This window comes from Bifidobacterium phasiani, assembly GCF_019331775.1.
GTDB lineage: Bacteria > Actinomycetota > Actinomycetes > Actinomycetales > Bifidobacteriaceae > Bifidobacterium > Bifidobacterium phasiani.
The window spans coordinates 1-57,671 of sequence record NZ_JAHBBD010000009.1 but is presented as its reverse complement, the minus strand read 5'-3'; the positions used below and the strand labels follow the sequence as shown (position 1 = coordinate 57,671).

At 70.2% G+C, this 57,671-nt stretch carries 48 protein-coding genes and 2 tRNA genes (1 of these 50 running past the window's edge); 24 read left to right on the top strand and 26 right to left on the bottom strand.

Annotation, left to right across the window (positions count from 1 at the left end):
* The 6 genes from proB to KIH73_RS05245 all read right to left on the bottom strand — a co-directional run.
* Positions 1-923: the 5' portion of a glutamate 5-kinase gene (gene proB / locus KIH73_RS05270; RefSeq protein ID WP_219081298.1), read on the bottom strand. Its footprint begins 211 nt before the window's first position; the window shows 923 of its 1,134 coding nt (coding positions 1-923); its start codon is at positions 921-923; the stop codon falls past the left edge of the window.
* Positions 924-996: 73 nt separating this feature from the next.
* A complete protein-coding gene (gene obgE / locus KIH73_RS05265) occupies positions 997-2,682 on the bottom strand; it encodes a GTPase ObgE (RefSeq protein ID WP_219081296.1) in 1,686 nt (561 codons plus the stop codon).
* Positions 2,683-2,852: 170 nt separating this feature from the next.
* Positions 2,853-3,104 (bottom strand): 50S ribosomal protein L27, encoded by a 252-nt coding sequence (gene rpmA / locus KIH73_RS05260; protein ID WP_219081294.1) that lies wholly within the window; start codon positions 3,102-3,104, stop codon positions 2,853-2,855.
* Between the two features lie 36 nt (positions 3,105-3,140).
* Complete coding sequence (gene rplU / locus KIH73_RS05255; RefSeq protein WP_219081292.1) at positions 3,141-3,449, bottom strand: 50S ribosomal protein L21; 309 nt, start codon at positions 3,447-3,449, stop codon at positions 3,141-3,143.
* A gap of 142 nt (positions 3,450-3,591) precedes the next feature.
* A complete protein-coding gene (locus KIH73_RS05250) occupies positions 3,592-6,312 on the bottom strand; it encodes an Rne/Rng family ribonuclease (protein WP_420830220.1) in 2,721 nt (906 codons plus the stop codon).
* 457 nt (positions 6,313-6,769) lie between these two features.
* Positions 6,770-9,703 carry a beta-glucosidase gene (locus KIH73_RS05245; protein WP_219081290.1) on the bottom strand — a complete coding sequence of 978 codons (2,934 nt, stop codon included), beginning with the start codon at positions 9,701-9,703 and terminating at the stop codon, positions 6,770-6,772.
* Positions 9,704-9,931: 228 nt separating this feature from the next.
* Here KIH73_RS05245 and KIH73_RS05240 point away from each other — a divergent pair, with 228 nt between their 5' ends.
* Positions 9,932-10,720 carry a LytR/AlgR family response regulator transcription factor gene (locus KIH73_RS05240; RefSeq protein ID WP_219081288.1) on the top strand — a complete coding sequence of 263 codons (789 nt, stop codon included), beginning with the start codon at positions 9,932-9,934 and terminating at the stop codon, positions 10,718-10,720.
* A 138-nt stretch (positions 10,721-10,858) separates the two neighbouring features.
* Positions 10,859-12,442: an ATP-binding protein gene (locus KIH73_RS05235; RefSeq protein ID WP_219081286.1), complete on the top strand. Its 1,584-nt coding sequence runs from the start codon at positions 10,859-10,861 to the stop codon at positions 12,440-12,442.
* A 211-nt stretch (positions 12,443-12,653) separates the two neighbouring features.
* Here the strand turns inward: KIH73_RS05235 and dapE are convergent, their stop codons facing one another.
* Entirely contained in the window at positions 12,654-13,970 is a 1,317-nt protein-coding gene (gene dapE / locus KIH73_RS05230) for a succinyl-diaminopimelate desuccinylase (RefSeq protein WP_219081284.1), read from the bottom strand.
* A 564-nt stretch (positions 13,971-14,534) separates the two neighbouring features.
* Here dapE and KIH73_RS05225 point away from each other — a divergent pair.
* Entirely contained in the window at positions 14,535-15,479 is a 945-nt protein-coding gene (locus tag KIH73_RS05225) for an AEC family transporter (protein ID WP_219081282.1), read from the top strand.
* A 131-nt stretch (positions 15,480-15,610) separates the two neighbouring features.
* On the opposite strand, the gene KIH73_RS05220 is transcribed toward KIH73_RS05225, so the two are convergent.
* The 10 genes from KIH73_RS05220 to KIH73_RS05175 all read right to left on the bottom strand — a co-directional run bounded on the left by KIH73_RS05220 (position 15,611) and on the right by KIH73_RS05175 (position 27,050).
* Positions 15,611-17,071 carry an FtsX-like permease family protein gene (locus tag KIH73_RS05220; protein WP_219081280.1) on the bottom strand — a complete coding sequence of 487 codons (1,461 nt, stop codon included), beginning with the start codon at positions 17,069-17,071 and terminating at the stop codon, positions 15,611-15,613.
* Entirely contained in the window at positions 17,068-18,144 is a 1,077-nt protein-coding gene (locus tag KIH73_RS11200) for an ABC transporter ATP-binding protein (protein ID WP_420830219.1), read from the bottom strand. Before KIH73_RS11200 ends, KIH73_RS05220 begins: the two co-directional genes overlap by 4 nt.
* A gap of 532 nt (positions 18,145-18,676) precedes the next feature.
* Positions 18,677-19,399, bottom strand: coding sequence for a ribonuclease HII (locus KIH73_RS05210; protein WP_219081278.1), 723 nt, complete (start codon positions 19,397-19,399; stop codon positions 18,677-18,679).
* A gap of 49 nt (positions 19,400-19,448) precedes the next feature.
* The gene (gene lepB, locus KIH73_RS05205; RefSeq protein WP_236022599.1) at positions 19,449-20,186 is read right to left on the bottom strand and encodes a signal peptidase I; all 738 of its coding nucleotides are present in this window, start codon (positions 20,184-20,186) and stop codon (positions 19,449-19,451) included.
* A gap of 125 nt (positions 20,187-20,311) precedes the next feature.
* A complete protein-coding gene (gene rplS, locus KIH73_RS05200; protein WP_219081276.1) occupies positions 20,312-20,689 on the bottom strand; it encodes a 50S ribosomal protein L19 in 378 nt (125 codons plus the stop codon).
* A gap of 456 nt (positions 20,690-21,145) precedes the next feature.
* Positions 21,146-21,619 carry a DUF1893 domain-containing protein gene (locus tag KIH73_RS05195; RefSeq protein WP_219081274.1) on the bottom strand — a complete coding sequence of 158 codons (474 nt, stop codon included), beginning with the start codon at positions 21,617-21,619 and terminating at the stop codon, positions 21,146-21,148.
* 182 nt (positions 21,620-21,801) lie between these two features.
* Complete coding sequence (locus tag KIH73_RS05190; RefSeq protein WP_219081272.1) at positions 21,802-22,359, bottom strand: ECF transporter S component; 558 nt, start codon at positions 22,357-22,359, stop codon at positions 21,802-21,804.
* Positions 22,360-22,435: 76 nt separating this feature from the next.
* Positions 22,436-23,350, bottom strand: coding sequence for a DUF362 domain-containing protein (locus KIH73_RS05185; RefSeq protein WP_219081270.1), 915 nt, complete (start codon positions 23,348-23,350; stop codon positions 22,436-22,438).
* Between the two features lie 448 nt (positions 23,351-23,798).
* Positions 23,799-25,496, bottom strand: a complete 1,698-nt coding sequence (gene pgi, locus KIH73_RS05180; RefSeq protein WP_219081268.1) for a glucose-6-phosphate isomerase — start codon at positions 25,494-25,496, stop codon at positions 23,799-23,801.
* 195 nt (positions 25,497-25,691) lie between these two features.
* Positions 25,692-27,050, bottom strand: a complete 1,359-nt coding sequence (locus KIH73_RS05175) for an acyltransferase family protein (RefSeq protein WP_219081265.1) — start codon at positions 27,048-27,050, stop codon at positions 25,692-25,694.
* Between the two features lie 250 nt (positions 27,051-27,300).
* Between KIH73_RS05175 and KIH73_RS05170 the strand changes: the two genes are divergently transcribed.
* The 3 genes from KIH73_RS05170 to KIH73_RS05160 all read left to right on the top strand — a co-directional run bounded on the left by KIH73_RS05170 (position 27,301) and on the right by KIH73_RS05160 (position 28,608).
* Positions 27,301-27,376 (top strand) — tRNA-Thr (locus KIH73_RS05170).
* A gap of 64 nt (positions 27,377-27,440) precedes the next feature.
* Positions 27,441-27,521, top strand: a tRNA-Leu gene (locus KIH73_RS05165).
* Between the two features lie 88 nt (positions 27,522-27,609).
* Positions 27,610-28,608 (top strand): AEC family transporter, encoded by a 999-nt coding sequence (locus KIH73_RS05160; RefSeq protein WP_219081263.1) that lies wholly within the window; start codon positions 27,610-27,612, stop codon positions 28,606-28,608.
* Positions 28,609-28,823: 215 nt separating this feature from the next.
* On the opposite strand, the gene KIH73_RS05155 is transcribed toward KIH73_RS05160, so the two are convergent.
* Positions 28,824-29,498: a non-canonical purine NTP pyrophosphatase gene (locus tag KIH73_RS05155; protein ID WP_219081261.1), complete on the bottom strand. Its 675-nt coding sequence runs from the start codon at positions 29,496-29,498 to the stop codon at positions 28,824-28,826.
* 46 nt (positions 29,499-29,544) lie between these two features.
* A complete protein-coding gene (rph, locus tag KIH73_RS05150; RefSeq protein ID WP_219081259.1) occupies positions 29,545-30,306 on the bottom strand; it encodes a ribonuclease PH in 762 nt (253 codons plus the stop codon).
* Between the two features lie 179 nt (positions 30,307-30,485).
* Here rph and KIH73_RS05145 point away from each other — a divergent pair, with 179 nt between their 5' ends.
* A complete protein-coding gene (locus tag KIH73_RS05145; protein WP_219081257.1) occupies positions 30,486-31,808 on the top strand; it encodes a nicotinate phosphoribosyltransferase in 1,323 nt (440 codons plus the stop codon).
* A gap of 85 nt (positions 31,809-31,893) precedes the next feature.
* Entirely contained in the window at positions 31,894-32,904 is a 1,011-nt protein-coding gene (locus KIH73_RS05140; protein ID WP_219081255.1) for an aldo/keto reductase, read from the top strand.
* A gap of 183 nt (positions 32,905-33,087) precedes the next feature.
* Here the strand turns inward: KIH73_RS05140 and KIH73_RS05135 are convergent, their stop codons facing one another.
* Entirely contained in the window at positions 33,088-33,387 is a 300-nt protein-coding gene (locus KIH73_RS05135) for a DUF3039 domain-containing protein (RefSeq protein ID WP_219081253.1), read from the bottom strand.
* A gap of 298 nt (positions 33,388-33,685) precedes the next feature.
* Here KIH73_RS05135 and coaD point away from each other — a divergent pair, with 298 nt between their 5' ends.
* From coaD to KIH73_RS05090, 9 genes are all read left to right on the top strand, one after another.
* Positions 33,686-34,177 carry a pantetheine-phosphate adenylyltransferase gene (gene coaD, locus KIH73_RS05130; protein ID WP_219081251.1) on the top strand — a complete coding sequence of 164 codons (492 nt, stop codon included), beginning with the start codon at positions 33,686-33,688 and terminating at the stop codon, positions 34,175-34,177.
* A gap of 1 nt (position 34,178) precedes the next feature.
* Positions 34,179-34,910, top strand: coding sequence for an ATP synthase subunit B family protein (locus KIH73_RS05125; RefSeq protein WP_219081249.1), 732 nt, complete (start codon positions 34,179-34,181; stop codon positions 34,908-34,910).
* 4 nt (positions 34,911-34,914) lie between these two features.
* Positions 34,915-35,511 carry a YceD family protein gene (locus KIH73_RS05120; protein ID WP_219081247.1) on the top strand — a complete coding sequence of 199 codons (597 nt, stop codon included), beginning with the start codon at positions 34,915-34,917 and terminating at the stop codon, positions 35,509-35,511.
* A 119-nt stretch (positions 35,512-35,630) separates the two neighbouring features.
* Positions 35,631-35,825: a 50S ribosomal protein L32 gene (gene rpmF / locus KIH73_RS05115; protein WP_219081245.1), complete on the top strand. Its 195-nt coding sequence runs from the start codon at positions 35,631-35,633 to the stop codon at positions 35,823-35,825.
* Positions 35,826-36,349: 524 nt separating this feature from the next.
* Positions 36,350-37,069, top strand: coding sequence for a ribonuclease III (rnc, locus tag KIH73_RS05110; protein ID WP_338023960.1), 720 nt, complete (start codon positions 36,350-36,352; stop codon positions 37,067-37,069).
* A 204-nt stretch (positions 37,070-37,273) separates the two neighbouring features.
* Positions 37,274-39,190 carry an acetolactate synthase large subunit gene (locus KIH73_RS05105; RefSeq protein ID WP_219081243.1) on the top strand — a complete coding sequence of 639 codons (1,917 nt, stop codon included), beginning with the start codon at positions 37,274-37,276 and terminating at the stop codon, positions 39,188-39,190.
* 39 nt (positions 39,191-39,229) lie between these two features.
* Positions 39,230-39,784 carry an acetolactate synthase small subunit gene (gene ilvN / locus KIH73_RS05100; protein ID WP_219081241.1) on the top strand — a complete coding sequence of 185 codons (555 nt, stop codon included), beginning with the start codon at positions 39,230-39,232 and terminating at the stop codon, positions 39,782-39,784.
* A gap of 367 nt (positions 39,785-40,151) precedes the next feature.
* Entirely contained in the window at positions 40,152-40,439 is a 288-nt protein-coding gene (locus KIH73_RS05095) for a FitA-like ribbon-helix-helix domain-containing protein (protein WP_219081239.1), read from the top strand.
* Positions 40,436-40,876 (top strand): type II toxin-antitoxin system VapC family toxin, encoded by a 441-nt coding sequence (locus KIH73_RS05090; RefSeq protein ID WP_219081237.1) that lies wholly within the window; start codon positions 40,436-40,438, stop codon positions 40,874-40,876. The genes KIH73_RS05095 and KIH73_RS05090 overlap by 4 nt, the downstream gene beginning before the upstream one ends.
* Positions 40,877-41,140: 264 nt before the next feature.
* Here the strand turns inward: KIH73_RS05090 and KIH73_RS05085 are convergent, their stop codons facing one another.
* Together KIH73_RS05085 and KIH73_RS05080 are read right to left on the bottom strand one after the other, a co-directional pair.
* Positions 41,141-43,453: an ABC-F family ATP-binding cassette domain-containing protein gene (locus KIH73_RS05085; RefSeq protein ID WP_219081235.1), complete on the bottom strand. Its 2,313-nt coding sequence runs from the start codon at positions 43,451-43,453 to the stop codon at positions 41,141-41,143.
* Between the two features lie 48 nt (positions 43,454-43,501).
* Positions 43,502-44,230 carry a type 1 glutamine amidotransferase gene (locus KIH73_RS05080; protein ID WP_219081233.1) on the bottom strand — a complete coding sequence of 243 codons (729 nt, stop codon included), beginning with the start codon at positions 44,228-44,230 and terminating at the stop codon, positions 43,502-43,504.
* Positions 44,231-44,310: 80 nt separating this feature from the next.
* Between KIH73_RS05080 and cysS the strand changes: the two genes are divergently transcribed.
* On the top strand, positions 44,311-45,939 hold the full coding sequence (cysS, locus tag KIH73_RS05075) for a cysteine--tRNA ligase (RefSeq protein ID WP_219081231.1): 1,629 nt from the start codon (positions 44,311-44,313) through the stop codon (positions 45,937-45,939).
* Between the two features lie 136 nt (positions 45,940-46,075).
* On the opposite strand, the gene KIH73_RS05070 is transcribed toward cysS, so the two are convergent.
* The gene (locus tag KIH73_RS05070) at positions 46,076-46,981 is read right to left on the bottom strand and encodes a cation transporter (RefSeq protein WP_219081229.1); all 906 of its coding nucleotides are present in this window, start codon (positions 46,979-46,981) and stop codon (positions 46,076-46,078) included.
* Between the two features lie 331 nt (positions 46,982-47,312).
* On the opposite strand from KIH73_RS05070, the gene ffh reads away from it, so the two are divergent.
* The 6 genes from ffh (at position 47,313) to KIH73_RS05040 (ending at position 53,217) form a co-directional block, all read left to right on the top strand.
* The gene (gene ffh / locus KIH73_RS05065; protein ID WP_219081227.1) at positions 47,313-48,959 is read left to right on the top strand and encodes a signal recognition particle protein; all 1,647 of its coding nucleotides are present in this window, start codon (positions 47,313-47,315) and stop codon (positions 48,957-48,959) included.
* A gap of 60 nt (positions 48,960-49,019) precedes the next feature.
* On the top strand, positions 49,020-50,225 hold the full coding sequence (locus KIH73_RS05060) for an endonuclease/exonuclease/phosphatase family protein (protein ID WP_219081225.1): 1,206 nt from the start codon (positions 49,020-49,022) through the stop codon (positions 50,223-50,225).
* A gap of 289 nt (positions 50,226-50,514) precedes the next feature.
* Positions 50,515-50,961, top strand: coding sequence for a 30S ribosomal protein S16 (gene rpsP, locus KIH73_RS05055; protein WP_219081224.1), 447 nt, complete (start codon positions 50,515-50,517; stop codon positions 50,959-50,961).
* A 2-nt stretch (positions 50,962-50,963) separates the two neighbouring features.
* On the top strand, positions 50,964-51,197 hold the full coding sequence (locus KIH73_RS05050; RefSeq protein ID WP_219081331.1) for an RNA-binding protein: 234 nt from the start codon (positions 50,964-50,966) through the stop codon (positions 51,195-51,197).
* A 14-nt stretch (positions 51,198-51,211) separates the two neighbouring features.
* Complete coding sequence (gene rimM, locus KIH73_RS05045) at positions 51,212-51,934, top strand: ribosome maturation factor RimM (RefSeq protein ID WP_219081223.1); 723 nt, start codon at positions 51,212-51,214, stop codon at positions 51,932-51,934.
* Between the two features lie 182 nt (positions 51,935-52,116).
* Positions 52,117-53,217, top strand: a complete 1,101-nt coding sequence (locus tag KIH73_RS05040; protein WP_219081222.1) for a tRNA (guanine(37)-N(1))-methyltransferase — start codon at positions 52,117-52,119, stop codon at positions 53,215-53,217.
* A 204-nt stretch (positions 53,218-53,421) separates the two neighbouring features.
* On the opposite strand, the gene KIH73_RS05035 is transcribed toward KIH73_RS05040, so the two are convergent.
* From KIH73_RS05035 to KIH73_RS10880, 3 genes are all read right to left on the bottom strand, one after another.
* Positions 53,422-55,293 carry a right-handed parallel beta-helix repeat-containing protein gene (locus KIH73_RS05035; protein ID WP_219081221.1) on the bottom strand — a complete coding sequence of 624 codons (1,872 nt, stop codon included), beginning with the start codon at positions 55,291-55,293 and terminating at the stop codon, positions 53,422-53,424.
* Positions 55,294-55,823: 530 nt separating this feature from the next.
* Positions 55,824-56,423 (bottom strand): 16S rRNA (guanine(966)-N(2))-methyltransferase RsmD, encoded by a 600-nt coding sequence (gene rsmD, locus KIH73_RS05030; protein ID WP_219081220.1) that lies wholly within the window; start codon positions 56,421-56,423, stop codon positions 55,824-55,826.
* Positions 56,424-56,622: 199 nt separating this feature from the next.
* Positions 56,623-57,141: a hypothetical protein gene (locus KIH73_RS10880; RefSeq protein WP_236022598.1), complete on the bottom strand. Its 519-nt coding sequence runs from the start codon at positions 57,139-57,141 to the stop codon at positions 56,623-56,625.
* Positions 57,142-57,671: the final 530 nt, after the last annotated feature.

The following is a 57,671-nucleotide window of genomic DNA, read 5'->3' as shown; positions in this document are numbered from 1 at the left end:
GCGGCCAGCAGGCTCGCCTGCCCGCCGCGCACGGCCCGCGCCGCGCCCTCGTCGACGATGATCGCGCCGCGCGGCTCGGCCGCGAACCCGATCCACAGCCGGCGCGACGACCCGCGGTCGTGCACCGGCGCGAACACCGTGCCCACCGGGTCGCCCATCAGCGCCGGCCCCGCGTTCGCCGCGCAGGTCAGCACCACCGGCACGCCCGAGACGGCGGCCACGCGAGCCGCCTCCAGCTTGGTGACCATGCCCCCGGTGCCCACGCCGGACGAGCTGCCGGCCACCTCGACGCGGCCGAGCGCGTCCACGACGTCGGGCACGTAGTCGATGCGCCGCGAGCCGGGTTCGGAGGGCGGCGCCGTGTACAGGGCGTCGACGTCGGTGAGCAGCACCAGCGCGTCGGCGCGCACGATGTTCGCCACCAGCGCCGACAGGCGGTCGTTGTCGCCGAAGCGGATCTCGTTGCTGGCCAGCGCGTCGTTCTCGTTGACGATCGGCACGACGCCGAGCTCCAGCAGCCGTTCCAGCGTGCGGCGGGCGTTGCGGTACTGAGCGGCGCGCGTCGTGTCCTCCGCGGTGATGAGGATCTGCCCGACGCGGATGCCGTAGCGCGCGAACGACGCCTCGTAGCGGGCCATGAGCAGCCCCTGGCCGACCGAGGCGGTGGCCTGCTGGGTGGCGACGTCGGCGGGCCGGCTCGCGAACCCGAGCGGCCCGAAGCCCGCGGCGATGGCGCCGGACGAGACCAGCACGACGCGCGCGCCCAGCCGCACGGCGCTGGCGACGGCGGCGACCAGCGCGTCGAGCCGGCGCACGTCGAGGTGCCCCGACGGCAGGGTCAGCGAACTCGACCCCACCTTGACGACGATGGTGCGCGCCTGCGCGACCATGCGGCGCACATCCGACTGGGCGGGCATGCCCATGGCTTCCTCCCCTCCGTCCGCGACGGGTCCGTCGGGCGGCCGGGCCATAGCCACGGCCCGGCCGCCCGTGCCGCTACTCGTGCGGCTCGCCGTCCTCGCCCTGCTCGCCGCGGCCGAACAGGCTGGTCTCGTCGTGCGGGTCGTCGTCCACGCTCGGGTCGGCCCAGTGGCCGGCGCGACGCTCGGCCATCATCGCCTCGCGCACGGCCTGGCGCGCGTCCATCATCTCGTGGTACTGGCGGCGGCGCTCGGCGTTCGTGCGGCGGCGGGCGCGCGGGTCGGACTCCTCCAGGCGCAGGTCGCGGCCGCGCGAGCCGAGCTGGGAGCCGTCGAGCATCTCCGCGCCGGCGGCGATGGTCGGATCCCAGTCGAAGGCGACGGCGCGGTCGCCCCGGCCGATGCGGACCTCGTCGCCCGGACGCGCGCCCTGGCGGCGCAGCTCGTCCTCGACGCCCAGCTTCGCCAGACGGTCGGCGAGGTAGCCGACGGCCTCGTCGTTGTCGAAGTTGGTCTGCATGACCCAGCGTTCCGGCTTCGTGCCGGTGACGGTGTACCAGAAGTCGCCGTTGCCGCCCTCCTGGCGCTCGACGGTGAAGTCGACGCCGGGGCCGGAGGCCTGCGGGCCGCGGCGGCGGGTGCGCTCCAGCGGCTTGATGACCACGCGCTCGTCCTCCTCGGCCTGCTCGCGGCGCGCGACCTCCTCGCGCATCCGGGCGACCAGGTCGGCCAGCGCGAAGTTGAGCTCCTTGAGGCCCTCGTGCGAGGCCGTGGAGATCAGGAACACCGGCATGCCCATCGCCTCGAACTCGGGGCGGACGAACTCGGCCAGCTCCCTGGCCTCGGGCACGTCGACCTTGTTGAGCACGATGATGCGCGGGCGCTCGGGGATCGGGATCGCGCCGAGCGGCAGCTCCAGCCGGTCCGCGTACTCGGCGAGCTCGTGCTCGAGCGCCTCGTAGTCGGACATCGGGTCGCGGTCCGGCTCCAGCGTCGCGCAGTCGATCACATGCGCGATGATCTCGGTGCGCTCGATGTGGCGCAGGAACTCCAGGCCCAGGCCCTTGCCCTGCGAGGCGCCGGGGATCAGGCCCGGCACGTCGGCGATCGTGTAGCGGCGGTCGCCGGCCATCACGACGCCGAGATTGGGCACCAGCGTGGTGAACGGGTAGTCGGCGATCTTCGGCTTGGCGGCGCTCATCGCGGCGACCAGGCTCGACTTGCCGGCGCTGGGGAAGCCCACCAGCGCGACGTCGGCGATCGACTTGAGCTCGAGGATCACGTCGCGTTCCTCGCCCGGCTCGCCCAGCAGCGCGAAGCCGGGGGCGCGACGGGTCTTGTTGGCCAGCGCGATGTTGCCCAGGCCGCCGGCGCCGCCCGCCGCGGCCACGAAGCGGTCGCCCTCGTGGCGCAGGTCGGCCAGCTGCTCGCCGGGGTGCTTGGGGGCGCCCTGCGCGCCGCGCGCGGCGAAGATCACCGTGCCCACCGGCACCGGCAGGATCAGGTCCTCGCCCTTCGAGCCGTCCTTGTTGTCTCCCAGGCCCATCGTGCCGTTGCCGGCCGTGCGATGCGGCATGAAGCGGTAGTCGAGCAGGCTGTTGGCGTTCCTGTCCGCCACGAACACGACGGATCCGCCGTCGCCGCCGTTGCCGCCGTTCGGGCCGGCGAGCGGCTTGTACTTCTCGCGGCGGATGCCGGCCGAGCCGTTGCCGCCGTCGCCGCCCCTGACATGGACGACCACGCGATCCACAAAATCACTCATAGCTGTCTACCTTACCGGGATGCGCCCACCGGCCGCCGGGCCGCGCGGCATCCGCCGGCCGGACGCGCCCGGGGCGGGCGCACGGCCCGCATACCCTTGGCATAACGGAAAGGCCGCATCGCACAGCTGGTGCGATGCGGCCGAAAAAAACGATCCCGACGTGCCGCCGGTCAGGCGGTCACGACGTCGACGACCTTGCGGTCGCGGCGCACGCCGAACTTGACGTTGCCGTCGGTCAGCGCGAACAGGGTGTGGTCCTTGCCCATGCCGACGTTCTGGCCCGGGTGGAAGCTCGTGCCGCGCTGGCGAACGATGATGTTGCCGGCGACCACGGCCTCGCCGCCGAACTTCTTGACGCCGAGGTACTGCGGCTTCGAATCGCGACCGTTGCGCGAGCTGGAAGCGCCCTTCTTGTGTGCCATGTCTGTTCCTTTCGGTCCTTAGCTAAGCTGCAAAGCTCAGGCGATCGCCGTGATCCTGACGGCGGTCAGCGGCTGGCGGTGGCCCTTGCGGCGGGTCACGCCGGTCTTGTTCTTGTACTTCATGATGTTGATCTTCGGACCCTTGGCCGAATCGTCCAGCACCTCAGCCTTGACGGAGAGGTTGGCAAGATCCTTGGCGCCGAGGACAACCTTGGCACCATCAACCACGAGGGCGACCGGGAACTCCACGGTATCGCCGACCTTGGCATCGAGACGGTTGACCAGGATGACGTCACCGACCTCGACCTTCTCCTGATGGCCACCGGCCTTCACAATCGCGTACATAATCCGTTCCTTGCTGTTTTGGAAAGTCGTTCTGTCCGGCACGGCAAAAGCCTGGCGGCCAGACACCGACTATCTAACTTACACCGACCCGCGTACGAACGCAAATGCGCCCGCGTCGCGTGTCAACCCGACACGCCGTGCGTCAGGACTCCGACTCGGCGTTGTTCGCCGCCACCGCCGCCGCGGCGATCTGCGCGAGCTTCGCCTTGACGTCGGGCGAGGACCCCTGCGGCACCTGCAGCTGGGTGCCCTGGCCGTGCTTGTTCGTCTTGACGAACGGGTCGCCGCCCTTCAACGCGTACGGGTCGTCGAAGTCGGCGGACACGGTCGGCTCCTCGTGGAGGATGAACCCGCGGCCCTTGCAGGTCGGGCACTCCTCCGAGAACGCCTCGACCAGCCCCTGGCCGATGCGCTTGCGCGTCATCTGCACCAGGCCCAGCGAGGTGACCTCGGCCACCTGGTGCTTGGTGCGGTCGCGCGCCAGGCACTCGACCAGACGGCGCAGCACCAGGTCGCGGTTCGCCGGCATGACCATGTCGACGTAGTCGATCATCACCATGCCGCCGATGTCGCGCAGGCGCAGCTGGCGGGCGATCTCCTCCGAGGCCTCGAGGTTGCAGCGGGTCACCGTCTCCTCCAGGCTCTTGCCGCGGCCGATGAACCGGCCCGTGTTCACGTCGATCGTGGTCATCGCCTCGGTGCGGTCGATGACGATCGAGCCGCCCGACGGCAGGTAGACCTGGCGCTCCATGCCCTTGCGCAGCTGGGAGTCGATCTGCCACTTGTCGAACACGTCCTTGCCGCCGTGCTCGGCCGGGTCCCACTTCTCCACCTTGTCCTTGAGGTCGGGGGCCATCGTGTCGAGGTACTCCTCGATGCGCGCGTACACCTTGTCGCCCTCGACGATCATCTTGCTGAAGTCGTCGTTGAAGATGTCGCGCACGACGCGGATCGCCACGTCCGGCTCGCCCTGCAGCAGCTTCGGGCGCTTGCCGTGCAGGAACTCGTCGCGCTTGGCGGTGATGCGCTCCCACTGGTGCACGAGGTTCTCGAGGTCCTTGACGATGGCCTCCTCGGAGGCGCCCTCGGCCGCGGTGCGGATGATCACGCCCATGTCCTTCGGGGCGATCTTGGAGACGATGCCCTTGAGGCGGCTGCGCTCGCGCTCGGAGAGCTTGCGGCTCACGCCGGTCATGCCGCCGGACGGCACCAGCACCAGGAAGCGGCCGGCCAGCGTGACCTGCGAGGTCAGGCGGGCGCCCTTGTGGCCGATCGGGTCCTTGGTGACCTGCACGAGCACCGGGTCGCCCGAGCGGAACGCCAGCTCGATGCGCCGCGGCTGGCCCTCCAGGCGCGTGGCGTCCCAGTTCACCTCGCCGGCGTACAGCACGCCGTTGCGGGCCTGGCCGATGTCGACGAACGCGGCCTCCATGCTCGGCAGCACGTTCTGCACGCGGCCGAGGTAGATGTTGCCGACGGTGGCGACCTCCTGGATGTCGGAGACGTAGTGCTCGACGAGCACGTTGTCCTCGATCACCGAGATCTGCGTGTGGCGGCCGCGCTCGCGCACGACCATCAGACGCTCGACGTGCTCGCGGCGCGCCAGGAAGTCCTGCTCCATGATCTGGTTCTGGCGGCTGCGCTCGCGGCGGTTGTCGCGGCGGCGCTGCTTCTTGGCCTCCAGTCGAGTCGAGCCCTCGACGTCGGTGATCTCGTCGATGTACTGCTGCTTGCGCGAGCGGCGGGCGGACTGCTGCTCCTGCGCCGGCTCGTCGGCCGACTTCGAGCCGCCTCGGCGGCGACGGCGGCGGCGCGTGACGGTCTGCTCCTCCTCGTCGTCCTCATGGCCGCGGCCCTCGTCGCGCGGCTCCTCGGCGGCGCGCTGCTCGCCCTGGTCCTCGCCCTTGGAGCGCGAGCGACGGCGGCGGCGCGAACGGGTCGGCGCCTCCTCCTCGGCGGGCTCCTCCTCGCCGATCGGCAGGTAGGTGATGTCGTCGAGCTCGAGGTCCTCCTCGATCTGCTCCACCTCGGCGGCGGCGCGGCGCTCCTGCGCGTTCAGGCGGCGCGAACGGCGCGAACGGCGCGACTCGCCGTCGGCTCGATCGTCGTCGTCGCCCGGCTCGCCGTCCTCGTCGGCGCTGCGGGCGGACTGCCCGGCGCGATCCTCGTCACGCGCCTCGTCGCGGCCGCGGCGGCGGGAACGGCCGCGCGTGCGCTGCGGCTCCTCGCGCTCGTCGCGGTCCTCATGCTCGTCGCGGTCCTCGTCGTCATGGGCGGCGCGCTCGTCACGCGCCTCCGAACGCTCGTCACGGCCGCGGGAGCGACGGCGGGAACGGCGCGAGGGGCGGTCCTCCTCACGCTCGTCGTCGCGATCGTCGTCATCGTCATGCGGGCGGGCCGCCGGCAGCACCGGCTCCTGGAACAACAGCGAGGTCATCGGACGCGGGCGGCGGCGGGACTCGTGCCCCTCCGGCAGCGCCTCGACCGCGTCAAGCGCGCGCTCGGCGGTCGACGGCTCCTCGAACGGCGAGTTCGCGGCCCGCTCCGGTTCCGGGGACGCGGCGCGACGGCGGCGCGTGCGGCGCGGCGCGGCATCCGCCTCGGGCCCGGCGGCCGACGGCTCGGCCGGCTTGGGGTCGCGCGACGGCAGATGCGGCTCCTCGAACAGCGGCATCGAATGGTCCTCGACCTTCAGCGCGACGGCGGCGCCGGCGGCACCGGCCCCGCGGGTCACGCGGCGGCCGCCGCGGCGACGGCGCACCGGGGCCGGCTCGCCGGACGACGCATTCGCCGACGATGATTCGGACATGACCTGGTCAACGGCTTCGGTCTCGCCGAAGCCCTCATGATTCTCTCTGGGCACAATGCTCCTTGCGACGCGCTGCACCGCATCGCCTGTCCTGGCCCCGCACGGCTGTCACACCACGCTCTCACCGTGGCCGCGCCTTCCGCGCCCGCCGAGGCACCCTTGCAAAAGTCTTCGCTGCACGATGGCGGACACCGGCGCTCGCGGAATAGGCACGCGAGGGGATCGACGCCATCTTCAGGCTGGTCGGTGGCGTGCAGAGCCACCATTGCTAAGTATGGCACATTTTTTGCCATCCGTTCGCCTGATGTTCGATTTGCGGCATCGTTGGCGGGCCAAAGCCGGCGCGTCGCGCGGCGCCGGGACGGCGGGGAACGCGACGGCGGGGAACCGTTGGCACGGTTCCCCGCCGGGAGGGGGATCGGCCGCCGCCGCGGACCGCGCGCCGCCTCAGGCGGGCATGGTCCGGGGCATCGGCGGCGGCCGAAGGTGGGTCGGAGCGCCGCGGACGGCGTCAGCGGGCGGCCCGCCTCCGCAGGAAGCGGCGGATCGCGACGACTTCGGCGACGACCAGCAGCACAGCGAGCACGCCGACCGCGACGTAGTACACGTACTGCCAGGTCGGGGTCGCGATTTCGGGCTGGCCGTCCTCGTAGATCCAGCTGTTCACCGCCATGTACAGGATGTTGTGCGAGGCGTTGCGCATCGCGATGACCGACGTGGCCGAACGGTCGGTCACGTGATTGGTGGTGTCCGTGGTGGCGAGCATCGAGTCGCCGCCGTTGCGGATGATCTGGTCAGCCACTTGGTAGCCGAGGCCGCCGAAGTAGTCGGTGAGCACCGAGCCGCGGAAGCCCCATTCGTCGCGCAGCACCGTGTTGAGCAGGCCCGGGTGGGCCCCGGCGTAGCGCGTGCCGATGTAGTTGTAGGAGCTCATCACGGCCGTGCTGCCGCTGGTCTTGATCGCGATCTCGAAGGGCCTGAGGTAGATCTCGCGGATCGCCTGCTCGTTCGACCAGGTGCAGATCATCGAGTTGCGGTTGGTCTCCTGGTCGTTCAGGGCGAAGTGCTTGATGTAGGCGTACACGCCCTTCGACATGGAGCCGGCCGCTTCGTTGCCGGCCATCACGCCGGAGAGCAGCGGGTCCTCGGAGAAGTATTCGAAGCAGCGGCCGGCGTAGGCGGAGCGATGCAGGTTCATGGCCGGGGCGTACCAGCCGGTCACGTTCATCTCGTGCGCCATGTCGCCGATCATCTCGCCGTATTCGGTGGCCAGGCCGGCATGGAACGTGTTCGCCACGGACACGCTGGACGGCAGGCCGATCGAGCCGACGCCGGTGAAGTTGTTGTTCAGCGCGGCCGGGCCGTCCACATCGGACTGCTGCGGCTTGCCGATCGACGCAACGGCGGCGTTGTTGTAGCCGGCGGTCGCGATCAGGTTGTCCATGTCGTTCACGGTCAGCTCGTCGAGCAGATCGTCCCACAGCGGGTCGTCGTAGTCCCTGCCATACAGCTGGTACAGATCGACGCCGTTGTCGGCGCCGGTGGTCGGCATCTCGTCCGAGTCGTCGTTCTCGTTCTCGTAGTTCGAGGTGTTGACGAACGTCGCCTTGTACTCGTCGCCCATCGACATCGAGGCGGGGGCCGCGGTGGCCTCGTCGTAGTTCGCGAAGCCGTCCGCGCGCGACAGGTAGGTCACGTCGCCCTCGGCGTCGTCGAACACGTTGGTGGCCGGGACGACGTCGCCGTCGTGCGTGTTGTCCTCCGAGTCGTAGGTGACGGTCTCCGGCACGGTCACCGTGGCGGACGCGATCTCGTTATGCGAGTCGGAGTTGATCGAGACCTGGTAGTCGCCGGCCTCCAGCACCCACGCCTTCGCATCCTCATAATCGTAGGACGCCATGTCGTCGTCCTCGAACTCGATGGTCACGGTCTGGGACTCGCCCGGCTCCAACAGGTCGGTCTTGTCGAACGCGACCAGGTTCGCGCTGGCCTTCTCGATGCCGCCGTTGACGTACGGCGGGTTGTAGTACACCTCGACGACGTCCTTGCCCGCCACGTCACCCGTGTTCGTCACCGTCACGTCGAACGACACCGTGCCGTCCGCGTACGTCACGTCGCCCATCTCCTGGTCGAACGTCGTGTAGCTCAGGCCGTAGCCGAACGGGTACTGCACGGTCGCCTCATAGTCGATCGCGCCCTCGTCCGCCGCCGTCTCGTAGTAGCGGTAGCCGACGTAGATGCCCTCCACGTAGTTCACGAACGTCGGCAAACTGGTGCCGGTGAACGACGACGCGCCGAATTCGTCCATGTTGTCGTAGGTGAAGTCGCCGATGTTGCGGTACCACGGCGCCAGCGAGAAGTCGCGCACGAAGGTGTCGGTGGTCCTGCCCGAGGGGTTGACCGCGCCGGAGACGACCTCGCCGAGCGCCTCGAAGCCGACCTGCCCCGCCGGCGGGCACCACAGCACCGACCGGATCTGCGGATACTCGTCCACGAAGCTCAGGTCGAAGGTGTTCGCGCCGTTGTACACCAGGACGACATCGTCGAAGTTCGAGGCCACCAGGTCGACCATGTCCCGTTCGCTCTTCGAAAGCGTCAGGTAGCCCTGATCGTCCTCGAAGTCGTCATAGTCGTTCGAGTTGTTGCGGTAGATGACGTCGTTCTGCATCTGCCCGGCCTCGGCGTTCGACGTGTCGCCGATCTCGGTCGCCTCGGCGTCGGGGCCGGCCTGCGGGATGTCGCCCATGCGCTCGGGCAGGTCGGCGCCCTCGCCGCCGGATCGGGAGATGACGATCATCGCGGTGTCGGAGAAGTCCTTCGCGTCGGCGATCAGATCATCGGGATAGGTGGCCGCCGGCGGTTCGGGCAGCGTCCAGTCCTGGCTGAAGATGCTGACGGTCGGACGCTCGGCGGCGTACCCGGCGTAGAAATCGGCCAGCTCGTCGTTCGTCTCGAAGCCCGCGTCGTTGAGTCCCTCGAGAATCGAGGTCATCGGGTACTGGTCGTTGAGCGAGCCCGAGCCGACGCCGCCGTAGATCGGGTTGGTCGACGCCCAGCCGAACACGTTGATCGCGTCGGTGCCGGTCAGCGGCAGCATGCCGCCGTCGTTCTCGAGCATCACGATGCCCTCGCGCTGGATGTCCCCGGCCAGCTCGTTGGCGCGGTCCATCGTCTGCTGGCTCAGCTGGCCGCCGCCGCTCAGCAGCGACAACGTGGTGCTCAGCGGGCCGAACAGCATCATGCTGACGGCCACGATCGCGGCGACCGCCGCGGCGATCCACACCTCGGCGTGCACGAGCTTGCGCACCGCCTTGTCCGCCACGGTTCGCCGATTCACCGCCGCCGTGACGACGAGCGCCACGCCGAGCGCCACGCCGATGACGATCAACTGCGTACGCAACGACGCGAGCACGTTGATGACATCGGCAATGTTGATGCCGATCATGTTTCTCTCCTCCTGTCATGTGATTTCGCACCGCCGCGGCACCGACGCCGCCGCGGCCGACGGACCGCCCGCCGACCATCGCCCGTGACGGACGGAAGACCGTCTCGCCCCAAGGCTACGGGCCTCAAACCCATCGTCCGAGGGTTTTTTCACGAGCTGCGCCCGTGGTCGCACGAACGGTCGCGCGGGGCGCGCCGACGGAGCCGGAGCAACGGATACAATGCCGATATGCGTAAGGTTTCGATAGCCGTCGTCGACGACGACCCCGCCGACGGCGACACCACCGAGGCGATGGTCGAACGGTATTTCCGGGAGGAACGCGCCGACGGACGCGACGGCGACCCGCCCGCATGGGACGTCGCCCGCTACGCCGACGGCATGGCGCTGCTCGGCGACTGCGACGACTCGGCCCGCAGACCGTACGACATCCTCCTGCTCGACATCGAGATGCCCGGCATCGACGGCCTGGAGACCGCACGACGGCTGCGGGCGCGCGGCATCGGCGCCGTAATCCTGTTCACGACCAAGATGGCGCAGTACGCCACCGTCGGGTACGACGTGGACGCGGTCGGTTATCTCGTCAAGCCGCTGCGGTACCGGGGATTCGCGCTCAACATGCGCAAGGCCGTGCGCATCGCGCGCTCCCGAGAGGGCGTGACCGTGCCGATCGCCTCCGACGACCACATGGTGTTCCTCGATTCCAACGACATCCGCTACGTGGAGGTGCTGGGCCACAGCCTCCTCTATCACGCCGGCAACGGCATATGGAAGGACTGGGGCACGCTGAAGGCCGCCGCCGAACTGCTGACGCCCCACCATTTCGTCGCGTCGAACCGCTACTGCCTGGTCAACCTCGACTGGGTGGACGCGATGGACGGATCCGTCGTGACCGTCGACGGCGAACGTCTGTCGGTCTCCCGGTCGCGCAAGAAACCGCTGCTCGAGGCGCTCAGCCGCTACTACGGCACCGCGCGCACGGCCCGCGGACGCCACGGACCGGATCTCGGGGCACCATAGCGGCCGGCGCGCCGCCTCGCGGCCCCCGCGCCGCCGACAGCGCGGGGCGGACCGCCTTCCGCGGCGTCCCCGTTCGCCAAACCAGCCCCGGCCGTTCCGCCGCACCTCCGCACCGTCGTCATCGTCAGGACCGTCACCATGCCATCATCCGCCATCGTCACCGGCTCGCCATTCAATCCGGCGAACCTGCTGTACTACCTGCCGTTCCTATTCGAGCTCACCGTCGGCACGCTGCTGTTCACCCGGCGTTTCGACCGGCGGCACACCCGCCGACTGGCCGCGTCCTGCGCCATCCTGCTCGCCGTCAGCTGCGCCCACGGACTGCTGCGGTGGCTGTGGCACGTCCGTCTCGTCGGTTCGGCGACCGCGCTGGTCGGGGCGCCGGCGATCGCCGCGGGCGGTTTCGCGATGCGCAACGTCGCGTTCCTGTTGTACGCAACGCTGCTCGCCGCGCTCGTGCGCTGGGCGTTCGCGACGGCCTGGCTCGAATCGCTCATCGTCGTGGCGATGGGCTACTCGGTCCAGCATTTCGGCTTCGCGATGATCCGCGCGGCGCAGACCCTGTCCGGCGACGAACGGTACATCTACGACCTGTCGCTGCTGCCGGTCCGCGCGGCCGTGTTCGCGGCGGTCTACGCGGCCGCATGGCTCGCCATCGGGCGGCGCTTCGAGATCGACGGCGAGCGCATCCGCAACGCGCCGGCCCGCGTCGCGTTCGCCATCGGCGTGCTGACGTTCGTGGTGCTGTTCAACTTCATCATCTCCGAGCTCATCGCCGATGGGTCGCTGGCCCGGCGGGGACAGGCGATGTGCTATCTGTACGACGGCATCTGCAGCCTGCTCGCGTTCGCCATCCTCGTCATGGCGTCGAACATCGACCGGCTCGCCGGCGACCTGGCCACCATCCGGCAGATCGACGCGCTCAAGGAGCGGCATTACGAGATGAGCCGAGAGAACATCGAGCTGGTGAACACCAAGTTCCACGACGTGCGCAGGAACCTCGCCTCGCTGCGGCGCACGGTGCGGGAGCTGCAGACGACCGGCGCGTACGCGGCGGGCGCCGACGCGGGTTCGGGTGCGGCGCCGGCGGGGCCTGGTACGTGCATGCGCCTGCCCGGATGTTCGGACGATGCGGCCGCGGACCCCGCGGGTGGCGGTGCGGGCCTGAACACGGGCGACGGTCGGGACGCGGACCGCGCGGCTCCGGCGCCGCGACTGCCCGGGATTCCGCTGCAGGCCATCGAGCAGATGGAGAACTCCATCCGCGTCTACGATTCGATCTTCAACACCGGCGACGATGCGCTCGACACGCTGCTGACGGAGAAGAGCCTGTACTGCGCCGCGCACGGCATCACGCTCGCCGCGATGGCGGACGGCTCGGCCATCGCATTCATGGAACGATCCGACGTGTACGCGCTGTTCGGCAACATCCTCGACAACGCGATCGAGGCGGTCGTGTTGCTGCCCGACCCCGACGACCGGCAGATCACGTTCACGCTCGCCGCGCGCGGACAGCTGCTGCACATCGAGGAGGAGAACTACTACGCCGGCGAGGTGCGCCTCCGCGACGGCCTGCCCGTCACCGACAAGGGCGACCGGCGGTTCCACGGCTTCGGCATGCGCTCGATCGCGCGGCAGGTCGCGAAGTACGGCGGCGAGATGACCATCGGGACGGACGACCAAGTATTCTCGCTCGCAATCGTCATGCCGATCCCCGCGTGACGCCCGCCCGGCGGGACCGCCGGCCTCCCGCCGGGGCCGCCGGAGCCGCCATTCGCCATGGCGTCGTCTCCGGACGGCCCAGGACGGCCCAGGACGCATCCGCCGACGCGGAACGCGCGAAACATCCCCGGCCGTGGCCCGCCCGGCTCTGGCATACCCGCGCGAGAACGGGCCGCCGCGCGTGGAGGTCGGGCCGCTCCGGCCGGCCGCGTCAGCCGAGCCAGTCGAGCAGGATGCCGGCCATCAGCGCCAGGTCGCCTTCGGGCACCTGCTCGTCGTGCTTGTGGGCGAGCAGCGGGTCGCCGGCGCCGAAGTTGACCGCCGGGATGCCAAGCGACGCGAAGCGCGCCACGTCGGTCCACCCGAGCTTGGCCAGCGGCTCACGGCCGGTGCGCTCGCGCACCAGGCCGTCCAGCGAGCGGGCCAGCGGCGCGTCCATGCCGGGCCGGGCGGAGGGCGACTCGTCCTTCATCTCGATGCCGAAGCCCTCGAACACGCCGCCGGTGGCCGTGTGCTCGCCGTTGCCGAGCTCGGCGCCGGCGTCCGCGCCCATCATCAGCGCCTTGGCCTCGGCCAGCGTCTTGTCGGGGGCGAAGCGGTAGTTCACGTGGATGCGGCATTCGTCGGGGATCACGTTGGTGCCCTTGCCGCCGGAGATCATCGTGGCGTTCAGGCCCTCGCGGTACTCCAGGCCGTCCACCTCGATCGTCCGCGGCTCGTAGGCGTTGAGCCGGGCGAGCACCTCGGCGGCCTTGTGGATCGCGTTCCGGCCCATCCACGAGCGGGCCGAGTGCGCGGCGACGCCGTGGCAGACCACGTCGAAGCGCATCGTGCCGTTGCAGCCGCCCTCGATGCCGCAGTTCGTCGGCTCGCCGATGATCGCGAAGTCGCCGGCGATCCACTCCGGATGCGCGGCGACCACCTTGCGCAGTCCGTTCTTCTCGGCCACGACCTCCTCGTGGTCGTAGAACACGTAGGTCAGGTCGTACCTCGGTTCGCGCAGCACGGCCGCGAGGTAGAGCATCGCGGCGTCTGAGGCCTTCATGTCGGTGGCGCCGCGGCCCCAGATCACGCGCTCGCCCGGATGGGCCGCGGCGATCTCGGCGCGGATCGCCGGGTCGCCCGGCTCCAGCCACCGCGGCGGGAAGTTGTCGATGACCGGCACCGTGTCGAGGTGGCCGCACAGGATCACGCGGTGTTCGCGGCCGAGATCGGTCGAGGCCACCAGCGTGTCGCCGTGGCGCCGCACCGTCAGATGCGGCTGGCGGCGCAGGAAGTCCTCCACCATGTCGGTCAGCGGCCCTTCGTCGTCGCTGACCGAATACACCGCCATGAGCTGTTCCGTCAGGCGGTTCAGCGCCTGCCGGCGCGGTTCGTCGCCGCGCACGTCGTCGATCGCGGCCGGCTCGGCGACGACGCCGGCCGGCTCGGCCGCCGCCCTGTCGTATCCGGTCGCCCCGGCGCGACCGGCATCGGCCCGGCCGTAGTCCGCCCCGGTCCGTGCGGCGGTCTGTCCCTCTGCGCTCATCGTGTCCTCCGTTCCCGTTCCGTACCCGCCCGCCGTGCGCAGGCCGGGCGCCCCATGTCCGTGCGGCCGACGGCCGCGGCATGCGGTCATTATCGCACCGCCCCGGGTCGCCCGCGGCGCATGCGCCCCGGTTGTGGACGCTTGTTCGCCTATGTGTAGCACTTTTCGGGGTCTGCAGACACCTATCACGACTAGCTGAGGCAGCCTGGCGGCGAGACCGCCGGTATGAACGGCGTCATGACGCCATCGATACTCCGGGTATCCGCACGGGGACGCCTCAGCTAAGGCGTTTCGGTGTCTGCAACGGCCGAAAACTACCCCATCTAGGCGAGATGCCGGCGGTATCGGCGCCGGCTCGGTCCCGGACGGCGGCGCATTTGGAGCGCCGGAGCGCCGATTGCGGGGAGAGGCCGATTGCGGGACGGCGATCGTCGCATCGCCGATGCGGAGCGCCGAAAGGAAAGGCGACAACCGCCCGAGTTCGGCGCGCGTTCCTGACTGGTGAGACGCGGGGCGCCGGCGCGCGGGCTTGTTGGCACACTGGGCATGGAGGAAAGGACGGATATGGCGGGTTTGTTGAGCGCGATGCAGGGCTTCTGCGTGATCGGCATCGTGATTCTTGCGGGCTACGTCGCCGCGCGCATGCGCATCGGCGGGTCCTCGGCGCAGATGGTGCTCAACCGATTCAGCTTCTTCGTGTGCAGCCCGTGCCTGATGTTCGCCATCCTGTCCAAGGAGCCGATCTTCGACATCTTCCACTCGTCGATCGTCGTGGCGTTCCTGTCGGCGATGGCGGTCGGCGCGATCTTCCTGGTCCTCAACCGCCTGTTCTTCCACATGGGCGCGGCCGACGCGACGATCGGCGCGCTGAACTCCCTGTACCTGAACTCCAACAACATCGGCCTGCCCATCGCCACCTACATCCTGGGCAACCCGGCGCTGGTCGCGCCGATCCTGGTGATGCAGCAGGCGCTGTTCACGCCGGTCGGGCTGACCGTGCTCGACGTGGCCACCAAGGGCGAGGCCTCGGCCAGGGAGATCGCCAGGCAGCCGCTGCACCAGCCGATGCTGATCGCCTCGGTGCTGGGCATCGTCGTCGCGGCCGTCTCCGACCGGGTCGGCCGGTTCATCGTCCCCGACTTCCTGTTCGACCCGATCGACATGATCGGCGACGCCGCCGTGCCGATGATCCTGATGGCCTTCGGCATGTCCCTGCACGGCGCCAGGCCGATGCAGAGCCGCACCGACCGGAACGCGACCATCACGGTGACGGTGCTCAAGAACATCGTGATGCCGCTGGTCGCGTTCCTGCTGGCCTACTTCCTGATGGGGTTCCGCGGGCCGACGCTGTACGCCTGCGTGGTGCTCGCGGCGCTGCCGACCGGCCAGAACGTGTACAACTACGCGGCACGGTACAACGTGGGGCTCACCTTCGCGCGCGACGGCATCCTGCTGAGCACGCTGACCAGCCCGATCGTCATCGCGCTGGTCGCCGTGCTGCTGGGCTGATTCCGCCCCCGCCGGCGTCCGGGCGCCCCGCCGCCGGCTACCCAACGCACAATGTGCGTGTCGTTTGGGCGGCCGAATGACGGTAAATCAAGGATTTCAGCCCCTCCCCCACATGCACATTGTGCGCGGTGTCAGTCGTCGGCGCGGTAGTCCATCAGGTTCAGCCCGGCCGCGACCCGGTTCGAGGCGAACGCGCCGACCGACACCAGCGCGAAGCACAGCGCGATGCCGCCCAGGAAGCTCAGGATCGTGGCGGGCTGGGTCATCGACGCGGCGAACAGCGGGAACATCAGCAGCATCGAGCAGCCGCCGGCGACGATCACGACGATGGTCAGCGGCGTGAGCACCTCGATGAACCGCGCGCGGTTCAGCGTCGCCACGTCCGTGCCCTCGAGCACCAGCATCCGGTACTCGGCGGCCTGGTCGTACACGGAGCCGGCCTGCATCACCCCGCAGCTGACCGCGGCGAGCACGGCGGCGAAGGCGAGCGTGAGCAGTCCGCCGGTGCCGATGTCGCGCATCATCGTCACGCTCGGGTCGGTCGCGGGCGGCGCCTCGCCGCCGGAGGTCCACACCGCGCTCGACAGGTAGCCGCAGATCGAGGTGATGCCCGCGATGAACACGGCGAGCGCGATGCCCGAGACGTTGCGCCAGGCGCGCTTGGGGTTGTCGAGGATGCGGCGCATCGCGATCATCGTGGCCGCGTCCTTCGGGTGGCGCGCCTTGGCGCGCGCCCGCGCCGCGACCACCCACGAGCCGACCAGGTTCACCACGGCGAACACCAGGAAGAAGAACCCGAAGATCACCGCGTAGACCACGCCGTCGCCGAACTCCACGAGCACGGTCGGGTTGGAGAACAGCAGGTACGCCGCGGCCACGACGACCACGAAGATCAGCACGCGCCATGCGGCCGGCAGCGGCTGGGCGGCCCGCGAGGTCACGCCGAGCGGGGTGACCGCCACGCGGCGCAGCGTCACCAGCGCCGAGACCAGCGCCAGCACCGTCACCCCGGCCACGACCGCGACCAGCGCCAGCGGCCCGACCCACAGCTGCTCGAAGGTGAAGCGCTGGTTCTGGAAGTTCAGCAGCATGATCAGCGGCATCAGCGCGAAGTAGCCGACGATGCCGACCAACGCGCCGACCAGCGCCTGGCCGGCCGCATCCAGCGCGGTCAGCCGGACGACCTGCCCGGTCGTCGCGCCGGCCAGACGCAGCGCGGCCAGCCGGGCGTCGCGCCGGGACGCGGCCAGGCGCGCGGCGGAGCCGGCGAGCGCCGCGAACGGCACGACCAGCAGGATGCAGGCGAACGCCGCAAGCAGCACGTAGGTGCTGGCCATCTGCGTCGCCCCGTCCTCGGCGAGCAGCCGCGAGAACCGCTCGTAGGTGCCGGGCGCGCAGGCGCCGGAGTCGAACAGGCAGGGCACCGTGTGGTCGGGCGAGGCGCGCCAGACGAAGCCGTGGACGCCGCCGAGCACGGTGAGGAAGATCGCGGTCGCCGCGGCGAAGGCGATGACGGCCAGGACCGAGGTGTGCGACGTGGCATCGCGCCGGCCCGGGCGGTGGAACAGGCGCCACAGCGCGAAGGTGCTCATCGTGCCGCCTCGCTTCCCGAATCGGCGGGGCGCGCGGCGCCGGCCCGCCAGGTCGGCGCGGAGACGATGCGCTCGTCCTGCGGCGTCGGGGCCGCCGATGCGGGCGCGGCCAGCGGGCCGGCCTGCGGTTGCGGCCATGCCCCGGCCGGCGCGGCGGCGACCGGCTGGCCCGGCTGCGCGGCGCCCGGGTACGCGGGCTGATACGCGGGCCGGTACGGTGCGCCGCCCTGCCGCGCGCCTGCCTGCGCCGCCGGGTACGGCTGTCCGAACGCCGCCTGCTGCGGGGAGTCGAACAGACGGCCGTCCTGCATGTACACGGTCCGGTCGCAGAACGCGGCGACGTTCGGATCGTGCGTGACCACGACGACGGCGGCCCCGTTGGCCCGGCTCGCGTCCATCAGGATGCCCATCACCTCGCGGCCGGTGGCCTGGTCGAGCGCGCCGGTCGGCTCGTCGGCGAACACGACCGCCGGCTGCACGCACAGCGCGCGGGCGATGGCGACGCGCTGCATCTGGCCGCCGCTCATCTCGCCCGGGCGGTGCGTGGCGAGCGCGCGCAGGCCGAGCCGTTCCAGCCACAGGACCGCCGCGTCGGTGGCCTGGCGGTAGCCGACGCCGCCCAGCATCATCGGCAGGGCGATGTTCTCGACCGCGGGCAGCTCGGGCAGCAGCTGGCCGGACTGGAACACGAAGCCGAAGGCGCCGCGGCGCAGCTTGGTGCGCTCGGCGTCGGGCATCGCGGTCAGGTCCGCGCCGCGGAAGCTCACGCTGCCGGAGGTCGGACGGATGATGCCGGCCAGGGCGTGCAGCAGCGTGGACTTGCCGGAGCCGGAGGGGCCCATCACGGCGACCGTCTCGCCCTCGCCGAGCGTGAGGCTCACCTGGTTGAGCGCGAGGGTGTGCATGCCGGTGGCCGGGCCGACGCCCGCGGTGCCGTGGTCGGCCGCGGCGCGCGCGACGTCGGCGGAGTAGTCCATGACCAGTCCCTCCGCGGCGAGCACGGCCTGGGGCCGGGATGCGTATCGTGCGCCGTCGGACGGCGCGGGGTTCGTGAACTGTGGTGCTGTGCTCATGCCTTGAGGCTACGTCCGCGCGGCGGCGGCACCCATCGGGCAGGGGAATGATTGTCCGGGCCGGGCGGCCGGGGCGTCATCCCTGAGGATTACGGCGGGGCCCGGAGCCGCGGGCGGGCCGTCCAGGCCCGGGATTGCGGGCCGGCGCCATGCGACCCAGGTCCGGCCCGGAATCGCGGGGCCGGCGCCATGCGACCCGGATCCGGGCGGCCGCAGGCGGGCCGCATTCATGCAATCCGGATCCGAGAAGCCGCAGGCCGATGCCCATGCCATCCGGATCAGAAAGGCTGGAGGCCGATGCCCATGCCCTCCGGAAAGCCGCGGCAGGCGGCCCCATGCGCACAATGTGCAATTCTTCACGCTGAGAGGGAATTATCCGGCTCTCAGCGTGAAGAATTGCACATTGTGCGCTGGGTAGAAGGCGGACGACGGGACCTGGCCCTGCGAGGCGGAGCGCGACGGGCGGGCGGCGGAAGGCTAGGCCCGGGCCCTGCCCGGCCCGGCGCGGCGCGAGGCGAAGCGAAGCGGGCGGTCAGGCCAGGTGCCAGCTGATGCGGTGCAGGGGGGTCGGGCCATGCTCGGCGATCGCCCTGCGGTGGGCCTCGGAGCCGTATCCCTTGTTGCGCTCCCATTCGTAGGGCGCATAGCGGTCGTCGCTCCGGGCCAGGTCGGCCATGAGATGGTCGCGGGTGACCTTGGCGATGACGGCGGCGGCCGCGACGGTGGCGCAGTGGCGGTCGCCCTTGACCTTGGTGACCACGTGCGCGGGGACCGGCACGCTCGGCGCGTCGAAGGTGTTGAGCGCCTTGGTGATGTAGTCGCTGGGGCCGTCGAGGATCGCGCCGACGCGCGGCGGTCGCGCGCCGCCGTCGGCCGGGGCCGGCGACCCGTCGATGCCGAGCCGGCGCTCCACGTCGGTGAGCGCCCGCAGCGCGGCGACGCCCAGCGCGTAGGAGATGCCCCATTCGTCGATCTCGGTGTTGCTGGCCTGCCCGACCGCGCTGGCCGCGCACCAGTCGCGCAGTGGTCCGGCCAACGCCTCGCGGCGGCGTTCGGTGAGCGTCTTCGAGTCGGCCACGCCCTCGGGCACCTGCAGCTCCGGCAGGTCCGCCGCGCGGATGGCCGCCGCGCCGACCATCACGGGGCCGGCGAGCGCGCCGCGGCCGACCTCGTCGAAGCCGACGATCAGGTCGTAGCCGCGCTCGGCGAGCGTGCGTTCGACGTCCAGCGTGGGCGTCTCGTGGATCACGGTCATGCTGCCTCCTTCCGTTGCCGCTTCCGCCGCCGCGAATCCGAATCGTGCGTCACCGCCCGGTCGCCGTGCCGTCGGGCACGTCGGCGAACGCCTCGTGGTGCGCGTCCAGCAGACCGATGCGGTTGAGCGGCCAGTACGTGACCAGCGCCACGCCCACGACGTCGCTGATCGGCACCAGCCCGTTCGCGCCGTCGTCCTGGTGGTAGCGCGAGTCGGCGGAGCTGGCGCGGTTGTCGCCCATGACGAAGACGTGCCCCTCGGTCACCTCGACGCGGAACGCGAAGCTGCTCGGGTCGACGCCGGGGCGGATGTAGGAGCTTTCGTCGATGGCGACGCCGTTGATCAGCACCGGGCTGCCGGCGCCGGCGCATTCGACCACGTCGCCGGGCAGGCCGATGAGGCGCTTGATCAGGTAGTCGTCGCCGAGCACGCCGCTGCGCTCGGACTGCAGCCAGTCGGCCGGGTCCTTGAACACGATGATGTCGCCGCGTTGCAGGTCGAAGACCCGCGGGGCGAGCTGCTGGGTGATGACGCGGTCGCCGGGCTCGATGGTGTTCTGCATCGAACCGGAGGGGATCGAGTAGAAGCCGAAGATGAAGATGCGCAGCAGCAGCACGATGACGACCGGGATGCCGCACCAGATCAGCGTGTCGCGGACGCCGAGCCCGCGCTTCGGCTCGGCGGCGCTTTTGTGCCGGGGTCCGGGGGACGGGTCCACGCCGTGACCGGCCACGGCGATGGTGTGGCGGTCCTGTTCATCGTCCGGGTATGGCGTCTGCTCCTGCATGTCCCTCCTTCGACGGCGGCGGCCGGGGCCGTCCGCTCCATCATACCGGCCGCGCATATGCGACGACCCGCCAGACGTCACGCCTGACGGGTCATGTCCACGCTTCATGCGCGCACGGCGATGGCTCAGGCCTTCTTGGCCTTCGCGCTGTTGTCGCGACGCTCGACGATGCGAGCGGCCTTGCCGCGCAGGGCGCGCAGGTAGTACAGCTTCGCGCGGCGCACACGGCCCTTGCGCACCAGCTTGATCGAGTCGATCGACGGGGAGTGCAGCGGGAAGCGGCGCTCGACACCGGTGCCGAAGCTGATCTTGCGCACCACGAAGGTCTCGCGCACGCCGGCGCCGTGGCGGGCGATCACCACGCCGGTGAACGCCTGGATACGGGAGTTGTTGCCTTCCTTGATCTTGACGTTGACCTCGACGGTGTCGCCGGGGCGGAAGTCCGGGATCTCCTCGGCCGGCTTGACATGCTTGGCGTCAAATGCCTCGATAGCATTCACCATGATTGTTCCTCCAACGCCGCCGCATATCAGCGCCTCGGTTCGGGGCCGCCGCCGCGTGGCTCCTGCCTGCGCGGCCGCCCAGTCCTCGATTCCCGCGGGTCTGCCCTCGGGAAGCCTGCCGATCCGCCGGAATCGCGGTGCGCGCACCGTCCGGCTGGACCCGTTGGGGAGGTGGGTCTATGCGGCAACCCGTCTCCCGACACAGCAACGCACTAGTCTACCGGCGCGGCAGGACACCACGAGGCCGGGCACGGCCGCAGCGGGACCGGCGCGGTTCCGGCAGTTGCGATGCGGCCGCGCCGGCTTCGACACCGCTGCGACGCAGCCCCGCCGGATTCGGCAGGCCCCGGCGGTTGCGGCGCGATTCCGTCGGCTGCGACGCGGTCCGCCGGCTGCGGCGCGATTCGGCGTCGGATCGCCTCCCGGCACCCGCGACCCGCCCCGCGCCCGGCCGCCCTACGCCGGGTCGCCGGCGCCGTCCGGCCGGCGCGCCGCCATCAGACGGGCGACCGCGGCGCGGATCGGCGCCTCGGCCTCGGCGGGGTCGTCGATCCCCTGCACCGATTGCTCGATCGGGCACATGCCGGTGCTCGCGCGGTTGCGGATCATCGGCACCAGCTCGTCGTACGCGGCGGCGACGCCGTGGTCGCGCAGCATCGCCAGCCCGGCCTCGCTCATCACGCAGCCGTGCACGGCCGTGGCGCCCAGCGTGACGTACAGCATCGCCGCCGCCTTGCCGATGACGCGGTCGGACGCCGCGAAGCCGTCCAGCCGCCGGCCCTCGGCCAGCCAGACGAGCAGCGGGCGCACGCCGCGGCCGGTGCCGGTCAGCGTCTCGCCGCCCCTGCAGGCCACGCAGCCCAGGGTGTCGTCGGCCTGCAGCGCCCGCCGCGCGCTCAGCCAATCCTTGTTCGTCTCGTCGATCCGCATCGCTGCTCCCCTCGTCGATACGCACGCCCCCGGCGCCGCCGGGCGCGCCGTGCGGATCCTCGCTTCGGGTCCGCACGGCACGCGACCGGGCGCCGCCGGGGGCGTCATGGATTCGTCGCCGGTCCCGGGCCGGCCGGCGCGACCCTTCCGGGTGCGCCGCGACCGCCCGGGCCGGCGGCCCCTCACTCCTTGGCGGAGCGGTGGTTCACCCAGAACATGATGAGCGGGACCAGGCCCCACTGCAGGATCAGGCCCGGCAGGCCGGCGGCGATGCTGGTCCAGATCGTGGCGACCGCGACGGTGCTGCCGAACGCGTAGACGCCGACCAGGATCGCCACGGCGCGCACGAGGCGGCCGCCGATCTGGGCGAGCAGCACCTTGCCGATCGTCGGCATCGAGGTGCCGCGCAGCAGGCCGGCGAACAGGCCGTAGGAGGCGAGCTCGACCACCATGAACGGCACCATCGCGGCGCCCGGCATGCCGGACAGCGCGAAGCTGGCCAGCGGGCCGAGCGCGCCGGCGACCGCGCCGGCGTACGGGCCGGCCAGCAGGCCGACGAGCAGGATCGGCAGGTGCATCGGCAGGAACGCCTCGCCCAGGCCGGTGCCCAGGCCGGAGACCGCGCCGACGACGTGGAAGATCTGCGGGATCGCGACCGCGCCGACGACCGCGGCGGCGGTGGCGAGCGCCTGCGTCCTGACGGACGGCAGCGTGCGGGTGGTGCTCAGGGTAGTTGCCATAATCTTGTCCCTTCGTGATTCTCTGTGGCCCCGCGGGCGGGGCCTGTGGTTGTCTCCTGCGCTGGCGCGGTCGGCGTCACTCGGCGTCGAGGTCGACCAGACGGTAGTTGCGGTTGCCCAGCGCCATCTCGACCGCGTGCTCCACCGTGTGGATGCCGTGGCGCGACTCCATGCGCTCGATCAGCGGGCCGTTGTTGTCGTCGGCCAGGTACACCTGGTCGACGCACGCCTGGTCGACCGCCACCGGGTCGAGCGAGGCGAGGATGCCGATGTCCTTCATCTCCGGGGCGTGCGGGTTGCCGTCGCAGTCGCAGTCGACCGACAGGTTGTTCATCACGTTGATGAACAGCATGTTGCCGTGCAGCGCGTTGAACACGCCGGTCGCCGCCTCGGCCATCGCCTCGAGGAAGGAGTCCTGCTCGGCGCTGAACGGCTCGTCGAGCACCTCGTCCTGGCCGGAGTGGATGCGCTCCTTGCCGTGCGACGAGGCGATGCCGATCGAGATGTTCTTCAGCGCGCCGCCGAAGCCGCCCATCATGTGGCCCTTGAAGTGGGACAGCACCACGTAGTAGTCGTAGTTCGTGAAGTGCGAGCCGACGAAGTCGCCGGTCAGGCGGCGGCCTCCCTCGACCGGGATCTCGATCTCGCCCTCCTCGTCCATCAGGTCGACGGGCGCGATGTCCATGAACCCGTGCTCCTTGATGGTCTGCCAGTGCTTCGAGGTCTCGTTGCGGGTGCCGGCGTACGCGGTGTTGCACTCCACGATCGTGCCGTCCAGCCGGTGCACGAGGTCCTTGATGAGGTTGGGGTCGAGGTAGTGCGTGTTGCCGCCCTCGCCCGTGCTCAGCTTGACCGCGACCTTGCCGCGCGGCTTGACGCCGAGGGCCTCGTAGGCCTTCATCAGGCCGGCGGGGCTGATGTCGCGGGTCATGTACACCACCGGCGCCGACAGCGAGTCGGTGCGGTAGCTCTGATACGTCGCATTCGCCATATTTGCCTCCTTGCGATCCCTAATCCCTGCGGTTTCACGATACAGCCGACGATTCGACAATACGCTGGCGAAGAAACGCCAGCCAATGCCTATGGCATCGGCCCGGCCATGCCCGTTCGGCATGCCGCCGGGCCCTTCCCGGCGCACCGGGCGGAGGTGTCGGTTCACAGGATCGCCGGGCCGGATCCCGTGAACCGGCGACACCGGCGCGTATGTGCGGTTCGCACGGCCGTTCCGCGGAATGCCGCCGAGCCGCATGTTCGCATGTGTGCGGTCGCACATGCCGCTGGTTCACAGGATCGAGGCCCGCCATCCCGTGAACCGGAGTTCCGGTAACCGGCGCCGGACGACAGCGCAGCAACGGCCCGGCCCTCCCCGACGATCGCCGGAGAGGGCCGGATCGGCGTCACGCCCGGCGCCCGCCCTCAGGCGGCGCGCCGGCCATGGCTCAGAACTCGCGATGCGCGCGGTAGAAGCGGATCAGCGACTGGGTGGAGGCATCCTGGGCGGCCAGGGCCTCGTCGTCCTGCGAGATCGCCGGGGTGATCTGCTTGGCGAGCTGCTTGCCGAGCTCGACGCCCCACTGGTCGTAGGAGTCCAGGCCCCACACGGTGCCCTCGACGAAGGTGATGTGCTCGTAGAGCGCGATCAGCTCGCCGAGCGCGAACGGGGTCAGCGCCACGCCGAAGATCGAGGTGGTCGGGCGGTTGCCCTCGAACACGCGGGCCGGGACGATCTCCTCCGGGGTGCCCTCGGCGCGCACCTCGTCGGCGGTCTTGCCGAACGCGAGCGCCTTGGTCTGCGCGAAGTAGTTGCCCAGGAACAGCTCGTGCACGTCCTGGTCGCCGTCCTTGAGCGGGTTCGGGGTGTTCACGAACGCGATGAAGTCGGCCGGGATGAGCTGGGTGCCCTGGTGGATCAGCTGGTAGAAGGCGTGCTGGCCGTTGGTGCCCGGCTCGCCCCAGAAGATCTCGCCGGTCTCGGAGGTGACCGGGGTGCCGTCCCAGCGCACGGACTTGCCGTTGGACTCCATGGTCAGCTGCTGCAGGTAGGCCGGGAAGCGGTGCAGGTACTGGTCGTACGGCAGCACGGCGTGCGAGGCGACCTTGAAGAAGTTGCGGTACCACACGTTGAGCATGCCCATGAGCACCACGGCGTTCTGCTCGAACGGGGTGTTGGCGAAGTACTCGTCGATCTCGTGGAAGCCGTGCAGGAACTCCTCGAAGCGGGCCGGGCCGAAGACCACGGCGAGCGAGGTGCCGACGGCGGAGTCCACGGAGTAGCGGCCGCCGACCCAGTTCCAGAAGCCGAAGGCGTTCTCCGGGTCGATGCCGAACTCGGCGACCTTCTCCAGGTTGGTGGAGACGGCGACGAAGTGCTTGCGGATCGCCTCGGCGCGCTTGGCGTCGGAGTCGTCGATCGCGCCGGCGGCCTTGAGCTCCTCGAGCAGCCAGGTGCGGGCGCCGCGGGCGTTGGTCAGGGTCTCCAGCGTGGTGAAGGTCTTGGAGACGACGATGAACAGCGTGGTCTCCGGGTCCAGGCCCTTGGTCTTCTCGGCCAGGTCGTTCGGGTCGATGTTGGAGATGTAGCGGGCGGAGATGCCGGCGTCCGCGTACGGCTTGAGCGCCTCGTACACCATGACCGGGCCCAGGTCGGAGCCGCCGATGCCGATGTTGACGACGGTCTCGATCTTCTTGCCGGTCACGCCGGTCCACTCGCCGGAGCGGACCTTGTCGGCGAACTCGTAGATGCGCTTGAGGGTGTCGCGCACGTCCTTGACGGTGTCCTGGCCGTCGACGATGTACTTGCCCTCGTCCTCGACCGGGCGGCGCAGCGCGGTGTGCAGCACGGCGCGGTCCTCGGTGTTGTTGATGTGCACGCCGGAGTACATGGCCTTGGTGCGCTCGTCGAGCTTGACGGCCTTGGCGAGGTCGGCGAACAGCTTGAGGGTCTCCGGCTTGATGAGGTTCTTGGACAGGTCGAAGTGCAGGTCGCCGGCGTCGAAGCTCAGCTTCTCGACGCGCTCCGGGTCCTCGGCGAACCACTGCTTGAGGCTGATGCCCTCGCTGCGCAGCTCGTCGTAGTGCTTCTGCAGCGCGGCCCACTCCGGGGTCGTGGTGGCGTCAACAGGAGGATTGATGGCCATGGGTGATAGGTCCTTTCCTTATCCGATGAAGCGACGGGAGGTCGCCCTCCGCGCCGTTGTCTTCACTTCACAAGGTACCTATGAAATTGGACAGATCCGGCGGCGCCGCGGGCGGTCCGCCGTTCCCCGTGCAAACGTTCGCACGGCGGCCCGGGGCGGTGTCCGCAGGCCGCGCGCCGCCCGATCGCGCCGCCGTCACTGCAGGCGCAGCAGCCGCATGACCGGCTGTCGCACGCCGCGGTCCGCCGCGGCCACCAGCACGACGAACGCCGCCGAGCACGCCAGCGCGGCCAGCAGGAACGCCACCGAGCCGCCGCCCACGCCGAGCGCGGCGGACGCCCGCCGCCACACGGCCGCCAGCAACGGCTGGATGCCGGCGTCCATGAACACGGACGAGAACACCGACTGCACGATGTAGAAGCCCAGGATGCCGGAGGCCAGCGCCCCGACCGCGCGTCCGGCCCACCGGGCCGCGGCCGGACTGTCCGCACCGCCCGCCGGCAGGCGCGCCGCCTGCGCTAGGTCGCGCACGCCGTCGCCGGCGCCGCCCGCCGTCCCGCACGTTCCGCCCGTCGAACCGTCGGCGCCCGCCGTCGCGGCGCACCACAGCGCCGCCAGCGCCAGCAGGAACGACAGCGCCGACGTCGACTTGAACGACAGCGCGCCGATCAGCGCGACATCGCGCAGGCAGGCCGCAACGACCTCGACGAGGACGGTCGCCGCCAGGACCGCCGCCAGCCCCAGGCGCCCCATGTTCCGCCGACGGCGCGCGGCGGCGCCCCGTGCGGCCGGGGTCATGCCGACGACGCCGGCCGCGGCGAACGACGCCGCGTACGTGACCGCGCTCATCCACTTGCGCCAGTCGGTCAGGCCGCGGGCCGCCACGTCGCCCGGGGCCACGAAGGCGATGTAGGCGTTCAGCGCGAACACCGCGGCCAGCAGCAGCGCCGCCGCCGGCACCACGGCGCGGCGCGGCGCGCGGCGCAGCACCCAGGCGAGCGCCGGCGCCACCGCCACGAACCCCGCGTACAGCCATACGAACTCCAGGCCCAGCGTCCACCGCCCGAGCGTCGCCACGCCGGGCAGCGGCACGATCCAGGCGTCGACGGCGAAGGCGATCGCCGCGTAGAACGCCATCGAGGCGGCGACGACGGCGAGCCGGCGCGCGGTCGCGACCGCGGCGGAGCGCCAGTACCCCGGGGCGTCGGAGCGGCGGGCCAGCGAGGGGATCAGGAAGAATCCGGAGATCATGTAGAACACGTGGTTACCCCACGCCCCCAGCAGCGCGATCAGCCCCATCGGGGCCAGCATGACGGGGGTCGACGACAGCAGCGCCCCGTCCGGCGTGCAAGCCTGCGGTTCGCACAGCGCCAGCGCGGTCCAGGGCATCATCGCGTGGAACAGCGAGATGCCGACGATCGCCAGCAGGCGCAGGGCCTCGATCCGCAGGTTGCGCGACGGCGCCGCGCGGCGCGCCCCACCGGCGCCGGGCCGCGCGCCCGGCCGCCCCGCCCGCACCCGGGCATGCTCCGTTCCGCTTGAGACCTCGGACACAGCGCTCCTTTCCGCCGGCGGCCCGCCGTCACGGCGGACGCAGGCGCCCCGCCGACCCGTCGTCCGGAACGCCTCCCGCCGCCGAGCCGGGCGCACGGCCGCGCCCCGCCGATGCATACGGACACCACGATAGCGCACCGCTCGCCGCCGCGCCCGTCGCGGCAAGACACGTCGGGATTGGACAAATCCACGGCATGCACTACAATCTATTTTTCGTGCGCGGGTCGCGAAATGCTTCCCGCACGACCACGCCACTTTAGCTCAGTCGGTAGAGCGGCTCACTCGTAATGAGCAGGTCGACAGTTCGATTCTGTCAAGTGGCTCCATCGCCCTAGGTCTGCGCCGGTCGCGGCCTAGGGTTTTGCATAACCGGCGGCATTCCGCCGCAGCGCGCGAGTGGCGTAATGGTAGCCGCGCAGGATTTAGGTTCCTGTGTCTTCGGACGTGTGGGTTCGAGTCCCATCTCGCGCACCCTCAGCCGCCCGCGCCGGACGGCAGCCGGCGGTATCATGGCGTGGCACACCATATCGTGGCACGCCACAACGCCGCAGGAGTTCCCATGACCGCTCTCATCCAACCCGTCACACTGCTGCTCATCATCGTCGCCGGCTACCTGTTCAAGCGCTTCGGCCTGTTCGGCGACCGCGACTACCGCGTGATCCAGAAGGCCGTGTTCAACCTGATCCTGCCCGGCGCCATCGTCTACTCGTTCGCCACGAACCCGCACGACATCAGCCTGCTGCTCGTCTCCGGGTTCGCGTTCGTCGCCGCGCTCGTGCCCACGCTGGTCATGTTCGCCTACTCGCGCCGCCGCCCGGTGGCCGACCGCGCGTTCCTGATGCTCAACGGCTCCGGCTACAACGTCGGCTGCTTCTGCTTCCCGGTGCTGCAGTCGCTGATCGGCCCGGCCGCGCTCGTGCCGGCCGCGATGTTCGACGTCGGCAACTGCGTGATGGTGTCCGCGGGCACGAACGTGATGACCCAGACGCTGCTGCACATCCGCCCCGGCAGGACGCTCGCCGAGCAGCACGCCGGCGACGCGCCGACGCTGCCCTACGAGCGGCCGAAGGACCGCGACGCCCGGCGGCTGGCGCACCGCGCGCTGGCCGGCAACGTCGCCAGGGGCTTCCTGACCTCGCCGTCGTTCGACACCTACCTGCTCATGATCGCGCTGATGCTGGCCGGCGTGGACCTGCCCGGATGGCTGGGCACGTTCTGCCAGCCGTTCTCCGCCGCCAACGCGTTCTGCTCGATGCTGATGGTCGGCATGCTCATGGATCTGCCCGCCACGCGCCACGACGTGCGCGACGTGCTGGAGATCGTCGGCTGGCGCATCCCGTTCGCGGCGCTGTTCGCGGCGGCCGCGTGGTTCCTGCTGCCGTTCGACGCGGCGACGCGCGAGGCCGTGGCGCTGTGCTGCCTCGCTCCGACCGCGATCTTCGCGACGCTGTACACCGACCGGGTGCTCGGCAACGCGCGCCTCGCCGGGTTCGCGCTGTCGCTGACCGCCGTCATCGCGCTGGTCACGATGACGGGGGCCAGCATGCTGATGGGCTGAGCGCCCGCGGCCGGGATCTCGCCGGATGGGACCGGGCCTGACGGGCGGGCCGGCGCCGCTCCCCTCCGCAGTCCGCGACACGACACGCCGAAGGGGTCCGCAGGCTTCGGGGGATGGTCCGCGGAGAACGGCGCAGATACGCCGAGGCCCGCGGACCATCCCCCGAAGTCCGCGGGCCCGTCGGGCGTGTCGGCCGGCGACCGGCCGGCAGCGGGTCAGCCGAGCAGCTTCTCGACCTCGGGCATCAGCGCGCGCAGCGCCTTGCCGCGGTGCGAGATGGCGTTCTTCTCCTCGGGGGTCATCTCGGCGCTGGTCAGCGGCCCGCCGCCCTGGCCGGCGCGCTCCGGCTGGTCGTCGGGCACGAACAGCGGGTCGTAGCCGAACCCGTGCTCGCCGCGGGGAGCGCGGATGATGACGCCGGGCATCTCGCCCGTGCGGGTGACCGCATAGGCGATCGGGTGGCGCCGGCCGTCCGCCCCCTCGGCCCCGCCGGGCACGGCGAGCGCGGCGGCGCAGCAGAAGCGCGCCGTCCGCTGTTCGTCGGGGATGTCCTCGATCTGGGCGAGCAGCAGCGCGTTGTTGGCCGCGTCGTCGCCGTGGCGGCCGGACCAGCGCGCCGACAGGATGCCGGGCGCCGCGCCCATCACGTCCACGATCAGGCCGGAGTCGTCGGCGACGGCGGGCATGCCGGTGCGCTCGGCCACGTCGCGGGCCTTGAGCAGCGCGTTCTGTTCGAATGTCGTGCCGGTCTCCGGCGGGTCGGGCAGACCCAACGACCCGGCGGACACCAGCGTCACGCCGGCGGCGCGATCGCCGAAGCTGTCCTGCATGATGCGGCGCATCTCGGCGAGTTTGCCCTCGTTGTGCGTGGCGACGACGATGGTGGTCATGGATGGTCCTCGTTTCTTCCGTCGTTGATGATGCGTGCCGGCGGCGTCAGCCGTTGAGCGCCGCGCGCTGGGCGGCCTGGAGCTCCCGGTTGCCCTTCTGCGCCAGGTCGAGCAGCCGGTCGAGCTCGTCGCGGCTGAACGGGCGGTGCTCCGCCGTGCCTTGGATCTCGATGAACTGGCCGGAGCCGGTCATCGCGACGTTCATATCGGTCATCGCCTGGCTGTCCTCGATGTACGGCAGGTCGAGCACCGGCACACCGTTGACGACGCCGACCGACACCGCGGACACGCAGTCCTTGAGCACCCGGGCGGCGCTGCGGATGCGGCGGTTGCGCTCGGCCCAGTTCAGCGCGTCCACCATCGCCACGTAGGCGCCGGTGACCGAGGCGGTGCGCGTGCCGCCGTCGGCCTGGAGCACGTCGCAGTCCAGCTGGATCTGGTTCTCGCCGAGCGCCTTCATGTCGACCACGCCGCGCAGGCAGCGGCCGATCAGACGGCTGATCTCGTGCGTGCGGCCGCCGATCCTGCCGCGCACCGACTCGCGGTCGGTGCGTTCGGCGGTGGCGCGCGGCAGCATCGCGTATTCGGCGGTGACCCAGCCCAGGCCGGAGTCCTTGCGCCAGCGCGGCACGCCGGTGGTGAACGTGGCGGTGCACATCACGCGGGTGGAGCCGCATTCGATGAGCACCGAGCCCTCCGGGGCGTCGGTGAAGTTGCGGGTGATGCGCACGGGGCGCAGCTCGTCGGCGGCGCGGCCGTCGGGGCGCAGCACCGTGCGGTTGCCAAGCATGTCCTTGATTTCGACCATGCCTCTCAACGTAGCACGCGGTGGGGCCGGCCCCGCGATCAAGGCACCGGTCGCGCGCGGTCTGCCGGCACGGCGCGCGGCGGGCCCGGCCCCACGGGATCCTCCGCCCGGCGCGGGCCCGGCGGTCGGCACGGCGCACTAGGCTGCTGCTTGATTATCCCCATCGAAGGAGGGTGACGATGGCTGAGTTCTCACCGGCGCTGATGACCGACATGTACGAATACACGATGCTTGACGCGACGCTGAGGGACGGCACCGCGAACCGCAGGTGCGTGTTCGAGATCTTCACCCGCCATCTGCCCGAGGGGCGGCGGTACGGGGTGGTCGCCGGCACCGGGCGCATCCTCGACGCGCTCGAGCGCTTCCACCTGGACGACGAGGACCTGCGCTTCCTGTCCGACCGCGGCATCGTCAGCAGGCAGACCATCTCGTGGCTGGAGAATTTCCGCTTCTCCGGCTCGATCAGGGGCTACCGCGAGGGCGAGATGTTCTTCCCCAACTCCCCCGTGCTGCAGGTCGAGGGCACGTTCGGCGAGTGCACGCTGCTGGAGACGCTGCTGCTGTCCGTGCTCAACTACGACTGCGCGGTCGCCTCGGCGGCCTCGCGCATGGCGACCGCGGCCAACGGACGCCCCTGCATGGACATGGGCGGCCGGCGCACCAACGAGTGGGCGGCGGTGGCCGCGGCCCGCGCGGCCGTGGTCGGCGGCTTCCAGGGCACCGCGAACCTGCTCGCGGCCAAGATGTACGGGCTCAAGGCGATCGGCACCGCCGCGCACTGCTTCACGCTGGTGCACGACTCCGAGCGCGACGCCTTCGTCTCGCAGATCGACGCGCTGGGCAAGAACACGACGCTGCTGGTCGACACCTACAACATCGAGGAGGCCGTGCGGACCGCGGTCGAGGTGGCGGGCCCGGAGCTCGGCGGCGTGCGCATCGACTCCGGCGACCTGGCGGCGCTCGCCCAGCGCGTGCGCAACCAGCTCGACGCGCTCGGCGCGACGAACACGACGATCACCGTGACCAACGACCTCGACGAATACGCGCTGGCCTCGCTGCAGACCGCGCCGGTGGACTCCTACGGCGTGGGCACCCGGCTGGTCACCGGCTCGGGGGCGCCGACCTGCGCGATGGTGTACAAGCTGGCCGAGCGCGAGGGCGCCGACGGCACGATGACGCCGGTCGCCAAGAAGTCCAAGGACAAGGCCACCGTGCCGGGCCGCAAGCTCGCCTTCCGCTCCTACGAGTACAACCTGGCCGACTGCGAGCACGTCATCGCCGGCTCGGAGGCCGACCTCGCCGCGTTCCGCCCCGAGGAGGGCTGGAAGGACCTGCTCGTCGACTTCGTCGACCACGGCGAGATCGACTCGCGCTACCAGGGCCACGACGCGATCATGGCCGCGCACGACTACCGCGCCAAGGCGCTGGCCGAGCTGCCGATCACCGCGCAGTCGCTGATGCGGGGCGAGCCGGTCATCCCGACCGAGACCACCGTGCTGTGACGCGGCCCGGGCGCCCCCGTACGCCCAGGGCGGCGCCGGCGCCGCTGCTGTAGTATGGGTCTTCCATTCCGATGAAGGAGCACCCATGTTCGAACCCACCGCCGACTACGCCCCCTCGCCCGCGCGCTACGAGGGCATGACCTACAACCGCTGCGGCCGCAGCGGACTGAAGCTGCCCGCGGTCTCGCTGGGCTTCTGGCACAACTTCGGCGACCACACCCCGCTCGAGACGATGAAGCGGCTGGTGTTCACCGCCTTCGACCATGGCATCACCCACTTCGACCTCGCGAACAACTACGGCCCCGAGCCCGGCGCCGCGGAGCGCAACGCGGGGTATCTGCTGCACCGGTACTTCGCCCGCCACCGCGACGAGCTCATCGTCAGCACCAAGGCCGGCTACGAGATGTGGCCGGGTCCGTACGGCGACCTCGGCAGCCGCAAGTACCTGCTCGCCTCGCTCGACCAGAGCCTCGAGCGGCTCGGGCTGGACTACGTCGACATCTTCTACCACCACCGGATGGACCCCGAGACCCCGCTCGAGGAGACGATGGGCGCGCTCGCCCAGGCCGTGTCCAGCGGCAAGGCGCTGTACGTGGGCCTGTCGAACTACGACGGCCCGACGCTGGAGCGCGCCGCGGCGATCCTGCGCGACATGCGCGTGCCGTTCGTCATCAACCAGAACCGGTACAACATCTTCGACCGCACCGTCGAGCGCAACGGGCTCAAGGAGACCGCGCGGCGACTGGGGCTCGGCCTGATCACCTTCTCGCCGCTCGACCAGGGGCTGCTCACCGACCGCTATCTCGACGGCGTGCCCGCGGACAGCCGCATCGCCGCGGACGGACGGTTCCTGCAGCGTTCCGCCCTGACCGAGGCCAGGCTCGCGCAGATCCGCCGGCTCAACGACCTGGCGGCCGGGCGCGGCCAGACGCTGGCCGAGATGGCGCTGGCCTGGCTGCTGCGCGACGGGGCGGTCACCTCGGTGCTGGTCGGGGCGTCGCGGCCCGCACAGATCCTCGACGACCTCAAGGCGCTGGAGAACACCGCGTTCACGGACGAGGAGATCCGGCTCATCGACGAGATCTCCCGCGACTGACGGCGCGTCCGACGGCCGGCCGGTTCACAGGATGGACGGCCGGCATCCCGTGAACCGGAATGCCGCAGATACCGTAAATCCCCGGAACCACGCAACGGCGTCGTTCCGGGGATTCGCGCATTCGGACGGCCCGAACGCCGGTTCACAGGATTCGCGGTGCGGAACCTGTGAACCGGCCGGCTGCTAGAACCCTCGCATCTCGTCGTAGATGCGCTTGCAGTCCGGGCAGACCGGGTACTGCGAGGGGTCGTGCTTGGGCACCCACACCTTGCCGCACAGGGCCACGACCGGGCGGCCGGTCATGCGGGACTCCGCGATGCGGTCCTTCGACACATAGTGCGCGAAACGGTCCGCGTCGCCGTTGTCGGTCAGGTCCGTCTGCTCCTTGGTCTCCGGGCGCTCAAGCACCGACGTGCCCGCGCCCTGGTCCGGAGACGACAGGGGCGAGACCGGGTCGGCGTCATCGAGGAATGAATCGGTCATCATCAGCTCCATCGTTCGTCGGGTGTGCATGGGACACCCGTCCCGCACACCATCATAAAACCTGCGCCCCGAAGATGCGCGACGGCATCATGGCGCATCGGATCCGCGTCCTCGGTTGCGCGTCGGCGGCCCGGCGACGCCATCGCCGCGGCGCCGCGACGCCGGCGGGTGCGGGGCGGTCGGATCGGCCGGCGCGCCGACGGCGTTCGGGGGGCTTCGTGGCGCGGGCCGATGCGGGAATCCCGCGACTCGGTTCCCGCGGTGTCGTCCGAGCCCGGTCACGCGGTAGGCTTAAGGCATGACTATCGCAGTGTGCCCCGGTTCGTATGATCCCGTGACGGCCGGGCATTTGGACGTAATCGAACGCAGCACCCGCTTCTTCGCCGAAGTGCATGTGGTCGTGGCGGTGAACGCGGCGAAGCGGCCGCTGTTCCCCGCGGCCACGCGCGTCGAGGCGATCCGCCGGGCGCTCGACATGGACGGGTACACCGACGTCAAGGTCACGTCGACCGACGGGCTGATCACCGACTACTGCCGGCAGGTCGGCGCGGCGGTCATCGTCAAGGGGCTGAGGCAGAACGGCGACTACGAGGCGGAGCTGGGCATGGCGCTGGTCAACCGCAAGCTCTCCGGGGTGGAGACGCTGTTCCTGCCCGCGGACCCGGTCCTTGAGCACATTTCCAGTTCCATCGTCAAAGACGTCGCGAGGCACGGCGGCGACGTGACCGGCATGGTGCCGGACTGCGTCGTGCCGCTGCTCGCCGACGCGCTGAACCGAGAGGGGGCATGACATGGCCGACGAGACGCAGCACTTCGACGACGTCAACGACGCCACCGACGAGCACGACGTGGCCACCGAACCGTATCTGCAATCCGAGGCCGCCGACGCCTCGCCGAAGGTCAAACCGCTGTTCCCGCCGATGCCGGACATGCGGCAGACCGACGACGGCCTGCCGGTCGACCCGGCCGCGAGCCACAGCCGCGAGGAGTTCACGACGGTCTACGACATCATCGACCGTCTGGAGCAGATGCTCGACGAGGCGAAGAGCGGATTCTTCACCCCGGGCGTGGTCAAGGTGGACCGCGAGGAGTTCACCGGCCACCTGACCGAGCTCAAGAAGATGCTGCCGGTCCAGCTCGAACGCGCCTCCGCCCTGATGCGCGAGGCCGAACGCCGGCTGGAGAACGCCCAGACCCAGGCGAACGCGATCATCGCCTCGGCGCAGAGCCGCGCGGCCGACCGCATCCGCGAGGCCGACGAGCAGGCGCAGTTCCTGGCCGGCCAGGAGAACGTGACCGAACTGGCCCGGCAGAAGGCCCGCTCGATCATCGACCAGGCGCAGGCCAAGTCGGACAAGCTGACGCAGGGCGCGGACCGCTACTGCACCGACGTGATGGAGAGCCTGCACCAGCAGCTCGCCAAGTTCGACCACGACGTGCAGGCCGGCCTGAACGTGCTGCGCGAACGCCAGCGGGCCGCCGCCGAGCAGCTGCCCCACATCGACGACACTACGGAGGAGTAACCCTATGCCCCGTCCCGAGGATTCCGCATGGGCCGTGTCCGTGGCGCAGGTCGCCGCGCGCGCCGGCCGCAGCAAGCCCATCGACATGGTCGTTCCCGCGCCGAGCGGCATCGGCGACGACATCGTCGGCATCCGTGAGGGATCCGACGTGCACGTGACCGGCTCGTTCGACTCCATCGTCGACGGGCTGATCTTCAACGGCCGGGCCGACGCCTCGATCGTCGGCGAATGCACGCGGTGCCTCAGGCCGCTCGACCCGCATTGGAGCGTGCGGCTCATGGCGTTCTTCCCCTACGACATGCCCGAGGACGCTCACGGCAACGGCGAGGAGGTGGACATCATCGCCGGCGAGGACGAGTCGGAGGACGTGTACCCGCTGAGCCACGACGGCGCCTTCGCCGACCTGGAGTCGCTGCTGCGCGACGCGCTCGTCGAGTCGCTGCCGCTGCAGCCGCTGTGCCGCGAGGACTGCCGCGGCCTGTGCTCGCAGTGCGGCGCCGACCTCAACGAGGACCCCGACCACCACCACGACGTGACCGACATCCGCTTCGCCGCGCTCGAGCAGCTCAAGGCCCAGCTGGAGCGGGAGGAGCGCGGCTGAGCGGCCGCGGGGCGCCCGCGCGGCCGGGTCCAGCGCGCCGCGACGTGACAATGTACGGCGGTTGCGCTAAGATACCGAACGCTTAAGCTCAAACGTTCGAACGAAACAGAGGAAATACCATGGCATTGCCTAAGTACAAGACCTCGCGCGCCAATACGCACTCGCGTCGCGCGAACTGGAAGGCGTCCGCCGCGCAGACCGTGACCTGCCCGAACTGCGGCGCCCCGACCCTGCCTCACATGGCCTGCCCGAGCTGCGGCTCCTTCCGCGGCCGCACCTACCGCAGCGCCATCCAGCCGGCCCACACCAAGTGAGCCCTGCGCTGATCCCAGGCATATCGGCCCTGCCATCGACGGGTGGCGGGGCCTTTTCGTATCCGCCCGGACGTTCTTCCGGCCCTTCCGGCCCCGGGGCGGAGGACCGGTCGGGCGGCTGGGCACGCGGGCGGGTAGCGTAGAGGGCAGTCGATTCCAAGGAGAGATTGCATATGAGTCATCACCACGGCACGCGGGCCGGCGAATTCGTCCCCGACAGGCTGCCGCGCCCGGCCGCCGCCGAGCCGACGGCCGACGACGCGACGCCGGAGCAGGGCCGGCAGGCGCGGCGAAACCCGCAGGATCCGCGGACGCGGCAGGACCGGAACCATGCACAGTCCGCGCGGAACCAGCAGGACCGGCGCGACCCGCACAATGTGCAGGACCGACAGGCGCGACAGGCCGCGCAGGACCGGCAGACGTTACAGGCCGCGCCGGAGCAGCAGGCCCCGCACAATGTGCAGGACCGGCAGAACCCGCAGGACCCGCAGCGGAACGATCCCGGGCAGTCCGTCCGGACCCGGGTGATCAGGCGGTCCAGGCGCGCCGACCCCGACCGCCCCGCCGACGAGCTGTTCCGGGCGCTCGGGACCACGCTGTCGCCCGAGCTGCTCGTCGAGGCGCTCACGCACCGTTCCTTCGCCCACGAGCACCCGGGCACCACGAACTACGAGCGGCTGGAGTTCCTCGGCGACGCGGTGCTCGAGCTGGTGGTCACCGAGACGCTGTTCACGGCCCATCCGGACATGACCGAGGGCCAGCTGGCCAAGATGCGCGCGAAGGCGGTCTCCGAGGAGTCGCTGTCGCGGATCGCCCGCGAGCGCCTGCACGTCGGCCCGTACATCCTGCTCGGCCACGGCGAGTCCGACGACGGCGGCGCCGACAAGAGCTCGATCCTGTGCGACATCGTCGAGGCGCTGATCGGCGCGACGTTCCTGGAGCACGGCATCGACGGCGCGCGCGAGGTGGTGCACCGGCTGGTCGACGACACGCTGGCCGAGGTGGCCACCGAGGGGCCGGCGCTCGACTGGAAGACCTCGCTCACGGTCAGGGCCCACCAGCTCGGCCTGGGCGAGCCGCGCTACCGCATGGAGGTCTCCGGCCCCGAGTACGCGCAGGTGTTCACCGCCCGCGCGATGCTCGGCGACTCGGACGAGGTGCTGGGCGTCGGCTCCGCCTCCAGCAAGCGCAAGGCGCAGCTCGCCGCGGCCGAGGCCGCGTGGCGCGCGCTCGAGCGGCGCTAAAGCGGCGGGCGGGCGCGACGCCAGTATGTGGGCGCGCGCGGCGGTCTCACAGACACAGACGCTACGATAGTGAACAGTATGTGCCGACCGCAGCGGAACCGCCACAAACGGTGCCCGGCGGCGGCCGGACCGTTCCGGCGGCGCCCATCGACGCGCCCGCGCAGGCACGGGACACCGAACGAACACGAGAGTACGAGAGGAACCATGGTACTACCAACACCTCTGCAGGCCTTCAGCAGCGTTCCGAAGAACGCCACGGGCACTGACAAGCAGACCATTGTCGACGGCGAGAAGATGACCGGCGCCGAAGCGCTGGTCCGTTCCCTGGAGGATCTGGGAGTCCAGGATGTGTTCGGCGTCCCCGGCGGCGCGATCCTGCCCGTCTACCACGCGATCAAGAACGACTCGAAGTTCCGGTTCCTGCTGATGCGCCACGAGCAGGCCGCCGGACACGCGGCCGAGGGCTACGCGGTGGCGACCGGCCACGTGGGCGTGTGCATCGTGACCTCCGGCCCCGGCGCGACCAACATGCTCACCCCGATCGCCGACGCCAACATGGACTCCGTGCCGATGGTCGTCATCACCGGCCAGGTCGGCACCGACGCGATCGGCACCGACGCCTTCCAGGAGGCGGACATCGTCGGCGCCACCTACCCGGTGGTCAAGCACTCGTATCTGGTGACCAGCGCGCAGGACATCCCGCGCGTGCTCACCGAGGCGTACTACATCGCCAACTCGGGCCGCCCGGGCCCGGTGCTGGTCGACCTGACGAAGACCGCACAGGTCGGCGAGATGCGCTACTCCTGGCCGCAGCGCATGATCCTGCCCGGCTACAACCCCACGACCAAGGCGCACGGCCGCGTGCTGTCCGACGCCGCCAAGCTGTTCGAGCGCTCGTACCGCCCGGTGCTGTACGTGGGCGGCGGCGCGGTGCGCTCCGACGCCCGCAAACAGGTGGAGAGACTGGCCGAGGTGACCGGCGCCCCGATCGTCACGACGCTGCCGGCGCGCGGCATCGTGCCGGACTCGCATCCGCAGAACCTCGGCATGCCCGGCATGCACGGCACGATCGCGGCGACCGGCGCGATCCAGCGCTCCGACCTACTCGTCGCCATCGGCGCGCGCTTCGACGACCGCGTGACCGGCAAGCTCGACGCGTTCGCGCCGACCGCCCGCGTCATCCACATCGACATCGACCCCGCGGAGATCAGCAAGAACCGCTACGCGGACGTGCCGATCGTCGGCGACGTGGCGACCGTGCTCGACGACCTGATCCCCGAGATCGAGCGCGAGCAGTCGATGTACGGCAAGCCGAACCTCAAGCCGTGGTGGGAGGCTATCGACCGCTGGCGCGAGAAGTACCCGATGACCTACCAGGAGCCGGACGACGGCACGCTGGCCCCGCAGTGGGTGGTCCGGCAGATCGGCAGGCACGCCGACCCGTCGACGATCTGGGTGACCGACGTCGGCCAGCACCAGATGTGGGCGTCGCAGTTCCTGGACTTCGAGAACGCGCACTCGTGGATCTCCTCGTCCGGCCTGGGCACGATGGGCTTCGGCCTGCCGGCCGCGATCGGCGCCGCGATCGGCGCCCAGCGCTTCTTCGACGCCTCCAAGCCGGTCTGGCTGATCGACGGCGACGGCAGCTTCCAGATGACCAGCGAGGAGATGACGGTCGCGTTCCTCGAGCATGCGCCGGTCAAGATCGCGATCCTGAACAACTCCGCGCTGGGCATGGTCCGCCAGTGGCAGACGCTGTTCTACGAGCACCACTACTCGGCCACGAACCTGCACGACGGCGACGGCCGCGCCGAGGACTACCCGAACGGCGAGCAGAACCCGGACGCGTTCGTCGACGTGCCGGACTTCGTCAAGCTCGCGGAGGCGTACGGCTGCGTCGGCATGCGCGCGTTCACCCAGGACGAGGCGCTCGAGTGCATCCGCCGGGCGAACGAGATCAACGACCGCCCGGTGCTCATCGACTTCCGCGTGTGGAAGGACGCGATGGTGTGGCCGATGGTCGCGGCCGGCGAGCCCAACAACAACGTGGTCTACATGCCCGGCATCCAGCCGCTCAAGGGGCACAACGCGGATGTCGACGACGCGGCCGGCGCGGCCTGAACGGCACAATCGAGGCAAGAGGTAAGAGGAGCGTTTATCATGGCCAACTATCCCGCATCACAGCCCACCTCGCAGCGCCACACGCTGTCGGTGCTCGTGGAGAACCGCCCCGGCGTGCTCTCCCGCATCGCCGGCCTGTTCGCGCGCCGTGCGTTCAACATCAACTCGCTGTCCGTCTCGCCGACCGAGCGGCCGGACATCTCCCGCATCACGGTGACCGCCGACGTCGAGGAGGTGCCGCTCGAGCAGATCATCAAGCAGCTCAACAAGCTGCTGCACGTGCTCAAGATCGTCGATCTGGACGACGAGAACACCGTCAACCGCGAGCTGGTGCTCGTCAAGGTGGCGGCCGACGCGAAGACCCGGTCCGACGTGCTGGAGATCGTGCAGACCTTCCGCGTGCGCGTGGTCGACATGCACCCCGAGTCGCTGGTCATCGAGGCCACCGGATCGAGCGAGAAGCTCGACTCGCTGCTCTCGCTGCTCAGCGACTACGGCATCATCGAGCTCGTGCGCTCCGGTTCGGTCGCGCTGACCCGCGGCCCGAAGGCGCTGAGCGAGAAGGTCGTCGGCTCGGAGATCAAGGGCCGCTGAACCGCTTCCGGCCCGGCCGCGCCGGAAGCGGCCGATTTGCGCGCATAGCCATCCGGCGAGGGCCCGCGCATCCCGCTGCTATGGGATGCGCGGGCCTTTCGCGTCCCCGCCTCTCCGCATCCCCATTCCCTCATTCGCTCATTCCCTCATCCATTCGCCATTCCCCATTCCCCAGCGCACAATGTGCCTATCTCCCCAAACGCACATTGTGCATGCCGAAATGCGCGTTTCGGCCATATGGCGCGCTTTGGACGCCATGCACATTGTGCGCCTTATAGCACACATTGTGCGCGCAGGGACATGTGCTAGCATTGTGCTTGCACGACAACGCGGCCTGTGCGGGCATGAACTCGAATAGGAGGGCGGCATGGCGACGCTGACGATCCGCAGACTCGACGACGAGGTCGTCGACAAACTCAAATACATCGCGAAAGAGCACAACCGCTCGGCCGAGGCCGAGGTGCGTTCCATACTGGAGGACTACACCGCAGGACTGCTGGTGCAGCGGGAGATTGAGACGACCGGGTTCTACGCGCAGCTTCGCGAGTTCATGAAACATGAAGGCATCGAAGGCTTCACGGAAGATGAGTTCCACATCCCTGACCGCGCCGCGGACGCGCAACGACCACCGATCGACTTGGACGACCGGCCATGATCGTGCTCGACACCAATGTGCTCAGCGAGCTGGTGAAGCCGCATCCCTCACCCGCCGTCGTCGGCTGGCTTGCGAACCAGCAGGGCGTCGAACTCGCCGTCACTACCGTCACGGTCGCCGAGCTGTTCTACGGACTCGAACTGATGCCTCGAGGCAAGCGGCGGACGCAGCTCACCGAGGTGCTCGACCATCTGCTGACCCCGTTTCTTGATACGCTACTGTCGTTCGACGCGGTCGCCGCGTTGCGATACGGCGCGATCAAGGCCGAACGCGACCGTTCGGGCCACCCCATCAGCGTCCAAGACGCCATGATCGCCGGCATCGCGCTGGCGCACCACGCATCCGTCGCCACGCGGAACACCAAGGACTTCGCCGGCACCGCCGTCGACGTGGCCAATCCGTGGGAGACCGGCCCGGACGCAGGCCGGCTCCGGTAGTCCGGGCACGCGATCGCCCCGAAGCGGCCGCGCATCCGCCGCATGGCGATCGCCGCCGCGCCGGATGCCGCGCGCCCGGGAGACGCCGCCGCACTGCATCCGCGATGACGCTTCCCGAGCGGGCATCCCCACCCACCGGAGGCGGGTCGCGTACGCCGTCCCCGACATCATCCGCGGTATCGGGCACCGTCCACCGCCGGGGCGACTGCCGTCGGGGCGACCGTCCCAGCGCCGGCCGGCCGACGGTCATCCCGACGGCCGGCGCTACTCGAGCTGTTCGGAGAGCTCCATCCACTCCAGTTCGAGCGGCTCGGTCTCCTCGGCGATGGCCTGCAGACGGGTGTTCATCTCGTTGAGGCCGGCGTAGTCGCTCGGGTCGTGCGCGGCCATCCGCGCCTCGAGGCCGTCCTTCTCGGCCTCCAGCTTGGCCAGGCGCCGCTCGATCTGCGCGACGCGCTTGGAGGCCTCGTGGAACGCCTTGCCGGTGAGCTTCGGCGAGGCGGCCCGCGATGCGGCGACCTGCGTAGCACCGTCCGAATCTCCGGAGGCCCCGGCCGCGCCGTTGCCACCGACGGTCCCGGCCCCCGCGGAACCGGCTCCGGCAAACCCACCAGCCCCGGTCGCGCCACCGGCCCCCGCGGCGCCACCGTCACCGTTCGCTCCGTCACGCCCGCCGCGACCGCCACGCTGCGCCCCACCCGGCGCACCGGCGCCGCCCGTCCCGGCGCCCGCGAACGGGTCGCGCCCGGCCTTGATGTCCTCGGTCATCCGCAGATAGTCGTCCACGCCGCCGGGCAGGTGCCGCACCTTGCCGCCGATCAGCGCGAACTGCTGGTCGGTGACGCGCTCGAGCAGGTACCGGTCGTGACTGACGACGATCAGCGTGCCGGGCCAGGTGTCGAGCAGGTCCTCCATGACGGCGAGCATGTCGGTGTCCAGGTCGTTGCCGGGCTCGTCCATGATGAGCACGTTCGGCTCGTCCAGCAGGATGAGCAGCAGCTGCATGCGGCGCTTCTGCCCGCCGGACAGGTCGCGGATCGGGGTCATGAGCTGCGCGGCCTCGAAGCCGAGCCGCTCCATGAGCTGGCCGGGCGTGACCTCCTTGCCGTCGACGATGTAGCTGGGCTTGTAGCGGCTCAGCACCTCCTTGACCTTGTACTTGCCGAGCGCCTCCAGCTCGTCGAGCCGCTGCGAGAGCACCGCGAACTTCACGGTCTTGCCGATGTTCACGTGGCCGGCGGTCGGGGTGAGCGTGCCGTCGAGGATCTTGAGCAGGGTGGACTTTCCCGCGCCGTTCGCGCCGACGATGCCGAAGCGGTCGCCCGGGCCGATCAGCCAGGTCACGTCGTCGAGGATCTTACGGCCGGTCAGCGTGACCTTGTGCGCCGCCGAGGCATCCGCGCCATCCGCGCCGCCGTCCGCCGGGGCGGCGAACGCCACGCCGGCGTCGCGCAGCCGCGGGTCGGTGGACGGATCGTCGACGGCGAGGTCGACCGAGCCGTGCGCCTGCGGTTCGGCGTACATCGGGCGCACCACGTCGACGCGCGACGCGGAGGCCTCCATCTCGGCGACGTCCGGGTCGATCGCGCCGAGCCCGTCCGCGCCCGCGGCCCCGCCGGCCGCCCCGAGGCCGCGCACCGTCTCCGGCCGGGCCTCGCCGTCCACGACGACGCCGCCCTCGCCGGCGAACACCTGCGTCACGTCGATCAGGTCGATGACCTGCTTGCCCAGGCGCGAGGTCGCCATCTGCTTCAATTCCAAGGTGTTGCGCAGCGGCGGCACGTCGGCGATGAGCTCGCGCGCCTGCTTGACGTGGAACTTCTGCTTGGTGGAGCGGGCGCGCGCGCCACGGCTCAGCCAGGCGAGCTCCTTGCGCGCGAGGTTGCGGCGGCGCGCCTCGCGCACGTCGGCCTGGCGGTCGCGTTCGACGCGCTGCAGCATGTAGGCGCTGTACCCGCCCTCGAACGGGTCGATCACGCCGTCGTGGACCTCCCACATCGACTCGCACACCTCGTCGAGGAACCAGCGGTCGTGCGTGACGAGCAGCAGCGCGCCCTGCCCCTTGGCCCAGCGGTTCTTCAGGTGCTCGGCCAGCCAGTGGATCGTGACCACGTCGAGGTGGTTGGTCGGCTCGTCGAGCGCGAGGATGTCCCAGTCGCGCAGCAGCAGGCGGGCCAGGTCGGCGCGGCGCCGCTGGCCGCCGGAGAGCGAGCCGACGGTGGCGTCGAGGCTGATGCCGCCGAGCAGCGCCTCGACGATCTCGCGCGAGCGCGTCTCGGAGGCCCACTCGTAGTCCGCGCGCCCCTCGAGCGCGGCCTGCCGCACCGTCGCGGCGTCGTCGAGCGGGTCGCGCTGGTCGAGCATGCCGAAGGTCAGGCCGCCGCGCCTGGTCACGCGGCCGGAGTCCGGCTCCTGCGTGCCGTTCAGCAGGTGCAGCAGCGTGGACTTGCCGTCGCCGTTGCGCCCGACGATACCGATGCGGTCCCCCTCGAACACGCCCTGGGTCACGTCGGTGAAGATGGTCTTGGTGGCGAAGGCGAGCGACACGCGCTCCAGTCCAATATCGTACGTCGGCATAACTCCCTAATCTACCGGCATGCGTGACCAGCGCCGCACGCGCGGCCCTCAGGAGGCAAGCGTCTTGGCGTAGGTGCTGCAGCGCGCGGCGAAGCCGGAGAACACCTGCTCGGCGAAGGGCTGGATCTGCGGGTCGCTCGCCGCGAACGCCTCGCGCAGCTTCGACTTGGAGCCTCCCGCGGCCTTGAGCTCCTTGGCCATCGAGGATTCCTCCAGCCACTCCTCGAGGATCGCGGCCGTCACCTCCAGGTGGAACTGCAGGCCCAGCGCCGAGCCGAAGCGGAACGCCTGCACCTTGGTCCGCGGCGACCTGGCGAGCAGCTGCGCGCCCTCGGGCAGCCCGGTCACGTCGTTGTGCCAGTGCAGCACGTCCAGCTGCTTGCCCCACATCGAGAAGTAGTCGTGGCGGTCCACGCGCTTGATCAGCCCGATGCCGATCTCCGGGGCCTCGCCCGCCGACAGCTTGGCCCCCAGCGCCGTCGCGATGATCTGATGGCCCAGACACACGCCGAGCACCGGCTTGCCCACGCTGATCGCGGCCTTGGCGAGCTTGGCCTCCGCCTTGAGCCCCGGGTACTTGTCGTAGTCGGTGGCGCCCATCGGCCCGCCCATGATGACGACGCCCGCGAGTTCGTCGAACTCCGGCAGGTCCGGTTTCTTCTTCCGGGCGACGTTGAGGACCGTCGTCGGCATCTCGAGATCCTCGAGATTGGCCAGGATGCGCCCCGGCTTCTCCCAGGGGACATGCTGCAGAATAAGCACTTGCGGTGACGTCATGGTCCCATTGTCGCACCGACCGCCGCCAAAGCGCTACGCGGCGGCCGCGGTTGTCGGCCAACGCGAATACGCTCGTCACTATGCAGACCAGCCACGAACCGCAGCATTCCACCATGTCCGGCTCCCCCGCGCCCACCAGGGCCGCCGCGGGCCTGCGCCTGTACGACACGGCGACGCACGCCGTGGGCGCGTTCACGCCCGTCCGCCCGGGCGAGGTGGGGATCTACGTGTGCGGCGCGACGGTGCAGAGCTCGCCGCACATCGGGCACATCCGCGCGGCCGTCGCCTTCGACGTGGTGCGCCGGTGGCTGCTGCGGCTGGGCTACCGGGTCACGTTCGTGCGCAACGTCACCGACATCGACGACAAGATCCTCGACAAGGCCGCCGCCGCGGGCCAGCGGTGGTGGGAGCGCGCCTATATATACGAGCGCGAGTTCACCGAGGCCTACGACGCGCTCGGCGTGCTGCCGCCCACCTACGAGCCGCGCGCGACCGGCCACATCCCCGAGATGGTCGACCTGATCCGGCGCATCATCGACAACGGCCACGGCTACGTGGTCACCGACGAGCAGGGCGAGCCGACCGGCGACGTGTACTTCGACGTGCCGAGCTGGCCGCACTACGGCGAGCTGACGCACCAGAAGCAGACCGCGGGCGCGGGCGACGAGGCCGCCGCGGTCGCCGACCGCATGGGGCCGAGCGTCGACGCCGCGGGCCAGGACCGGTACAATCCCGTCGACCCGGCCGACGCCTCGCCCGACAAGCACGATCCGCGCGACTTCGCGCTGTGGAAGCGCCCCAAGCCGACCGACCCGCCGACCGCCCGCTGGGCGACGCCGTTCGGCACGGGCCGGCCGGGCTGGCATCTGGAGTGCTCGGCGATGAGCCACCGCTACCTCGGCGACGAGTTCGACATCCACGGCGGCGGCCTGGACCTGCGCTTCCCGCACCACGAGAACGAGATGGCGCAGTCGCGCGCCGCCGGCTGGGGCTTCGCCCGGCACTGGATGCATTCGGCGTGGGTGACGGCCAAGGGCGAGAAGATGTCGAAGTCGCTGGGCAACGGCCTGTCGGTGCCGGCGGTGCTCGCCGAGCACCCGGCGTGGGTGGTGCGCTACGCGCTCGGCTCGGTGCAGTACCGCTCGATGCTGGAGTGGTCGGACCAGACGCTGGCCGAGGCGCAGGCCGCGTACGAACGCGTGACGAACTTCATCGAGCGCGCGGGGGCCGCGGCGGGCGGCCAGCCGGCGCGCGGCGAGGTCGCGGCCGTCGACGCCGACGCGCTGCCGGAGGCGTTCACGGCCGCGATGAACGACGACTTCAACGTCTCGGGGGCGACCGCGGCGATCTTCACCGCCATCCGCGAGGGCAACACGCTGCTGTCGCGCCTGGCCGACCGCGCGGACGGCGAGGCGGCGCGGGCCGAGGTGCGCGACGCGCTGCTCGCGGTGCGCGCGATGCTGGACACGCTGGGCCTGGACCCGCTGGCCGAGCCGTGGGCCGGCGCGGCCGGCGCCGCGGACGGCGAGGGCGGATCCGCCGAGCACGCCGCGCTGGACGCGCTGGTCTCCGGGCAGCTGGCGCGCCGCGCCGAGGCCCGCAAGGCCCGCGACTTCGCCACCGCCGACGCGATCCGCGACGCGCTGGGCGAGGCCGGCATCGCCATCGAGGACACCCCGCAGGGCTCGACCTGGAGCCTGAGGTCCTGACGGCGCGCGGCGACGCCGCCCCGGCCATGCGGATATGCGTGGGGGCCCGACCGGCATCGCGTCCGGCCGGGCCCCCACGCATAGTATGACGGGCGGTGTCGCGCGGACGGCGCCCGTCGCCGCCCGCGCGGCGCCGTCAGTCGAAGACGAAGTCGACGTCGACGATGTGCAGGCGCTTCCTGAGCTCCGACTCCAGCGCGCTCTTGCAGGCGCTGAGGTTCGCGACGTTGAGCGTCTCCCCGACGCCCGTGAGGTAGACGTCGACCGTGAAGTTCATGCCGGTCTTGAAGATCAGCGTCCGGTCGTACTCGGTGTCGGCGGGCAGATGGCGCTGCGCCGCCTCCTCGACGAAGGCGTTGACCTCGTCGTCGTCGTGCACGCCGCCGACGAGCTCGACGAACGCGTCGCGCAGCACCTCCACCGGCTCCTTGATCGCCAGGATCACGATCGCCGTCGTGATGAAGAAGTCGCCGGTGTAGTGCAGGAAGTCGAGCGGCGTGCCGTAGGGCAGCAGCAGCAGCACGACCGCGGCCACGCCGATGCCGAAGGAGATCATGCCGTCCACGAGCGTGCTCTGCGATTCGGCGCGCAGCATCATGCTGGCGTCGCCGATGCGGCGGTTCTCCCGACGGTAGTAGAGGAACAGCCCCGCGCAGGCCAGCACGGTGACGATCTGGTAGATCACGACCGGGCCGAGCGTCATGCGCTCGCCCACGCCGAAGACGAAGTAGTCGTACGCGACCTGCGCGACATCGAGGAACGAGAACACCAGCAGCGACAGCGTGAACATCGCCTTGCAGATCGCGTAGATCGGCTCCAGCGCGAACATGCCGTTCGGGAAGCGGTCGGTGGTGCGCACGGTGCGCGAGGACAGGAACGTCGCCACGATGCCCGAGACGACGGAGATGACGGTGAAGGTGGTGTCGAGGAACATGGCCTTGAGACCGGTCATGAAGAACACGGTCGCGCCGGCCAGCACCATGAGGATGTTGACGACGATGCCCACGGTGAGGGCTTTGCGTTCGATTTTCTTATGCTGCATCGATGGGCCTTCCATATTGCACGGCAGTCTGCATTGCGCTACGGTCGGCTGGCCGCGGAGCGCGCGACGACGGCTCTTCCCGGGCGGCGCGACGCATGGCGTCGGCCTCCGGGCGCACGACGATCGATCCGTGGTGGATCGGCGCTTCAGCCCCACCCGTGCGCGCACGGCATGTCTGCGTATAGGGGTGTCCAGGATGATAGAACGGGATTCACCATACCTGAATGATTGACCTCTTTATTATACCGGAGCGACACGCCCGGATTTCGCCGGGGGCGATGCCGCGGCCGGCGCCCGTTTCTCCCTACGGGCCGTTAGACTGGTGGACATTATGGCAGCGTTTAGTTCTTTGACAGACAGGCTCTCGAATGCCTTCAAGCATTTGCGGAGCAAAGGCAAGCTTTCCGAGGCGGACATCGACGGGACGATCCGCGAGATCCGCCGCGCCCTGCTCGACGCCGACGTGGCGCTCGAGGTGGTGCGTTCGTTCACGGCCCGCGTGCGCGAGCGCGCGCTCGGCCAGGAGGTCTCCGAGGCGCTCAACCCGGCGCAGCAGGTCGTCAAGATCGTCTACGACGAGCTCAACGGCATCCTCGGCCAGGGCGTCGACCGCCCGCTGAACTTCGCCAAGAACCCGCCGACGATCATCATGCTCGCCGGCCTGCAGGGCGCCGGCAAGACCACGCTGGCCGGCAAGCTGGGCTACTGGCTCAAGGACGCCGGCCACACGCCGCTGCTGGTCGCGGCCGACCTGCAGCGCCCGAACGCGGTCACGCAGCTGCAGGTGGTCGGCGAGCGCGCCGGCGTGCCGGTGTACGCGCCGGAGAAGGGCGTGCAGTCCGACGGCGGCGACGAGGTCTCCGCGCCGGGCCAGACCACCGGCGACCCGGTGAAGGTGGCCCGCGACTCGGTCGCGCTGGCCAGGCAGAAGCTGTACGACACGGTCATCATCGACACCGCCGGCCGCCTGGGCGTCGACGAGGCGCTGATGCGGCAGGCCCGCGACATCCGCGACGCCGTGCAGCCCGACGAGATCCTGTTCGTCATCGACGCGATGATCGGCCAGGACGCGGTGCGTACCGCGAAGGCCTTCGACGAGGGCGTGGACTTCACCGGCGTGGTGCTCTCCAAGCTCGACGGCGACGCCCGCGGCGGCGCGGCGCTGTCGGTGGCGAGCGTGACCGGCAAGCCGATCCTGTTCGCCTCGACCGGCGAGGGGCTCAAGGACTTCGAGGTCTTCCACCCGGACCGCATGGCCTCGCGCATCCTCGACATGGGCGACATCCTGACCCTGATCGAGCAGGCGCAGAAGCAGTTCGACGAGGAGGAGGCCCGCAGGGCCGCGCAGAAGATGGCCGAGGGCGAGTTCGGCCTCGACGACTTCCTGGAGCAGCTGCAGCAGGTGCGCAAGCTCGGCTCGATGAAGAGCCTGCTCGGCATGATCCCGGGCATGGCCCAGCACCGCCAGGCCCTCGAGCAGCTCGACGAGCGCGAGATCGACCGCACCGAGGCGATCATCCGCTCGATGACGCCGGCCGAGCGGCGCAACCCGAAGATCATCGACGGCTCGCGCCGCGCCCGCATCGCCTACGGCTCCGGCGTGACCGTCTCGCAGGTCAACGCGCTGCTGCAGCGCTTCGAGCAGGCCGCGAAGATGATGAAGCGCATGAGCAACAAGGCCGGCCTGGGCGCCGGTCCGGGCTTCGGCGGCGCCGCCGGCGGCAAGAAGGGCAAGAAGGGCAAGAAGAAGGGCTCGAAGTCGGGCAATCCGATGAAGCGCGAGGCCGAGGAGAAGGCGTTGCGCGACCGCCTGTCCGGCAAGGGCGGCCAGAAGGGCCCGTCCGGCGGTTCGGCGTTCGCCAAGAAGCCGCAGAACCCGGCGCTGCCCGCCGGACTGCAGGAGATGCTCGGCGAGGACGGCGCGCCCGACCTGCCGCCGAACCTGGGCGGCGGGCTTGGCGGCCTGTTCGGCCGCTGAGCCGCGCGCCGGCCGGCCCGACGCCCGCATCGCACTGACGGAACCGTGTAAAGGAATGCCATGGTCTGGTTGCTGTCGCTGATCCTGCTGCTCGTCGCGGTATGGGCGGCGCTGCGGTTCCTGCCCGCGGGCGTCGAGGGCCGGCTGCCGCTGCCCTACCTGATCGCGCTGACGCCGTTCCTGTGGATTCCGGCGCTGGCGTGCGCGGTGGTGGCCGGCGTGCTGTCGCACTGGTGGGTGTGCGCCGTCGCCGGCGCCGAGACCGTGGCGCTGCTGGCGTTGCAGGCCCCCTACTGGCGGCACCGCTGTTCGGGCACCTGGCTGGAGTCGCTGTTCCGCCGCCGGCCCGCCGATGCGGACGGTTGCGCTGCGCCGTCGGACGGGACGGCGGATTCCGGCGCTCACGACGCTTATGACGTTTCCGGCGCTCCTGACGTGCCGGCGCGTACCGGGGCCGCGTACCGCTGCCCGGTGGCCCGGTTCACCGTGATGACGCTGAACTGCCGGTACGGGCGCGCCAGCGCCGAGGCCATCGTCACCGCCGTGCGCACGCGCAGCGTCGCCGTGCTGGCGCTGCAGGAGCTGTCGCGCGAGCTGGTCGAGGAGCTGGAGGCCAACGGGCTGTCGCTGCTGCTGCCCCACCGCCAGCTCGGGCAGGAGCGGCCCACCGACAACGGCGGGTTCAACGGCGTGTGGACGCGGTTCATCCCGGAAGACATGCGCTCGTCGGCCGTGGACATCCCGGCGGCGGACGTGCCGTCGATCACCGCGGCGTTCCCCCAGCCTGTGCCGGAATACGAGATCGCGGACGACGACGATCCGGCCGGTCAGGCCGAGTCCGAGCGCGAGGGCACCGTCGTGGTCACGTTCGCGTCCGCGCACCCGAAGTCGCCGATGCGCGGCTGCCGCGAGTGGTCGGACGGCATCATCGGGCTGGGCGCGCTGGCCCGCGTCGCCGACGGCGACCCCGCCGGGCGGGCGCGGCACCCGCAGGCGATCCGCTACGACGGCGTGGTGCTGGGCGATCTGAACTCGGGGCTGCACCACCCCAGCTTCCGCCGGCTGCTGGCGCAGGGGTTCCGCGACGCCGACCTGAGCGTCGCGCAGGGCGCCACGACGACGTTCCCCTCATGGCTGCCGTGGCCGCGCATCGAGCTCGACCACGTGCTGAGCACGCCGGGGATCACGGCCGGGCACGTCGAGTCGTTCGTCGTCGAGGGCAGCGACCACCTGGCGCTGGCCGCGAGCCTGGTCGTCCGCCCGTAGCCGCGGGCGCGGATGCCGTCCCGGGGCGTGGCGGGGCCTTGAACGCCGCGGCGACGCACGGCTTGCCTGCGGGCCCGCGGAGCGTGCGCGAGGCGATGCCGTCGGACCGCCAGACACGGACGCCGACGGGCGTGTCACACTATCGAGGGGTCGGCGTTATAATGATTCGGTTATTCGTGAGCGCGGCGCCCTCTACTCCCGCGTGTCACGAGGAACACGTGGGTTCTCGGATTCCGTGCCCCACACCGAAACCGACGACCCGCACCCCGAGTTAACAAGGAGAGCCATCTTGGCAACCAAGATTCGTCTGAAGCGAATGGGCAAGAAGTTCTATGCCTTCTACCGTGTGGTCATCAGCGACGCGCGCAACAAGCGCGACGGCAAGTCCATCGAGGAGATCGGCATCTACGATCCGAACAAGCAGCCCTCGCTGATCCAGATCGACTCCGAGCGCGCTCAGTATTGGCTGGGTGTCGGCGCGCAGCCGACCGAGCCGGTGCTGAACCTGCTCAAGATCACCGGCGACTGGCAGAAGTTCAAGGGCATCGACGGTGCCGAGGGCACGCTGAAGACCGCCGAAGAGGGCCCGGACGCGCAGGCTCGCGTCGAGGCCGTCGAGGCTCAGGCCCAGAAGCTCAAGGCCGCCAAGTCCGAGGCCGCGGCGAAGGCCGCCGCCGAGGCCGCCGCCACCGAAGAGACCCCGGCTGAGGAAGCCCCCGCAGAGGAAGCTGAGTGATCATGCTCGCCCAGGCTGTTGAACATCTCATCAAGAACATCGTCGATTTTCCGGACGACGTGTCCGTCAAGTCCCACGAGAACTCGCGCGGCGAACTGCTTCGCGTGCGCGTGAACCCGGAGGACATCGGCCGAGTGATCGGCCGCGGCGGCCGCACGGCGAACGCGATCCGCACCGTGGTCCAGGCGCTGTCCGACCACAAGGTGCGCGTCGACATCATGGACGTGCGTCGGTAAGAGAGTTCCGTAGCGTGGAGCGTCAACAACACTCTGACGGCCCGCAGCAGCTCGACCTGCTGCGGGTCTGTCGTATCGGCCGCGCGCAGGGGCTCAAGGGCGAGGTCACCGTGCGTCTTTACACGGACGAGCCGGAGTACCGGTTCGCTCCCGGTGCCGTGCTGTACACCCAGGGCGGCGCGAAGGAATACATCGTGGAACGGTCCCGCACGTTCAAGGGCCGCTGGATCGTCAAGCTCGAAGGCGTGGACGACCGCAACGCCTCGGAGGCGCTGAACGGCGTCGAGCTGTACGGAGAGGCCGACGACCCCGAGGAGCTGCTCGATCAGGACGCGTGGTACCTGCGCGACCTGATCGGCCTGGAGGCCCGCATGGCCGACGGCAACGAGCTCGGCGCGCCCGACGGCATGGTGGTCGGCAAGGTCGTCGACGTGATCGACGGGCCGCAGTCGCTGCTCAAGATCCGCCTCTCCCCCGCGCTGCGGGGCGGCGGGACCGAAGCCGGCGAGACCGCCGAGACCACCGAGCCTGCCGAGGCCGCCGGAACCGCCAACGCCGACGAGGCCGCCGAGGCCGTCAACGCCACCAAGGCCACCGACGAGGCCGCGTCCGGCGATGCCCCGGCCGAGACGACGGCCCTGGTGCCGTTCGTCGACCAGCTGGTGCCCGACATCGACCTCGACGGGGGATACCTGACCCTGGACCCGCCCGGCGGGCTGATTCCCGGACTGTCGTGACTGCGCCGCGCCGCGGCGCCCGTCTTGGTACCGCCGCGGCGACCGTGGCCGCAATGGGCGCAGCCGGCGATGTCGCTTTTGCCGCCATTACGCAATACCGGCAAAAGCGACATCGCCGGTTTTCCTTTATGCGTCGGAGGGCGCACCGTGCGGTGCCGACCCTATTCGTTAGGCTGAAAGACATGAAGATCGACATCGTTTCCGTGTTCCCGGAGTATTTCGAGGTGCTGAACCTGAGCCTGTTCGGCAAGGCGCAGGCCAAGGGGCTGATCGAGGTCCACGCGCACAACCTGCGCGACTGGACGCATGACGTGCATCATTCGGTCGACGACACCCCGGTCGGCGGCGGCGCCGGCATGGTGATGAAGCCGGCCGTCTGGGCCGAGTGCCTCGACGACCTGCTGGGGCTGGAGCCGCGCGGGGCCGCGGATTCGGCCGCGAATCAGGCTTCCGGGGTCCAGGCCGCCACGGATCCGGCAAACCAGGTCTCCATGGACCGAGCCTCCGATGCGGCGTCTTCCGACATAACGACTTCCGACATAACGACTTCCGAAGCAGTGACTTGCGACATAACGACGCCCGACGCCGCATCTTCCGATGTGACGACGCCCGACGCCGCGGCTTCCGGCATGGCGGAGTCGTGTATCGGCAGTGTGTATTCGACTGCCGATGAGCAGGCGAATACACACTGCGGCGAACCGGGTTCCATCGTTGCCGGCGCGACGCCCGGCACCGTGCTGATCTTCCCCAACCCTTCCGCTCCCCTGTTCACGCAGCGCGACGCGACCGAGCTCAGCCGCGCGCATCGCCTGGTGTTCGGCTGCGGGCGCTACGAGGGCTATGACGCGCGCATCCCGGAGTACTACCGGGCGCAGGGCGTGGATGTGCGCGAGTATTCGATCGGCGACTACGTGCTCAACGGCGGCGAGGTGGCCGTCTCGGTGATGCTGGAGGCGATCACGCGCCTGCTGCCGGGGTTCATGGGCAACCCCGAGTCCATCGTCGAGGAGTCGTACACGGGCGGCAACGCGCTGCTGGAGCACCGCCAGTACACCAAGCCGGCCGTCTGGCGCGGCATGGGCGTGCCGGAGATCCTGCTGTCGGGCGACCACGGCAAGGTCGACCGGTTCCGCCGCGACGAGGCGCTGGCGCGGACGAACGACATCCGCCCCGACCTCATCGCGCGCCTCGACTGCCGCGCGCTCGACAAGGCGGACCGCAAGACGCTGATCGCGTTGGGCTGGGAGGTCTCCGGCGAGCATCCGCGCCGGCTGGGCGCGTAGGCTCCCCGGTACCCGGGGCACAGGCGGCGCAGACAATGAAACGGCCGTGCGGCCGGTGGCGGGGTTGTTCCCGTCCACCGGCCGCACGGCCGTTTCCGTTATCCGTGAACCGATGCGCGGTGTTGCGGCCGCCGTGTGAGGGCCTCGCATTCGTCAAGCGAGGCCCTCACAGCCGCGGCATGCAGCCTGCGCGCGAGGTTCCGGTCACCGATCGCGACGGCGGCGCAGGGCCATCAGGCTCAGCGCGCCGGCGGCCACGGCGGCCGCGGCGACGACCGCGGGCAGCACGATGCCGGCGCCGGTCTGCGCGATCGTGGGCTTCGCCGGATCGGTCTGGGACTCGGTCTTGCCCGGATCCGTCTCGTCCGCGGGTTCCTCGGGGGTGGGCTCCGGTTCGGGCTCCGGCACGATGACGCCGTGCGCGGCCTTCAGCGCCGTCAGGCCCGTGACCGCGGCCATGCCATTGTCATCGAAATCCGTGAACTCGACGGCATGGTTGTAGACCGGGGTCTCTTCGGCGTCCTCAGTGTCCGCAGTATCCTCGGTATCCGTGGCGTCCTCGGTGTCCACGGTGTCGTCGGCGTTCTCGGTGTCCTCGGTCTCCTCACGGTCCACGCCGTGGGCCTCCCAGCGGTTGTCCGCCGAGTCGTCGTACCAGCCGTCGATGGCGTCGGTGCAGTCGTCGGCCTCGCCGTCGATGCCCACGCCGTCGAGCGCCCAGCCCTCGCCCACGCGGCCGAAGGCGATGGTGGACGTGGTGTTGTTGAAGATGTCGTCGCCGGCGGTCTTGGCGTGGTTGTTGTAGATCACGGTGTCGGACGGCAGGGTGAGGTTCGCCGCCGCGCCGCTGTTGTAGATGCCGCCGCCGTTCGACGTGGTGCCCTTGTCGTTGAGGTTGCCCGTGATGGTGAGCTTCACGCCCTCCTCGAAGACGACCTTGCCGTTGTTCGACAGACCGCTGCAGTAGTTGTCGGCGATGGTCACGGTGGCGCCCGCGGCCACGTGGCCGTCCGTCACGCCGGAGGTGAGCTTGAGGCCGGCGAAGTCGCCGCTGTACGAGTTGTGCGTCACGGTGAGGGTCGAGGTGCCGTCGACGGCGAAGCCGCCCGACGTGTACACGCCGTAGTACCCGTTGTTGTCGGCGGTGAGCGTGGAGCCGCCGGTCAGGGTCACGCTGCCGGCGGACAGGCCGTGGCCCGCGTTGTTCTGGTAGGTGACCGTCGAGCCGTTGGCGGCCGTGAACTTGCCGCCGTTCGACGCGTTGGCCGTGCAGTTCTGCACGGTGAACGTGGAGTCGTCGACGGTGATCGTCGGGCTGTTCACATAGCCGCGGTTCGTGCCGTCGATCAGGAACGTGCTCTTGCCCGAGACGTTGACCTCCGCCTTGCCGGTCTGGTCGAGCTGGAGGCCCTGGCCCTCCTTGCCCTTGGTGCCGTAGCCGTGGATCTCGAACGTCGAGCCGTCGGTCACGTTGATCGAGGAGCCGGCGTTCATGTAGATCGCATTGCGCGACCCGGTCGAGCCGCTGTCGACGGTGAACACGACCTTGGCGCCGTTGGTCACGTTCATCGTGCCGGACAGCGACAGCATCAGCCACGGGGCGGTGCCGACCTCGGAGTTCCACTCCACCTCGACGCCGTCGAACGTGAGCACGCGGCTCGGATCGTACAGGCCGAAGCACATCCAGCCCTCGCCGTTGCTGGTCAGCTGCTTGTTGATGGTGATCTTGTGGCCGCCGGTGAACGTCAGCGTCTTGTTGAAGCCCGTCGTCAGCTCGCAGTCCCGGAGCAGGACGACGGTGGAGCCTTCGGGCGCCTGTTCGACGGCTTCGTCGAGCGACGTGTACGGGACGTCGCCGACCTGGGCGACGGGGTCGCCGGCCGCGGAGGCCGGATCGCCGTCATCGGCGGTCGTGTCGACCGTGACGTCGGACTCCGCCGGCGTCCGGGCCGGAGCGGACGACTCCACGACGGCGTCGCCGCCCTGCTCGGCCGCGGAGGCGGTCGCCGGCGCGACCGCCAACAGCATGCATGCCGCCGCTATGCCGCCGAGCAGCCGCTTGGAAAACTTCTGCATGGCATCTTCTCCTTCATGTTTCAGCCGGCCGTTGGGCATACCGCCCCGCCGGACGCTCGTTGCACCTGTCGGAGACGCATGAACGGGGATGTGGAGCCGGCTTGCGCCGCCGGCCGGAACCTCCGCGTTCACCTCCGACGGCCTGTCGCCGCCTGATCTCCAGCAAACTGACCCCCAGTATAGGGGTAACCCCCCGATAAAACACCCGTTCTCAACACACAACGCCGTGCAGACCCGACTGTTTCCATGTATTTACAAGGTTTTATAGGATATCCATCGTCAACACCCTATCAATCACCCTTTCTTTTGTTTTCGCAGGGCGCGTGAAGCCCGGAGGGACGCCGACGGCACATCGGAAAAGAGAAAACCAGCAAGAACGAAGCGGAAGGAAAGGAAAAAGAAAAAACAGAAGAAAAGCTGAAGCGAGCAAGGAAAGAACGGAGGAGCCCCGCCGAACGGCCGTCACGCCATCTCGACGCAGCGCACCGGGAGCAGCGAAACCGGATCGGCCACGCGCCGCCGGACGGCCGTCACGCCATCTCGATATAGAACACCGCCGTCTCCCCGTAATCGCGGCGGTCGGAGACCCCCCACCCCTCCGGCGCGGCGGGGTCGTCGCTGCGCACGGAGCGCTCCAGCACGATCACCGTGCCCCGGCCGGCGCACCCGGACGCGACCAGCCCGTTCAGCAGCGCGTTGCAGTCCTCGGTGGCCACGGCGTAGGGAGGGTCGATGAAGATCACGTCGAACGCCGCGGCCGCCGGCGCATCGGCCGCGGCCTGGCCGCCCCGGTCCGCGACGTACTGTTCGGCGCGCTTGCGCACCAGCCGCGCGACCATGCCCGGCTCCCAAGCACGATGCCGCTTCAGCGCGGCGAAGGACGCGGCGATCAGCGACGCGGCCGACGCCGCCGACTCGACGGCGACCAGCTCGCGGGCGCCGCGCGACAACGCCTCGATGCCCAGCGCGCCGGTGCCCGCATACAGATCGAGGATGCGGGAGTCCTCGAGCATCCCCCAGGATTCCAGGCGGGAGAAGATAGCCTCCTTGGTACGGTCGGTCGTCGGGCGCGTGCCCGACTTCGGCGCCTTGAGCTCGAATCCCTTGAATCGTCCCGCTATGACTCGCATATCTCCATTATGCATGGGGCCGCACGCCCGGCCCGCCCCCACCGCCGCGGGGCCGACGGTGGACGACAAAGGTCGGCGGCGATGCCCGCGCACCACCGCCGACCCGATTCGCCCGGCGCCGACGCCGCGCCCCGGATGGGCGACCGCCCACCGGCCGACGCCGACGCACGCCATCATCGCCGCGGGGCCGCCGGGGCCGTCACGACTCCCCACGCTCCGCGCGCGCCATCTCCAGCTCCTGCTCCAGACGCACCACGCGACCATCCATCTCGTCCAGCCGGCTTTCCAACGTGCGCAGGCGGCTCTCGTAGCGCATCAGCACCAGGCCGCTGATGTCCTGGATGGCGCGCGCCGACCGGCGCTCGGCGAGCCAGCGCGCGTCGCGGCCGGCCACGGGGTTCGCGACCACCGGGGTGCGGTCCCCGGTGACGATGCGCATGACCGCGTCGTTGCGCTCGTGCCCGGCGCCCAAGCGGCCGGCGCGCTCGTCGGCGCGCCAGCGGGCGATGCAGCGCTCGATGCGCTTGTAGCCGATCAGCGACGAATACAGTCCGGCCTCGCCGAAGATGGTCGCCGGCGAATCGCCCTCGTGGTACCGGCGCATGCAGTCGATCTTGAACTCCTCCGCGTAGAAGATCCTCTCCTGCGTGATGGATTCCACCGCAGGCAGCGACAGCAGGTAGGCGCGCTCCTTGGCCGTGAACTTTCCTTGTCTCATTGTCGTGTCCTAAATCTGTACGCCCGGCCGATGGGTTCGGCGGCGTCCGTGGTCGTGAATTCCGTGATCTCGCGGATTCTGTGGTTATCTGTGGTCCGCGGCCGTGTTCGCCGCGTCGGCGCCGTGCATCATGTCCTTGCGGTCGGCCGGGATCCGGCATGCGATGCGGCACATGGGTTCGTCATATTAAACGTGATTCGCGCAGGGACGTCAATGCCCCGTTCAGCCCCGGGCTGAGCGCGTTCAACGGGTCCAGGCCGGACAGGCGCCGCCGAACCCATCGGATTCGGCACCCGTCATCGCCCTGATGCGACAGCGTCCACGACGACGCCGCGCCATGCAAGACATATGCATCCCGTCCATGACTCGTTCACCTCAACTTCCCAGCCGGGCCGACGACCGGCCCACGCCGTAAGCCCTCAGTGTAACGGGGACGCGCCTGAAGCGGGGGCCTTGACCGTCGGGAGGCCGTGCGGCATATGAAAAAACCAATAGGGGGGGGGGGTATCGAAAACGCGCCCTCCCCCGAG

Bases quoted from the DNA above. Each gene is read 5' to 3' on its own strand.
- KIH73_RS05095 (WP_219081239.1), top strand. From the start codon at position 40,152: ATGGCGACGCTGACGATCCGCAGACTCGACGACGAGGTCGTCGACAAA.
- rsmD (WP_219081220.1), bottom strand. From the start codon at position 56,423: ATGCGAGTCATAGCGGGACGATTCAAGGGATTCGAGCTCAAGGCGCCG.
- KIH73_RS05210 (WP_219081278.1), bottom strand. From the start codon at position 19,399: ATGACCGTGATCCACGAGACGCCCACGCTGGACGTCGAACGCACGCTC.
- KIH73_RS05245 (WP_219081290.1), bottom strand. From the start codon at position 9,703: ATGATCGGCATCAACATTGCCGATGTCATCAACGTGCTCGCGTCGTTG.
- KIH73_RS11200 (WP_420830219.1), bottom strand. From the start codon at position 18,144: ATGAGCACAGCACCACAGTTCACGAACCCCGCGCCGTCCGACGGCGCA.
- KIH73_RS05060 (WP_219081225.1), top strand. From the start codon at position 49,020: ATGGTCTGGTTGCTGTCGCTGATCCTGCTGCTCGTCGCGGTATGGGCG.
- KIH73_RS05190 (WP_219081272.1), bottom strand. From the start codon at position 22,359: ATGGCAACTACCCTGAGCACCACCCGCACGCTGCCGTCCGTCAGGACG.
- KIH73_RS05195 (WP_219081274.1), bottom strand. From the start codon at position 21,619: ATGCGGATCGACGAGACGAACAAGGATTGGCTGAGCGCGCGGCGGGCG.
- ffh (WP_219081227.1), top strand. From the start codon at position 47,313: ATGGCAGCGTTTAGTTCTTTGACAGACAGGCTCTCGAATGCCTTCAAG.
- dapE (WP_219081284.1), bottom strand. From the start codon at position 13,970: ATGAGCGCAGAGGGACAGACCGCCGCACGGACCGGGGCGGACTACGGC.
- KIH73_RS05125 (WP_219081249.1), top strand. From the start codon at position 34,179: ATGGCCGACGAGACGCAGCACTTCGACGACGTCAACGACGCCACCGAC.
- KIH73_RS05085 (WP_219081235.1), bottom strand. From the start codon at position 43,453: ATGCCGACGTACGATATTGGACTGGAGCGCGTGTCGCTCGCCTTCGCC.
- KIH73_RS05145 (WP_219081257.1), top strand. From the start codon at position 30,486: ATGGCTGAGTTCTCACCGGCGCTGATGACCGACATGTACGAATACACG.
- KIH73_RS10880 (WP_236022598.1), bottom strand. From the start codon at position 57,141: ATGAGACAAGGAAAGTTCACGGCCAAGGAGCGCGCCTACCTGCTGTCG.
- ilvN (WP_219081241.1), top strand. From the start codon at position 39,230: ATGGCCAACTATCCCGCATCACAGCCCACCTCGCAGCGCCACACGCTG.
- rph (WP_219081259.1), bottom strand. From the start codon at position 30,306: ATGGTCGAAATCAAGGACATGCTTGGCAACCGCACGGTGCTGCGCCCC.
- rpmA (WP_219081294.1), bottom strand. From the start codon at position 3,104: ATGGCACACAAGAAGGGCGCTTCCAGCTCGCGCAACGGTCGCGATTCG.
- pgi (WP_219081268.1), bottom strand. From the start codon at position 25,496: ATGGCCATCAATCCTCCTGTTGACGCCACCACGACCCCGGAGTGGGCC.
- rplU (WP_219081292.1), bottom strand. From the start codon at position 3,449: ATGTACGCGATTGTGAAGGCCGGTGGCCATCAGGAGAAGGTCGAGGTC.
- KIH73_RS05160 (WP_219081263.1), top strand. From the start codon at position 27,610: ATGACCGCTCTCATCCAACCCGTCACACTGCTGCTCATCATCGTCGCC.
- KIH73_RS05135 (WP_219081253.1), bottom strand. From the start codon at position 33,387: ATGACCGATTCATTCCTCGATGACGCCGACCCGGTCTCGCCCCTGTCG.
- KIH73_RS05220 (WP_219081280.1), bottom strand. From the start codon at position 17,071: ATGAGCACCTTCGCGCTGTGGCGCCTGTTCCACCGCCCGGGCCGGCGC.
- KIH73_RS05155 (WP_219081261.1), bottom strand. From the start codon at position 29,498: ATGACCACCATCGTCGTCGCCACGCACAACGAGGGCAAACTCGCCGAG.
- KIH73_RS05185 (WP_219081270.1), bottom strand. From the start codon at position 23,350: ATGGCGAATGCGACGTATCAGAGCTACCGCACCGACTCGCTGTCGGCG.
- rpmF (WP_219081245.1), top strand. From the start codon at position 35,631: ATGGCATTGCCTAAGTACAAGACCTCGCGCGCCAATACGCACTCGCGT.
- cysS (WP_219081231.1), top strand. From the start codon at position 44,311: ATGCAGACCAGCCACGAACCGCAGCATTCCACCATGTCCGGCTCCCCC.
- KIH73_RS05035 (WP_219081221.1), bottom strand. From the start codon at position 55,293: ATGCAGAAGTTTTCCAAGCGGCTGCTCGGCGGCATAGCGGCGGCATGC.
- KIH73_RS05040 (WP_219081222.1), top strand. From the start codon at position 52,117: ATGAAGATCGACATCGTTTCCGTGTTCCCGGAGTATTTCGAGGTGCTG.
- KIH73_RS05240 (WP_219081288.1), top strand. From the start codon at position 9,932: ATGCGTAAGGTTTCGATAGCCGTCGTCGACGACGACCCCGCCGACGGC.
- KIH73_RS05225 (WP_219081282.1), top strand. From the start codon at position 14,535: ATGGCGGGTTTGTTGAGCGCGATGCAGGGCTTCTGCGTGATCGGCATC.
- KIH73_RS05070 (WP_219081229.1), bottom strand. From the start codon at position 46,981: ATGCAGCATAAGAAAATCGAACGCAAAGCCCTCACCGTGGGCATCGTC.
- KIH73_RS05105 (WP_219081243.1), top strand. From the start codon at position 37,274: ATGGTACTACCAACACCTCTGCAGGCCTTCAGCAGCGTTCCGAAGAAC.
- KIH73_RS05080 (WP_219081233.1), bottom strand. From the start codon at position 44,230: ATGACGTCACCGCAAGTGCTTATTCTGCAGCATGTCCCCTGGGAGAAG.
- KIH73_RS05050 (WP_219081331.1), top strand. From the start codon at position 50,964: ATGCTCGCCCAGGCTGTTGAACATCTCATCAAGAACATCGTCGATTTT.
- KIH73_RS05235 (WP_219081286.1), top strand. From the start codon at position 10,859: ATGCCATCATCCGCCATCGTCACCGGCTCGCCATTCAATCCGGCGAAC.
- KIH73_RS05140 (WP_219081255.1), top strand. From the start codon at position 31,894: ATGTTCGAACCCACCGCCGACTACGCCCCCTCGCCCGCGCGCTACGAG.
- KIH73_RS05090 (WP_219081237.1), top strand. From the start codon at position 40,436: ATGATCGTGCTCGACACCAATGTGCTCAGCGAGCTGGTGAAGCCGCAT.
- coaD (WP_219081251.1), top strand. From the start codon at position 33,686: ATGACTATCGCAGTGTGCCCCGGTTCGTATGATCCCGTGACGGCCGGG.
- rplS (WP_219081276.1), bottom strand. From the start codon at position 20,689: ATGGTGAATGCTATCGAGGCATTTGACGCCAAGCATGTCAAGCCGGCC.
- KIH73_RS05120 (WP_219081247.1), top strand. From the start codon at position 34,915: ATGCCCCGTCCCGAGGATTCCGCATGGGCCGTGTCCGTGGCGCAGGTC.
- lepB (WP_236022599.1), bottom strand. From the start codon at position 20,186: ATGCAGGAGCAGACGCCATACCCGGACGATGAACAGGACCGCCACACC.
- obgE (WP_219081296.1), bottom strand. From the start codon at position 2,682: ATGAGTGATTTTGTGGATCGCGTGGTCGTCCATGTCAGGGGCGGCGAC.